Genomic DNA, 56,412 nt, shown 5'->3' on the forward strand with positions numbered 1-56,412 from the left:
CCGTTCGGCGAGGCCAACTTTGTGCGCGAAGGCCGCGACGTGACCCTGGTAACTTACGGGCGCATGGTGCATATCGCCCTCGACGCCGCCGCCAACCTGGCACGCCAAGGCATCGACTGCGAAGTGTTGGACCTGCGCACCACCAGCCCACTGGATGAGGACAGCATCCTGGAAAGCGTGGAGAAAACCGGGCGCCTGGTGGTGATCGATGAGTCCAACCCGCGCTGCTCGATTGCCACCGACATCAGCGCCCTGGTGGCGCAGCGCGCATTCGCCGCACTGCGCGCGCCCATCGAAATGGTCACCGCGCCCCATACGCCGGTGCCGTTTTCCGATGCGCTGGAAGACCTGTACATCCCCGACGCCGCCAGGATCGAAGCCGCCGTGCTGAAGATCGCCGACAAGAGGAACGCCGCATGATCCATACCTTGACCATGCCCAAGTGGGGGCTATCGATGACTGAGGGCCGTATCGACACCTGGCTCAAGCAGCCGGGCGAGCGGGTGGAGAAGGGCGAAGAAGTGCTGGATGTGGAGACCGACAAAATTTCCAGCAGCGTCGAGGCGCCGTTCAGTGGCGTGTTGCGCCGAGTGCTGGCGCAGAGCGATGAAACCCTGCCGGTCGGCGCCTTGCTGGGGATTGTGGTGGAAGGTGAGGCCAGCGACGCCGAGATCGACGCGGTAATCGAACGCTTCCAGGCCGGGTTCGTGTCCAGTGCCGCCGAGGCCGAAACGGCGGGGCCGAGTGCGCAGAAAGTCGAGGTGGGCGGGCGCTTGCTGCGTTACCTGGACCTCGGCGAAGGCGGCACGCCGCTGGTGCTGGTGCATGGCTTTGGCGGCGACTTGAACAACTGGCTGTTCAACCAACCGGCCCTGGCCGCCGACCGCCGTGTGATCGCGCTCGACCTGCCGGGGCATGGCGAGTCGGGCAAGACGCTGCGCAGCGGCGACGCCTCGGAGTTGGCACAGGCGGTACTGGGCCTGCTCGATCATCTGCACGTGGAGCGCGTGCACCTGGCCGGCCATTCCATGGGCGGGCTGGTGGCCCTGACCGTTGCCGAGCAGGCGCCCGCGCGCGTGGTCTCGCTGACCCTGATCGCCAGCGCCGGCCTGGGTGCCGATATCAATGGCGATTATCTGCAAGGGTTTGCCGACGCTAACAATCGCAACGCCCTCAAGCCGCAGCTGGTGCAGTTGTTTAGCGATCCGGCGCTGGTGACGCGGCAGATGCTGGAGGACATGCTCAAGTTCAAACGGTTGGAGGGCGTGGATCAGGCGTTGCGCCAGCTCAATGGGGCGCTGTTCGAGGGCGGACGACAGAAGGTGGATGTGCGCCATGTTGTCGGTCGACAGCCGAGCCTGGTGATCTGGGGCAGCGACGACGCCATTATCCCGGCCGCTCATGCCCAAGGGCTGGAGGCCCAGGTGGAAATCCTGCCGGGGCAGGGGCATATGGTGCAGTTGGAGGCGGCGGAGCAGGTTAACCCGTTGATGCTGGCGTTCCTCAAGCGCCATTGAGCTGAGATCCGTGGGGCCTGACCCACTGCAATCGGGGGCAAACCCCCTCCCACAGTACTGACTGTGTGGGAGGGGGCTTGCCCCCGATTGCGAGGCGTCAGTCACCCCCTTATCCGAGCATTCAGAAGGGATGCAATGACGCGCCAGGCGTGGCAGTCTGGGCGACGTTTTCCATGACTTCTGGAGATTGACCGTGCCAACCGCATCCGCAGTAATAGAAATCCCGGTATCGGCCGATCAGGTCTGGCAATTGGTCGGCGGCTTCAACAGCCTGCCGGACTGGTTGCCGCTGATTGCCAAGAGCGAGCCCGGCGAAGGTGGCCGCCTGCGCCATCTGACAACCGCCGACGGTGGCGTGATCGTCGAGCGGTTGCAGACGTTCGATAACGTTTCGCGTGCCTACAGCTACACCATCGAGCAATCGCCGTTTCCGGTGAGCGCTTACCTGGCGACGTTGCAGGTGGAAGCCTTGACTGACGCGTCGACGAAGGTGACGTGGTCGGGCGTGTTCACACCGGCGGCGGGCACCACGGACGAGGCGGTGGAGGAGCTGTTCGCCGGTGTCTACAAGGGTGGGGTCGAAGCGCTGCGCGCCAACTTCAAGGCCTGAGTCGCAGCAGGCCCCACTCGCTCATTCGGGCATCAGTTGCTGGCGACACTCCAGGATCAGCCGCGCGCCGCCCCGGGCGCTGCTGCCTACCTCCAGCTTGAAGCCATGCAGGTTGATGATCGCCGCGACAATCGACAACCCCAGCCCGAACCCACCGGGCTGGTCGCTTTCGTCCACGCGGTAAAAACGCTGGAACACTGCGGCACGCTCGGCCGCCGGTATGCCTGGCCCCGAGTCGTGCACTTCGATACGGGTGCTGCCCGCGTCGTTGAGCCCGCGCAAAATGACTTCGCCGCCCGGCGGGGTGAACTTGATCGAATTGCTCAATAAGTTCGCCACGGCTTCAAACAGCAGCGCGCGGTCGCCGGTGATCCACGGCAGGGAGGGTGGCATGTCGAGCACCAGTTGCAGTTCGCCTTCCTCGGCCAGCGGCAGATAGAAATCGTGCAATTCCCTCAGCAGCGGCAGCGGGTCCATCACCAGGAAGCCTGAACGGCGCTGGTGGTCTTCCAGTTCCGAAATACGCAACAGCCCGCGAAAACGCGCCATCAGGGTGTCGGTTTCGGCAATCGCGTCATCCAGTTTTACCGCGTAGCCCGAGTCCTGCTCGGCCTCCTGCCGGATGCGATACAACTGCGCGCGCAGGCGCGTCAGTGGGGTGCGCAGATCATGGGCAATGTTGTCGCACACGCCCTTGACCTCGTTCATCAACTTTTCGATGCGGTCGAGCATGGCGTTGACGATGGCCGCGAGCATGTCCAATTCGTCGCGTCGGTTGGACAGCGGCAGGCGATGGGTGAGGTCGCCGGCGACGATAGCTTCGGCGCTGGCCTGGATCCCGCGAATGCGTCGCAGCGGACGACGGCGCAGCAAGTGCCAGCCCGCGACACCGGGAATGATGGTCAGCGAGAGTGCCCAGAGCAGCGCATGCCAGATGATTCGCGTCACGCCGAACAGCGAACCGTTGGCGCGCACCAGTACCAGCCAGCGGCCATCGCCGGTGTGGGTGGCGACGGCATCGCAGCTGTCCTTGGGCAATTTGGGATCGTCGGAGTCCACGCAATTGGTCAGGGCGTGGATCTTGCCGTCCAGAGGCAGGTCCGGCGGAATTGCGCGGATCGGTCCGTTCAACGGGCGGAACTGTTCGTCGAACAGGCCGTAGGCGTCAACGCCCTTCATATCGAAGGTCATGCTGGTGGTCAGCGCCTCCACCAGTTCCTCACCGTCGAAACGTTGAAAGAGGTGCTGGCGCTGCAACAGCGAGTGGCGCGACAAATCCCCCAGGTAACCCGACACTTCGAAGTACAGCACCCCCATCAGGATGCAGCTCCAGGCCACGAACAGCGAGCTGTACAGTGCCAGCAGGCGGCTGCTGGATGAGCGCCAGCCCTTAGAGGGGTTCAGCAATGACATAACCGGAACCTCGTACCGTGCGGATCAGCGGTGTGAGGCCCGGTGGGTCGATTTTCTTGCGCAGGCGTCCGATGTGCACATCGATCAGGTTGGTGCCGGGGTCGAAGTGATAGCCCCAGACTTCCTCGAAGATCATCATCCGCGACAGGATCTGCCCGGTGTTGCGCATCAAAAATTCCAGCAGTTTGTATTCGGTGGGCAGCAGGGTGAGCGGCTGATCGGCGCGAGTGGCTTCGCGGCTGATCAGGTTCAACTCCAGGTCGGCCACGCGCAAGGCGGTCTCGAATTCCTTGACCGTACTTTTGCGGCGCAGCAGCACTTCTACACGTGCGGCCATTTCATCGGAAGCGAACGGCTTGGTCAGGTAGTCATCGCCACCGGCGCGCAGGCCGCGCACGCGTTCATCGACGTCGGAGAGGGCGCTGATCATCAGGATCGGCGTCGATACTCCAATGGTGCGCAGGGTGGTGACGATGGCCAGGCCATCCAGTTCCGGCAGCATGCGGTCCAGGGTGATCAGGTCGTAATCACCACTCACGGCGCGGACCAGGCCTTCGCGGCCGTTGTCCACCCAATCAACCTCCAGTCCATGGCTACTCAGCTCGGCGACAATCTCGCGGGCCGTTACGGCGTCATCCTCGATGGTCAAAATGCGGGTCATAGGCATACCTGGCGAGCGATTCACACTAGAAGAGGTGCATTTTGCCAACAATTGGCTGAACGCTTCCTAAATAAAACTTCATGGAGGCAAATCCGACACCCCCCTCCCATATTGGAATGCAATACGCCCGCTCTGATTGCCAGGTTCTTGCAAGTTGCATGGTCTTAGGAAGTTCAACTTATCTAACATATTGAAAATAAAGGTTTTTTATTTTTATGCCGACTGGCACGCTGCCTGCACTGTCCCTTTTGAGACTTGTAACACTATTTTTCCTGCCGGGAGCAAAACAACAATGATCACACCTTCAACCACGCTGCAAGAATCGAGCGCGCGCTCCGGGGTTTCCTGGGGGGCGATTTTTGCCGGGGCCGCTGCGGCGGCCGCACTCTCGCTGATCCTGGTGCTGCTGGGCTTTGGCCTGGGCTTTTCGGCCGTGTCGCCGTGGGCCAACAGTGGTGTGAGCGCCAAAGGGCTGGGTATATCCACGATTGTCTGGCTGGCATTTACCCAGATCGTCGCCGCCGGCTTGGGCGGTTACATTGCCGGCCGTCTGCGCGTGAAGTGGGCCAATATGCATGGCGATGAAGTGTATTTCCGCGACACCGCCCATGGCTTCCTGGCCTGGGCCGTGGCCACGTTGATCACCGCGACCCTGGTGGTCAGTTCGGTCAGCAGTGTGGTCGGTGGCGGCGTGCAGGCCAGCGCCAGTGTCGCCTCGGGTGCGGTGCAAGCCGCCGGCAGCACAGCACAGAGCGTCAAGGGTGATGACTTCGGTTATTACGTCGACAGCCTGTTCCGCGATGACCGCCCAGCCGCAGTCAGCGATGACGCCGCCCATGCCGTGGTTGCGCGCATTTTTGCCCGCACCCTGAGCAATGACGGTCAACTGGCTGCTGAAGACCGTACCTACCTGGCCCAGTTGATCAGCCAGCGCACCAACCTCAGCCAGGCCGACGCCGAAGCGCGCATCGACAAGGTCTACGGCGATGCCCGTAAAGCCGTCGAGGACGCCAAGCTCAAAGCCAAACAAGCCGCTGACACCGCCGCCAAAGTCGCTGCCTGGACCGCGCTGTGGATGTTTGTCGCGCTGCTGATCGGCGCCTTCTTTGCCAGCTTCGCTGCGACCTTCGGCGGTCGTCGTCGGGATGCCGTGGTGTATGTCGAAACCGAACATTACGTCCGTTAATTCAAGGAGAAAACAATGCGCTCATTACTGCTGTGGTTCCTCGGCGTGCCTATCCCGGTCATCATTCTGATCGCGATCTTCATGCACTAAACCCGAGTACTGCTCGGAACCTCGTGGGAGGGCGCTTGCGCCCTCCCACTTTGCTTTGGGTGGAGCGTCAGCCAGGTCGCCACCAGCAAGGTGCTGGCCACACCCGTCATGATCAGCAACGGCTGCGATGTGCCGTCCGATAACACACCGGTGACCCAACTGCTCACCGCAGTGAGGAACATCTGGATGAAGAAGAACAGCCCCGAGGCCGTGCCGGCAATTGCGCCATAAGGTTGCAACACCGACAACTGGCACGCCGGAATCACCATCCCCACCGACACCATGATCACCACCATCGGCAGTACGATCGCCAGCCATTGCTGCGCCCAGGCGGCCGTGCCCGCAGCGAGCAGAAGGCTGCCGACCACGTTCAGTGCGATGGCTGCGCTGATCAATCGATCCGCTTCAAAGCGCAGCACCAGCCGACGAAACAGATTCGCCCCCAGCATATAGCCGCTGATGGTTGCCGCGAACACCAGCGCGTAAGCCGTGGCGGACAAGCCAAAGCCCCGTTGCAGCAGCGCCGATGACTCACTGATAAAGGGAAAATAGGTGCTGTATACGCAGCCGATGGCCAGCGCGTAGCGCAGGAAGTAGCGGTCGCCCAGCAACCGCCCATACAGGTGCAACAGATTGCCCGGCGCTGTCGCCGCCACTTGCGTCGGGCGGGTTTCCGGCAGGCGCCGATGGACCACCCCATACAACACCACGCCAATCGCGCCCAACAGCAGAAACAAGCCCCGCCATCCAATCATTGGCAGCAACAGGCTGCCCAAGACTGGCGCGGCCATGGGCGATACCGCCATCGCCATGGAGATTAATCCCAGCAGGCGTGCCTGTTCGTCGCGCTCGAAGTGATCGCGCACGATCACCCGCCCGATCACCGTGGTGCAGCAGCCGCCCAGGGCTTGGAACAGTCGCGCGATAATCAGCACGCCGAGGCTGTCGGCCAAGGCGCAGGCCAAGGTGGCCAGCCCATACAGCGCCAATCCCGCCAGTAACACCGGGCGACGGCCGAAGCGGTCAGTCAGCGGGCCGCTGATCAGCAGCGAAATCGCCGAGCCGAGGGTATACAGCGTGAGGGTCAATTGCAGCTGACTGTCGCTGGCCTGGAAGTAGTCGGCCATGGCCGGCAGTGCCGGCAGGTGCATGTCCAGTGCGACGAGCGGCAGTCCGATCAATACGGTCAGCAGCACCAGCCAGGATCCCAGGGAAAGGGCACGTTGAGTCATGGGCAAGCTCTTGGCAAGAAGTGGAACCGGCACTCTAGCGGCTTTGTGGTTTAATCCTGTGAGCCACTTATGCCGAAAACGAATGGACCACTATGAGCCGAGGTAAAACTGCATCCGCCCTTGACCTGCCGCGCCCCGACACGCTGGATGCGGGCAAACAGCAGGGCGCGTACGAGGCATTGCGCGGCGCGATTCTCAACCGGCAATTGCCGGGAGGCAGCCGTTTGCCGTCCACGCGCAGCCTGGCCGAACGTTGGCAGGTGTCGCGCGGCACGTTGGAAACGGCTTACGAGCGCTTGCAGGAAGAGGGGTATGTGCAACGCATTGCGGGCTCCGGCACGCGCGTCTGCGCGGTCATCCCCGAACACTTTATCGCGGCGCCGAACGCACGCCAGACGCCGCGTCGCCCGGTCGAGCCGGACCGCCCGTACGCGGGTGTGCAAAGCCATGTGCCTTTTGTCGCACGGCGCCCGGACGCCGGTCTGTTCGACCTCAAGACCTGGGCCCGCTGCCTGTCCCGTGGGCTGCTCGCGGCAGGGCCAGGCGCGCTGGAGGCATCCCATCCGGCGGGCGTGCCGGAACTGCGCGCCCGGATCGCCGACTACCTGCGCCGATATCGCGGCCTGCAGTGCGAGGCGGATGAAGTGGTTGTTACCACCGGCATTCGGCATGCCCTCGATTTGATTGCGCGCACCCTGCTCAAGCCCGGCGACACGGCCTGTCTCGAAGACCCTGGCTACCCACCGGCACGACGCTTGTTCGAACTGTGCGGCGCTCAGGTGCAGGCGGTGCCGGTCGGCGCGGACGGGCTCGACACCTCCCGGCTCCCCGATGCGGCCCGCCTGGTCTACGTGACCCCGGCGCACCAGGCACCGCTGGGCATGACCCTGTCGGTATCGCGCCGCCTGGCTTTGCTGGACTGGGCCGCACGCGCGCAGGCATGGGTGGTGGAGGATGACTACGACAGCGAATATAACTACCAGAGCGCGCCGCTGGCCGCCCTGAAAGCCCTGGACGCCGATGACCGGGTGATCTACTGCGGCAGCTTCAACAAGAACCTGTTTCCCGGTCTGCGAGTGGGCTTTATGGTGGTGCCCAAGACGCTGCGCCGGGCGTTGCTGCGCACCCTGCACCTCACCGGGCATTCGGTCGGCGCCAGTGATCAATTGGGCTTGGTGGAGTTACTTGGCAGCGGGGCGTTTGTGCGTCATTTACGCGCTTCACGCCAGGCGTATCTGGCCCGTCGCGATGCGCTGCTCGAATGCCTCGGCGGGCATGCCGTCGTGAGTGGCCAGCAGGCCGGGCTGCATTTTGTGCTGTGGCTGCCGGCAGGGGTTAAAGAAGCGGACTTCTGCGCCCGGGCGGCATCTGCCGGGCTGACGTTGCAGCCGCTGGGCGCGTTCTGCCATGAGGCGAGGTTGCCGCCAGCGGTGATCATTGGCTACACCGCGCTGACCTTGGCGCAGATCCGTTACCACGGCCGGGCACTGGCGGCGTTGTTTCAGTGAGCAGTGACAGGTCGTGGGGTCAATCCTCGAACCCGACCTGCTCGTGAATCTCATCCACTTTCAATTCCAGGCGATACGCCACCGCAATAAACAATGCCTGGCACAGGCACAGCGTGGCGCTCAATGAGCGGAACGCAAACGAAGACCCCTCGTTCACCAGCAGCACCGCGTTGGCCCGCTTGGCCAGGGGCGACAGGTTGCTGTCGGTGATGATCAGGGTCTTGGCCTGATGGTGCTGGGCGATGCGCAGGCAGTGCTGGGTCTCTTTGCCGTAGGGCGTAAAGCTGATGGCGATCACCAGGTCATTGGCGCGCACGCTGCGCATCTGCTCGCGGTAGCTGCCGCCCAGGCCGGAGATCAGGTGGATGCGCTTGTTGGTGTGCTGCAGGTTGTAGACCAGGTAGTCGGCCACGGCAAAGGAGCGGCGCACGCCGACCACGTAGATGTTGTCGGCATTGACCACCAGGTCCACGGCTTTTTCGAACATGGCGTCATCGAGCTCCAGCCCCAGGCGCTCGATGCCGGAGAGGGTGGCGTTGACGCACTCACGTGCCAGGTCGCCACCACTGGCCTTCTGCGATTTGTTCGCGATCATGCTACGGATGCGCTGTTGGTAGTTCTGCACCGGGGTGGTCTTGTGGGTGTAGGCCTCGCGGAACAGCGCCTGCATCTCACTGAACCCGCTGAACCCGAAACGCTGGGAGAAACGCACGATGGCCGAGGGGTGCACTTCGCATTCGCGGGCGATGTCGCTGATGCGGTCGACCATGATGCGGTCGCTCTGCTGGCTCATGTAGCTGGCGATGCGTTTGAGTTGGCGCGGCAGGCTTTCGTATTCGTCGGTAATCAGCTGCAGCAGGCGTTCGGCATTGATCGGAGGGCTGGCGATCGTGTCTTCCAGGGTGGTCTCGGGATCGGTGCGGGACATGGGCAATCCTTCTGGCGTGTTCGTCTGGTGCGCTGATGGGTGGCGCCAGTCTACAGGGTAGGCGCAAAAAAATACCCCGGCATCACGGCCGGCGGGGCTGGCTGAAACGATGCACGGCGGCTGGCGTGCCATTATGCCGGCTTATTGGAAAAAATATTCCACTAAAAATAATTATGGAATAAATATTGATTGGTGCCGCCGAACGTTCTAGTCTGCTCCACCAAGAGCGTTTGCCGTCGCCACGGCGGCACAACGCAGGCTGATAAAAATAATAGGAGCCAGCATGGGCCAGACTCGTTTTGCCAGTGGGCGTCAATTGGATCTGATTTGCCTCGGGCGCCTGGGCGTCGACCTCTATGCACAGCAAGTCGGTGCTCGGCTTGAGGACGTGTCCAGCTTCGCCAAGTACCTCGGCGGTTCCTCCGCCAATATCGCTTTCGGCACCGCGCGGCTGGGGCTCAAGTCGGCAATGCTCAGCCGCGTGGGCGACGACCATATGGGGCGTTTTCTGGTGGAGTCCCTGGCCCGTGAGGGCTGTGACGTCAGTGCGATCAAGGTCGACCCGGAACGCCTCACCGCGCTGGTGCTGCTCGGCCTCAAGGACCGCGAAACCTTCCCGTTGGTGTTCTACCGCGAGAACTGTGCCGACATGGCCCTGCGCGCCGAAGACATCAGCGAAGCGTTTATCGCTTCCAGCAAGGCGCTGTTGATCACCGGCACGCATTTCTCCACCGACGGCGTGTACAAGGCCAGCATCCAGGCCTTGGACTACGCGGCCAAACATAACGTCCAGCGCGTACTCGACATCGACTATCGGCCGGTGCTGTGGGGGCTGGCGGGCAAGGCCGATGGCGAAACCCGGTTTGTCGCCGACCAGAAGGTGAGCCAGCACGTGCAAAGCATCCTGCCGCGCTTCGACCTGATCGTCGGCACCGAAGAAGAGTTTTTGATCGCCGGCGGCAGTGCGGATTTGCTCACGGCCCTGCGCACGGTGCGCGGGCTGACGCCGGCGACACTGGTGGTCAAGCTCGGCCCGCAAGGGTGCACGGTGATCCACGGCGCGATCCCGGCACGCTTGGAAGACGGTGCGATCTACCCCGGCGTACGGGTAGAAGTGCTCAACGTACTGGGGGCCGGCGATGCTTTTATGTCGGGCTTTCTCAGCGGTTGGCTGAATGACGCCAGCGACGAGCGTTGCAGCCAGTTGGCCAATGCCTGCGGCGGTCTGGTGGTGTCGCGCCATGCCTGTGCGCCGGCCATGCCCACGCCTGCCGAGTTGGATTACCTGTTCAGCAGCCCGGTGCCGATCACCCGGCCCGATCAGGACATGACCCTGCAGCGCCTGCACCGCGTGACCGTGCCGCGTAAGGCGTGGAAGCAGCTGTTTATCTTCGCCTTCGACCATCGCTGGCAGTTGGTGGACCTGGCCCAGCGCGGCGGCCAGGCCCCGGCGCGCATCAGCGACATCAAGCAGTTGTTTATCCAGGCCGTCGAGCGCGTGGAACGCAAGCTCGCCGAGCAAGGCGTGGAGGCCGATGTGGGCCTGCTCGCCGACCAGCGCTTCGGCCAGGACGCACTCAATGCGGCCAGCGGGCGCGGCTGGTGGATCGCGCGCCCGGTGGAAGTGCAGAACTCGCGGCCGCTGACCTTCGAGCATGGACGGTCCATCGGCAGCAACCTGATCGCCTGGCCCCAGGAGCAGATCATCAAGTGCCTGGTGCAATACCATCCCGACGATGAACCCATGCTGCGCCTGGAGCAGGAAGCCCAACTCAAGGCGGTGTACGACGCGTCCCTGGTCAGCGGCCACGAGCTGCTGCTGGAAGTCATCCCGCCCAAGGAACACCCATCGACCTACCCGGATGTGCTCTACCGTAGCCTTAAGCGCCTGTACAACCTGGGCATCTACCCGGCGTGGTGGAAGATCGAGGCACAGTCGGCCGAAGACTGGAAGAAACTCGACGAGCTGATCCAGGCGCGCGACCCGTACTGCCGTGGCGTGGTGCTGCTGGGCTTGAATGCCTCGGCGGAATGTTTGGCCAGCGGGTTCCAGCAGGCCAGTCAGAGCACGACGTGCCGAGGATTTGCAGTGGGCCGCACGATCTTCCAGGAACCGAGCCGGTTGTGGATGGCGGGGGAGATCGATGATGAGACCCTGATTCAGCAAGTGCAGGCGACCTTCGAACAACTGATCAATGCCTGGCGCAGCGCGCGAACCTGACCACCGCTTTGAATGTGCGCTGCAATTCCAATGTGGGAGGGGGCCAGCTCCCTCCCACAAAAAGCAGAACTCAGTGATACCCGAAAATAATAAAGGTGCAGCCATGCCCGCAATCCGAATTGGCATCAACCCGATCTCCTGGAGCAACGACGACCTGCCGGCCCTGGGCGGTGAAACGCCGCTGAGCACCGCGCTGAGCGAAGGCAAGGACATCGGCTACGAAGGCTTCGAACTCAACGGCAAGTTCCCCAAGGACGCCAAAGGCGTCGGCGATGTGCTGCGGCCCTATGACCTGGCGCTGGTGTCGGGTTGGTATTCCAGCCGCCTGGCCCGGCGCTCGGTGGCCGAGGAAATCGAGGCCATCGCCGGCCATGTCGAGCTGCTCAAACAAAACGGCGCCAAGGTGCTGGTGTACGGCGAGGTGGCCGATTCAATCCAGGGCTCGCGCATTCGTCTGATCGAACGCCCGCGATTCCACAGCGAGCAGGCGTGGCAGGAGTACGCCGACAAACTTACCGAACTGGCGCGCTTCACCCTGTCCCAGGGCGTGCGCCTGGCGTACCACCACCATATGGGCGCTTATGTCGAATCCCCTGAAGACATCGATCAACTGATGCAGCGCACCGGCCCGGAGGTCGGTCTGCTGTTCGACTCCGGCCACTGCTATATGGGCGGTGGCGAACCTATCGAAGTGCTGCGCAAACACATCGCGCGGATTTGCCATGTGCATTTCAAAGATGTGCGCAAGCCGGTGGTGCAGCTGGCGCGCAACCAGATGTGGAGCTTCCCCGACTGCATCGTCAACGGCACGTTCACCGTGCCCGGCGATGGCGATATCGACTTTGCCGAACTGCTGGATGCATTGATGGCCGCGAAATATGAGGGCTGGCTGGTGGTTGAGGCCGAGCAGGACCCAGCCGTGGCGCCCAGCTATATCTATGCGAAAAAGGGCTACGACACCTTGCGTGCGCTGCTCGACGAGAGGACTTGAGTGATGAGCTTGTTGGTCAAAAGCAGCAAACGCGGACACACCATGGTTGCCCTGGAAGCAGGGCGGCTGGAGTACGTAGGCTTCTCTGCCTACCGCCTGAGCCTGGGCGAAACCCTGCCGGTCAGCGCCGCTGATAAAGAGCTGTGCCTGGTGCTGCTCAGTGGCCGGGTGAATATTGAAGGCGAAGGCTTCAACTGGCAGAACCTCGGTGATCGCCAGTCGGTGTTTGAGGAAAAATCGCCGTTCGCCGCGTACCTTCCACCGGGCACCGACGCCCAGGTCACGGCCTTGAGCGATGTGCAGATCGCCGTGTGCGCCGCACCCGGCGCGCCAGGCTATGAACCGCGCCTGATCCGTCCCGAAGACTGCAAGCGCAGCGTGCGCGGTAAAGGCGCCAACACCCGCTATGTGTGCGACATCCTGCCCGACAGCGCACCGGCCCATTCGCTGCTGGTGGTGGAAGTGCGCACGCCGTCGGGGCATTCGTCGAGCTACCCGCCGCACAAGCACGACACCGACGACCTGCCGCACCAGAGCTTCCTGGAAGAAACCTACTACCACCAGATCAACCCGCCCCAAGGCTTTGTGTTCCAGCGGGTGTACACCGACGATCGCAGCATCGACCAGGCCATGGCCGTGGAACACAGCGACCTGGTGGTGGTGCCCAAGGGGTATCACCCGGTCAGCGTGCCCTATGGCTACGAGTCGTATTACCTGAACGTAATGGCGGGCCCCAAGCGCGCCTGGCATTTCCATAACGACCCGCAGCACAGCTGGCTGCTGGATCTTTAGACGGGTTGGCGCGAGCGAGCGCGTGCCACATTGGATACCGACGGATTTGCATTCCTACAAGGTGCGAACATGACCACAACAAGATTGACCATGGCCCAGGCCCTGGTGAAGTTTTTGGATAACCAGTACATCGAAGTCGACGGCGTGCAGAGCAAGTTCGTCGCCGGCGTGTTCACGATTTTCGGCCACGGCAATGTGCTCGGCCTGGGGCAGGCGCTGGAGCAGGACAGCGGTGATTTGGTGGTGCATCAGGGCCGTAACGAGCAGGGCATGGCCCATGCCGCCATCGGTTTTGCCAAGCAGCACCTGCGCCGCAAAATCTACGCGTGCACCGCATCGGTCGGGCCCGGCGCGGCGAACATGCTCACCGCTGCGGCGACTGCCACGGCCAACCGTATTCCGTTGCTGCTGTTGCCGGGCGATGTGTACGCCAGTCGCCAGCCCGACCCGGTGCTGCAACAGATCGAGCAGTTCCACGACCTGAGCATCAGCACCAACGATGCGTTCCGCTCCGTGAGCAAGTACTGGGATCGCATCAACCGCCCCGAGCAATTGATGACGGCGGCAATTCATGCCATGCGCGTGCTCACCGACCCCGCCGAAACCGGCGCGGTGACCCTGGCGCTGCCCCAGGATGTGCAGGCCGAGGCCTGGGATTATCCCGACTACTTCCTGCAAAAGCGCGTGCACCGTATCGACCGCCGTCCGGCCACCGCCGCGATGATCGGCGATGCGTTGGAGGTTATGCGGGGCAAGCGCAAACCGCTGATCATCTGCGGCGGCGGGGTCAAGTACGCCGGCGCGAATGCCGCGCTGCAAGCCTTTGCCGAGCGCTTCGACATTCCCTTCGCCGAGACCCAGGCGGGCAAGAGCGCAATCGTGTCCGGGCACCGGCTTAACGTCGGTGGCATCGGCGAAACCGGTTGCCTGGCGGCCAACCTGCTGGCGCCTGAAGCGGACCTGATCATCGGTATCGGCACCCGCTACACCGACTTCACCACCTCGTCCAAATCGCTGTTCAAGCATGCCGAGGTGCAATTTCTGAACCTGAATATCAGCCCCTGCGATGCGTTGAAACTCGACGGCGTGCAAGTTGTGGCCGACGCCAAGGTCGCCCTCGAGGCGCTGGCCGATGCCCTCGGTGACTACCGCGCAGGTTGGGGCGAGCAGATTGCCGCCGCCAAGGCGCAACTGGACGCCGAAGTCGAGCGCGTGCATCAGGTGGAGTACCACGGCGATGGCTTTGTGCCCGAGGTCGATGACCGTCTGGACCGCGCCGTACTGCGCGAATTTATCGAGCTGACCGGCTCCTGCCTGACCCAGAGCCGTGTGCTCGGCGTGCTCAATGCAAGCCTGGCCGACGACGCGATCATCGTCGCCGCCGCCGGCAGCCTGCCTGGCGATCTGCAGCGCGCCTGGCGCAGCAAGGGCGTGAATACCTACCACGTTGAATACGGCTACTCATGCATGGGCTATGAGATCAACGCCGCCCTCGGGGTGAAGCTCGCCGAGCCGAGCAAGGAGGTCTACGCATTGGTCGGCGATGGCTCCTACATGATGCTGCATTCCGAGCTGGCCACCTCGATTCAGGAGCGGCGCAAGATCAACGTGGTGTTGCTGGACAACATGGCCTTCGGTTGCATCAACAATCTGCAGATCGGCAACGGCATGGACAGCTTCGGCACCGAGTTCCGCTACCGCAACCCCGAGAGCGGCAAGCTTGACGGCAGCCTGGTACCGGTGGATTTCGCCATGAGCGCGGCGGCCTATGGCTGCAAGACCTACAAGGTCAGCACTGTGGAGCAGCTTGAAGCGGCCCTGGCCGATGCGCGCACGCAAGCCGTCTCGACCCTGATCGATATCAAGGTACTGCCCAAGACCATGGTTCACGGCTACCTGTCCTGGTGGCGGGTGGGAGTGGCGCAGGTGTCCACCAGCGAACGCACGAACGCGGCAGCGAAGAAACTCAACGAGCACCTGGCCAAGGCCCGGCAGTACTAATAACAAGAGGAGTGTGTGTATGTCTTTGAAGCTAGGTGTTATCGGGACCGGCGCCATCGGCCGCGACCATATCCGTCGTTGCAGCCAGACCTTGCTCAATAGCCAGGTGGTGGCGGTGACCGACATCAATCTGGACCAGGCCGCCAAGGTAGTTGCCGACTTGCAGTTGGCCGCCGAGGTGTACCCCGACGGCCATGCGCTGATCAACTCGGCCCAGGTCGAAGCGATCCTGGTGACCTCCTGGGGGCCGAGTCACGAAGAATTCGTGCTCGCGGCGATTGCCGCCGGCAAACCGGTGTTCTGCGAAAAGCCGCTGGCGGTGACCGCCGAAGGCTGCCGCAAGATCGTCGAAGCCGAAGTGGCCCATGGCAAGCGCCTGGTGCAGGTGGGCTTTATGCGCCCGTACGACGAGGGCTATCGCGCCCTTAAAGCCGTGATCGACAGCGGCCGGATCGGCGAACCCCTGATGCTGCACTGTGCACACCGCAATCCCAGGGTGGGTGAAAACTACAAGACCGACATGGCGATCACCGACACCTTGATCCACGAGCTGGATGTACTGCGCTGGTTGCTCGACGACGACTACGTGTCGGTGCAGGTGGTGTTCCCACGCAAGACCAGCAAGGCCCTGGCTCACCTGCGTGACCCGCAGATCGTGCTGCTGGAAACCGCCAAGGGCACGCGTATCGACGTGGAAGTGTTCGTGAACTGCCAGTACGGCTACGACATCCAGTGCGAAGTGGTGGGGGAGACCGGTATCGCCAAATTGCCGGAGCCGTCCCAGGTGCAGCTGCGCAGTGAGGCCAAGCTGTCGAATGCGATCCTGATGGATTGGAAGGATCGCTTTATCGGCGCCTATGACGTGGAGTTGCAAGCGTTCATCGATAGCGTGCGCGCCGGCAAGGTGGGCGGGCCGTCGGCGTGGGATGGCTTTGCCGCCGCGGTGGCGGCGGATGCGTGCATCGAGGCGCAGGGCAGTGGGCAGATCGTCAAGGTCAGCCTGCCGGAACGCCCACGCTTCTACGGCTGAACTTCTGGAGGCACGCTGAAAAAAATGGATTGGGTTTTCACTTCAAGTAAGGAGTGTCGATATGCGAATCGGACTAGTCGGCTATGGCCATGGAGGGCGCTTCTTTCATGCGCCGCTGATTGCCACCCTGCCGGGTGCCACGTTTGTCGGCGTGGTGACCCGTTCGGCCGAACGCCGCCAGCAATTGAGCATGGATCTTCCAGGGGTGAAGGCCTTTGACAGCATCGGCCAGATCGTCGAAGCCGGTGTCGATGCGCTGGTGATTTCCACCACGCTGAAAGGTCGCCCGGCACTGGTGCTGGAAGCCATCGAACACGGGGTGGCGGTGGTCAGCGACAAACCCTTTGCGGCCAACGCCGAACAGGCCCAGGCGTTGATTACGGCGGCTGAACGCCAGGGCACGTTGCTCAGCGTCTACCAGAACCGACGCTGGGACTCGGACTATCTGACCCTGCGCAAACTGATCGACGCCGGCGCCCTGGGCCGCATCACCCGGTTTGAATCCCGTGTGGAACGCTACAGCCCGCAGGCGCTGGGCAATGCCAGTGGAGGCGGCTGGCTGCGTGACCTCGGCAGCCACCTGGTGGACCAGGCCCTGCAACTATTCGGTGCGGTGGACCGAGTATTTGCGCAACTGCACTACAGCACCGAGCATCCTACGGTCGATCATGGCTTCTTCGTTTCCCTGACTCACGCCAACGGCGTGATTTCCCATCTGTGGGGCAACGCCCTGCAGAACAGCCCGGCGCCGCGGTTTCGGGTGAGCGGCACGTTGGGTTGCTACACCGTCGAGGGGCTGGACGGTCAGGAAGAAGCGCTGATGGCCGGCAAAACGCCGAAAACCGAAGGCGAGCATTGGGGCGCCGAGGAACACCGGCGCTGGGGCTGGTTCGAGCAAGGGCCGGAACGTGAGCGCGTGCCATCGGAAAAAGGCTGTTGGACTCAGTTCTATCGCCAGTTTCAAGCGGCGGTACAAGGGCAAGGGCCGCTGCCCGTGGACGTTTATGACGCGCTGGAAACCACCCGCATATTGGACGCTGCACGCCTGAGCGCCGAGCGCCAGCAAGTGGTTTCAACAAAAATAGAATAAAATTCTAAAACAGGTTGATATGGAAATTATTTTCCAATAAAGTCTTTTCCAGGTTGCAAAAAAAGTACGTCGCGGGCTCGATCCGCACGGCTCAACAAAAACAAGATCAAAAACAACCAGGTACCGTCAGATGAAAATCTTCAACGCTGTACTGCGAGTTTTACGCCCCCTCTCTGCGCCACGCGCCCGGCCGTTCTACTTCTCCTTCCTTAATGTGCTGTGCGTCGAAAACAACGACGCGCTGGTGTGCTGCATCCCCGGCGCGCCGATCGTGCGATTGCCCGCCACGCTCTGAGAACGTCCAAACAAAACCAACAAGAAAGTGGAGACAGACCGTTCATGAAGACCCCGATCCGTTTTACCGCGCTGGCGTTGTCCTTGTTGCTGAGTAGTGTTGCCATGGCCGCCGATCTGAAGATTGGCGTGAGCATGTCCTCATTCGATGACAACTACCTGACCAATGTGCGCAAGTACATGGACCAACAAGCCAAGTCCTACCCCAAGGGAGATGGCGTACAACTGCAGTTCGAAGACGCCCGTGCCGATGTGGTCAAGCAACTGAGCCAGGTCGAGAATTTTATCGGCCAGAAAGTTGATGCGATCATCGTGAACCCGGTGGATACCGCCTCCACGGCGCGAATCAGCAAGGCCGCCATTGAGGCCGGAATTCCCTTGGTCTACGTCAACCGTCGCCCCGACCAGAAAGACTTGCCCAAAGGCGTCGCTGCCGTGACTTCCGACGATGAAGAAGCCGGCAAGCTGCAAATGCAGTACATCGCCGACAAACTGGGCGGCAAGGGCAAGATCGTCATTCTGTTGGGCGACCTGGCGAACAACTCCACTCAAAACCGCACAAAGGGCGTGAAAGAGATTCTGGCTAAATACCCAGGCATCGAAATCGAGCAGGAGCAGACGGGGACGTGGCTGCGCCAGACCGGCATGGATCTGGTGAACAACTGGCTGACCCAAGGTCGCGATTTCCAGGCGGTACTGGCCAATAACGATGAGATGGCAATCGGCGCAGCCATGGCGCTCAAGTCGGCCGGCAAGGAAAAGGGCAGTGTATTGATCGCGGGCGTCGACGGCACGCCGGACGGTTTGAATGCGATTACCAAGGGCGAAATGGCCGTGTCGGTGTTCCAGGACGCCAAGGGCCAGGCTGTCGGTTCAGTGGAAGCGGCGCGCAAGCTGGCCAGGAACGAGACGATCGAGCAGAACATTGTCATCCCGTTCAAGCTGATCACCCCGGATAACGTCAAAGACTTCAAGTAGCCCTGACACCACAATAATAAGCCGGCGGGGCGGTTATGCCCGCTCCGCCGATGGAGTACCTGCCTATGCTCGCTCAAGCCACCGTCCCGCAGCACCCGGGTATCCAGCCGCTTACGCTGGAGGAGCCCTACCTGCTGGAAATCGTCAACATCAGCAAAGGCTTCCCCGGTGTCGTGGCCCTGGATGATGTGCAGCTGCGCGTGCGCCCTGGCTCCGTGTTGGCGCTGATGGGCGAGAACGGAGCGGGCAAATCGACGCTGATGAAAATCATCGCCGGAATCTACCAGCCCGACAGCGGCGAAATTCGCCTGCGCGGCAAGCCGATCGTGTTCGACACGCCCCTGGCCGCCCAGAAAGCCGGGATCGCGATGATCCATCAGGAACTCAACCTGATGCCGCACATGACCATCGCCGAGAACATCTGGATCGGCCGCGAGCAGCTCAACGGCCTGCATATGGTCAATCACCGTGAAATGCACCGCTGCACCGCCGAGTTGCTGGCGCGCCTGCGTATCAACCTGGACCCTGAGGAGCAGGTAGGCAACCTGAGCATCGCCGAGCGACAGATGGTCGAGATTGCCAAGGCGGTGTCCTATGACTCCGACATCCTGATCATGGATGAACCGACATCGGCCATTACCGAGAAGGAAGTGGCCCACCTGTTTTCGATCATTGCCGACCTCAAGTCACAAGGCAAAGGCATCGTCTACATCACGCATAAAATGAACGAAGTGTTCGCCATCGCCGACGAGGTGGCGGTATTTCGCGACGGCCGCTACATCGGCCTGCAGCGCGCCGACAGCATGGACAGCGACAGCCTGATTTCGATGATGGTGGGCCGCGAACTGAGCCAACTGTTCCCGGTGCGCGAAACCCCGATCGGCGAGCGGCTGATGTCGGTGCGCGACCTGCGCCTGGACGGGGTGTTCAAGGGGGTGTCGTTCGACCTGCACGCCGGCGAGATCCTCGGGATCGCCGGGCTGATGGGCTCGGGCCGTACCAATGTGGCCGAAACCCTGTTCGGCATTACCCCGGCGGACGGCGGCCGGATCACCCTCGATGGCGAGCCGGTGCGCATCAGCGACCCGCACATGGCCATCGACAAAGGCTTCGCGCTGCTGACCGAGGATCGCAAGCTCAGTGGGCTGTTCCCCTGTCTGTCGGTATTGGAAAACATGGAGATGGCCGTGCTGCCGCACTATTCAGGTAACGGTTTTATCCAGCAAAAAGCCCTGCGTGCGCTGTGCGAAGACATGTGCAGGAAGCTGCGGGTGAAAACGCCGTCGCTGGAGCAGTGCATCGATACGTTGTCCGGCGGCAACCAGCAGAAGGCGTTGCTGGCGCGCTGGCTGATGACCAACCCACGCCTGCTGATCCTCGACGAGCCGACACGGGGCATCGACGTCGGTGCCAAGGCCGAGATCTACCGGTTGATTGCTTTCCTTGCCAGCGAAGGCATGGCGGTAATCATGATTTCTTCGGAACTGCCCGAAGTGCTGGGCATGAGCGACCGGGTGATGGTGATGCACGAAGGCGAACTCATGGGCACCCTCGACCGCAGTGAGGCGACCCAGGAAAAAGTCATGCAGCTGGCCTCCGGTATGACCGCGGTCCACTGACAAACAGCTGCACGGGCCGGTGTCTGGCCCGCGCCCAAGAATAAGAAGGTGAAGGGTTATGAACGCAATAACAGACAACAAGCCTGCCATGGCCCCGGTCAAGCACCGGCGGCGAATACCCACCGAGCTGAGCATCTTCCTGGTGCTGATCGGCATCGGCCTGGTGTTTGAGGTGTTCGGCTGGATCGTGCGTGACCAGAGCTTCCTGATGAACTCCCAGCGCCTGGTGTTGATGATCCTGCAGGTGTCGATCATCGGTCTGCTGGCCATCGGCGTGACCCAGGTGATTATTACCACGGGGATCGACTTGTCCTCGGGCTCGGTGCTGGCATTGTCGGCGATGATTGCCGCCAGCCTGGCGCAGACCTCGGACTTCTCGCGGGCGGTGTTTCCCAGCCTGACCGACCTGCCGGTGTGGATCCCGGTAGCCATGGGCCTGGGAGTAGGGCTGCTGGCGGGGGCGATCAACGGCAGTATCATCGCCGTCACCGGTATTCCGCCGTTTATCGCCACACTGGGCATGATGGTTTCGGCACGTGGCCTGGCGCGTTATTACACCGAAGGGCAGCCGGTGAGCATGCTGTCCGATTCCTACACCGCGATCGGCCACGGCGCGATGCCGGTGATCATCTTTCTGGTGGTGGCGGTCATCTTCCACATCGCCCTGCGCTACACCAAATACGGCAAGTACACCTACGCCATCGGCGGCAATATGCAGGCGGCGCGTACGTCGGGGATCAACGTCAAGCGCCACCTGATCATTGTCTACAGCATCGCCGGTCTGCTGGCGGGCCTGGCGGGTGTGGTGGCGTCGGCGCGCGCGGCGACAGGCCAGGCCGGCATGGGCATGTCTTACGAGCTGGATGCGATTGCCGCCGCCGTGATCGGCGGCACCAGCCTGGCGGGCGGGGTAGGGCGCATTACCGGCACGGTGATTGGCGCACTGATCCTGGGCGTGATGGCCAGCGGGTTTACGTTTGTGGGGGTGGATGCGTATATCCAGGACATCATCAAGGGCCTGATCATCGTGGTGGCGGTGGTGATCGATCAATATCGCAATAAGCGCAAGCTTAAACGCTGAGCTGTAAGGCACAAGGCACAAGCTGCCAGCTGCAAGCTGCAAGCTGCAAGTCCGATTAGCTCTACAGCTTGTCGCTTGCAGCTTGCGGCTTATAGCTGCTCTACGAACTTTCCTGCTATAAACGCACTCCGATAACCATTCGCCAAGCCCGTCCTGGTGTCTTTGGGGGTTATATCGGTAAAAATGCCTGTCTTTTCAGTTGCTGCGCCCTCAAGTCGGCCTTAGACTGCCGCCCCTCGTAAATTGAGTGCCGGGTGGCGCTTGGAATGGACGGCGCCCTTCCGAGACCTGCACAGGTCGGCCGGAACGCTCCCTTATTCGCCTTAATGCACGTATTTTTTATAGAGAAATCAATGACAAAGGAAAAGTTGCTGGCCATGCCGGCGGATGACTACATGAATGCCGAACAGCACGCTTTTTTCGAGAAGTTGCTGCAAGACATGAAAGTGGAACACCACGAGCGCATTGAACAGAACCGTATCGCCATTGAAAGCCTGGACACCCCGGCTGACCCGGCCGACGCTGCTTCCGTGGAAGAAGAGCGCACCTGGCTGGTCAACGCCATCGACCGCGACCAGCGCATGCTGCCGCAGCTTGAGCGTGCCCTGGAACGCATCAAGGAAGATTCCTTCGGCTGGTGCGATGACAGCGGCGAGCCTATCGGCCTCAAGCGCCTGCTGATCAGCCCGACCACCAAGTACTGCATCGAAGCGCAAGAGCGCCACGAGCAGATCGACAAGCATCAGCGCCAAGCCTGATGCGGTGAAGCCGGGGAACCGTTCCTACGGTTCCCTGGAGGAAGACCCGCTACACCCCGTCTACTATTGATCTACTGCACGGCACCCCACTAAAGGCCCATGGATAATGGCCCGATAGTGGCGTTTAATGCCGTGACAATAAAGACAAACAGTGGGGTGACGAAATGGCTGGGGACGGATCTCTGATGGGCGCAGCAGTGCCGCCACACGCGGTGGCGCGCCGCTTGCCCGGCTGGTTGACGCCGCTGTTGCAGAGCACCGCTCTGGTGCTGGTGCTGCTGGGCCTGGCGTTCGCCAATCTGCCGATCTACCTGTGCCTGACGCTGGCGCTGCTGGTGGTCTGGCTGCCCCGTTTGAAGGCGCGGGCGCCGGCCACTGTCGCTGCCTCTACCGCCGATGCGATTGGCGAACTCACCCGCGACCTGTCCTATACCACCAGCCATAACGCGCTGTCCGCGGCCGGCGTGGCCTATTCGGTCAAGCAACTGGCGGCGCGCCTGCAATCCCAATTGACGGCGGCCAAGCAGATTGTCGGCAATGCTGAAGTCATGATCAGCACCGAGCAGGCCACGTCCCAACTCAGCCGGCAGGCTCTGGGTGCCGCCAGCCAGGCCCATCAACGCAGTACCGAAGGCCGGGAAGTGCTGGTGCAATCGATCACCCGCATGCGTCAGCTGAGCCAGCGCGCCAATGCCAGCCGCGAGCTGATCGAAGCCTTGAGCCAGCGCAGTGAGGAAATCCAACGGGTGACCCTGGTGATTCAGTCCATCGCCAGCCAGACCAACCTGTTGGCGCTCAATGCCGCCATCGAGGCGGCGCGGGCCGGTGAACATGGGCGCGGGTTCGCGGTGGTGGCCGACGAAGTGCGCGGCCTGGCCGGGCGTACAGCCACGGCCACCGATGAGGTCGGGGTGATGGTGGCGGATATCCAGCAGCGCACGGCCCAGGTGGTGGAGCAGATCCGCCAATTGTCGGCAGATCTGCACGCTGGTGTCGAGCAGGTGGAACACGCGGGGGAGCAATTGGACAACATTGCCAGCCTGGCGGCGGATGTGGAAGGCCAGGTCAACCAGATCGCCCAGGGCACCGACACCAACCAGGCCCAGCTCGACAGCCTGTTCCATGCCGTCGAACAGATGCGCAGCGATTTAAGCGTCAGCGATGCGCAGACCCGCCAGTTGGCCGAAGCCGCCGTGCAGATGGAAGGGCAGGCCGAAATCATCAGCGAACGTCTCGCGGCGGTGGGGCTTGATGATTATCACCAGCGGGTCTATGACCTGGCGCGTGAAGGCGCGAGCCGCATAGGCGCGCAGTTCGAAGCGGACGTGCAGCAGAACCGTATCAGCCTGGATGACCTGTTCGACCGTACTTACACCCCGATTCCCAACACCAGCCCGAGCAAGTACCACACCCGCTTCGACGGCTATACCGACAAAGTGCTGCCACCGATCCAGGAGGCACTGTTGCCGCGTCACGAAGGGTTGGTGTTTGCCATTGCCTGCACGCCGCAGGGCTATGTGCCCACCCACAACGCGGCGTTTTCCCAGCCGTTGACCGGGGATGCGCAAGTGGATGCGGTACAGAACCGCACCAAGCGCAAATTCGACGACCGCACGGGGATTCGCTGCGGCAGTCATCAGCAGGCGGTGTTACTGCAGACCTACACCCGCGATACCGGCGAGCTGATGCATGATCTGTCGGTACCGATCATGGTCAACGGCCGGCATTGGGGCGGTTTGCGCCTGGGTTATAAACCGGAAAGTGCCAAGCGCTGAGGTTAGACGCGACTGTCGCTCGCATCACGCCTTGGCGGGCTCATGCAACAGAGCGTTCAGGTCATCCACCGCCGGCGCCCATTCGGCGTCGACGTGTAATTGCTCCTTGAGAAAGCTCGCTTGTTGCTCGCTCCAGAACGGCGCATCGATCAATTTCACGTCGTCCGGCAGACGGTGAGCGGCGGTGAACTGCTCGATCGCTTCCTGGGACGAGTCCAGGCCGAGTTGATCGAACAGGGTTTCCAGGGTTGGGGTCGTGGTGTCCATCGAATATCTCCATGCGGGCTGAGGGGCGTTATGCATGGGAGACTTCTGGCAATGCAGAGTTCGAATTAGTTTGTCAGGAGGTCAGCGCGCCTGCATCCACGGCGGTCTTGAGGGCCTGGGCCGACTCTCTGGCAGCATGGGCGGCCGCTTCCTCGGTCTTGAACCAGCGGTCTTTTTCTACCTGGTGGGTGCTCATCGCACTTGAAGGTGGTTTGGCGCGCATCACGATCACTGCTTGAAATTCCCCGTCTACTTCCCTGGCTTCGCCGCGAATAAAAAATTCGCCGATATCAAATTCCGTCACGTATAGCCTTCCCTTCGAGGTATTCAACTGCACTGATGAAACCTGACCCGCACAGGGGGGCAAACTTCAATGGACGGGCCAGTATGGCAGTAGTTGGAGGGCAACGGCGCGGTAAAGTCAGCCAGGTGACGAAACGATCCCGTCATACAGCATGGCTTCCAGTTGCTTGGCCAGTTCGCAGGCCTTGCCGTGGCCGCTGCGAAAGCCTCGAATCCGACCACTGGTGACTTCCATGATATGAAAGAAATCTCTTCCGGCCGGCACCACTTGGTAAAGAACGGAATTGGAGTACCCATTCAGGCTCTGCACACAGTAGTATTGGCGCGCGTCGGTACATGCTGAACGCGTATTGAAAGACGTAGCGGGGTCATGACTGCGTTGCATGGTCAGCTCCTTTCGATCAGTCTTATGAATTGAACGGCAGCGTTGCAGAGTGGTTTGGCCCTATGTGGCTGCTTTAGTATGATTGTTGTTGTCGGTCGACACTCGGTTCCATGCCGAGGTATTTTGTTAAGTGTTGAGTGTCGGAAAACGACGTTTTCCATCGGGTTTTTCTCTGAAGAGGCGCGACCGGTATTCTCCGGTCACTGAACCTGTGATTTCCTGTGAACGCCGTTGACCTGGCATCAGGTCGATCGATGTGCGCCTGCACCGACGGCGCGGCAGGATGTTTCTTCGGGTTTTCAACGAATAGGTTGTGTCATCGAGCCGTTACGGCCGTTTTGTGTGCTGCCCGTTTTTGCGGACAGCACTTTTTTTGATGTGGGGGCTTTTCCTTGGCAGTCAGTAATCTGGATATGCACGCACTGTTCGTGCTGGGTGATTTACGCGCAAAGTTGGTCAAACAGTTCCAGTCCCGTTTTGTTTACGTCACCGAGCAGACGCCTGAAGGTATCTACATCGCCGAAATCGATACTGAAACGGCGATGGTGGTGGATGACAAGCAGCATCTGGAACTTAAGGTAGGCGACCATTTTCGAGCGGCTGTATTGCCCAGTCGTGAAGGTGGCAAGTTTGAATTGAAGTTTCGCGATATCAAGTTAACGGTATATGGCCTGGGCGATTACGCCTTTGTTTCTTCGGCCGAAGGCGAGGGCATCCTATTCAAGGAAGGCCATAGCGTCATGCTGGTGTTCGCCGTCCATGAACAATTGCAGGAAGGCCTGACCAAGACCCTCAAGGCCGTGACCGCCAAGGCCGCCAAGTGGCGCAAGGGTGAGCTGGTGACGTTCAAGGCCAGTGAGTAACGCATTTATAACACCCCCTTGCGGTGTCTTTCGGAACCTCTACTACAGTTGAGTTGACTTAACTATTCAGGGGCTTCGCGCGTTCGCAGCAAAGCCATCCGCTATGGCTGCAGTAACGCGAGGTAAGGCATGAAAGGTTTGAGAACCCTGTTGGCGGCGTCACTGACGAGCCTGAGTCTGTCGATGGCCTCCTTGCCGGTTTGCGCCGCGCAGGCCCCGGTGCATTTTGCCGACCTGAATTGGGAAAGCGGCAGCCTGATTACCGAAGTGCTGCGGTTTATCGTCGAGAAGGGCTACGACTTGCCCACCGACACCTTGCCAGGCACGACCATTTCCCTGGAAACCGCACTGGCGAAGAATGACATCCAGGTGATCGGCGAAGAGTGGGCCGGCCGCAGCCCGGTGTGGGTCAAAGCCGAGGCCGAAGGCAAGGTGGCGGGGCTGGGCGATACCGTCAAGGGCGCGACCGAAGGCTGGTGGGTGCCGGAGTACGTGGTCAAGGGCGACCCCGCCAAAGGCATCAAGCCGCTGGCGCCGGACCTCAAGAGCGTCAATGACCTGGCGCGCTACAAAGACGTGTTCAAAGACCCGGAATCGCCCGGCAAGGGGCGCTTTCTCAACAGCCCCATCGGCTGGACCTCGGAAGTGGTCAACAAGCAGAAACTCAAAGCTTATGGCCTGGACGACAGCTATGTGAACTTCCGCAGCGGCTCGGGCGCGGCGCTGGATGCGGAAATTGCTTCATCGATCCGCCGCGGCAAGCCAGTGCTGTTCTACTACTGGTCACCGACGCCCTTGATGGGGCGCTACAAACTGATTCAGCTGGAAGAACCACCGTTCGATGCCGAGGCCTGGAAGACGCTGACGGATGCGGATAACCCCAATCCGAAACCGACCCGCTCGCTGGCGTCGAAGTTGAGCATCGGCGTGTCGACGCCGTTCCAGAAAGACCACCCGCAGATCGCCGGTTTTTTTCAGAAGGTCGAATTTCCCATTGAACCGCTGAACAAAGCCTTGGCGACCATGAGCGAAAATCACACCCCGCCAAGGGAGGTTGCCCAGGCGTTTCTCAAGGACCATCCCGAGGTATGGAAAGCCTGGCTGACCGAGGATGTGGCGCAGAAGGTCGAGGCCAGCCTGAAGTAGGCAACGGGTTGCTGTGCGACGAAATACCGGCAAAAAAAGCCAGGGCGGCTATTCTCTTGCGCATCTTTTCATGGAGAGCCCGTCATGAGCTTTGTGATTGCACGGTGGATCGTCGGCATATTCACCGGTATCAGCGTGGTGCATTTGTATTGGGCCGCCGGCGGCAAGCTTGGCAGCCTCGCCGCCATCCCCCAGCTGCCTGGCGAATTCGCCAGCGGTCCGCGCCCGGCATTCAAGCCTTCGGCCCTGGGCACCTTTCTGGTCGCAATGGGGCTGGTGGCGATTGCCTTGCTCGTCTGCCTGCGCGCCGGCCTGTACTTTTCCCCGATTTCCCACCGTGCGCTGCAATGGGGTATCAGTGTCATTGCCGTACTGATGTTTGCCAGGGCGATTGGCGATTCGGAACTGGTGGGTTTTTTCAAGAAAGTCAGTGGATCGACGTTTGCTCGATGGGATACATACCTTTACTCGCCGCTGTGCCTGGTGCTGGGGGTAGGGTTGCTGGTGGTGGCGTGGGTGTGAAGCACACAGACGTCTTTACAGCGCTGGGACGGCGCTGAGGCCGTGATCAGAGCGCTTGCTCCCTTGTAATTCGATGTGAATTGAGGCCGTGACCGCATAACGCAATAAGGCATTTTAATGGCCCCTTTGTAACAAAATCCTCGCCAGAATCGCGTTTATTTTCAGGTGGTTAGGCGGGGATGCAAATGCGCAATGTTGGAATCATGCTGATCGCTTGCTCCCTGGCGGGCGGTGCGGCTGCGGTGCAGGCGCGGGAGTTGCGCGAAGGGGACAAGTACATGTGCAGCTGGGGTGCGGGCACGGCCGCCAGGGCTCAAGAGTTGAAGCTGTCGGGTGTGTCGTTGTATGCCGCCCGGCAGAAGATCCAGACCATCAAGTTCAGCAAGTCCTGGATGCGCATGATGGCCATGGGGATTACCGAACAGACGTATGACAGCCGGTCACGGCTCAAACCTGAGGCCATTCGCCAGAGTTTTTATCAGGACTGTGTGCGTTATAAGGTGGCGCGCAAGTAACCGAGCGGCGCTGCGCGCGCGGGTTTACAAATCCCCCACAAACCCTGTGTTTGCATTTGCATACAATTGCGCCCGTAATTGCCAATTGAGCAGGGCGCCAGCGGTCATGCAGCAGCCACATCACCCTTCATCCAACAGCCTGCGCTACCTGATAGCCGCCGTGGTCGGCATTGCACTGATGCTTGGCGCCTATTTCATGCATATCAACGCCCGGGCTGATCGCGAGCGAGCGATGGCTGCCGAGCGTCTGGCGCTGTGCCAGCAAGTGGCGCGGGTCGCCAGTGTGACTGCGAACGGCAGCCTGGATGTGCGCGATACATGTGAGCAATTAAGCGAACAATCGCAGAAAAGTACGCCGCAGTTATAAGTAATAACCCTTGGTTATTTAAGGACTAATACTGTTAGTTGCACCAAAAAGTGGCACCTGAATGTCCTGTTGCCCTAAAAAAGATGTGGTTATTGAAGGACTTACAGCGCTTTTATTCCGACGAAAGGACTCCAGTAATCTTGTTACAGCTTTTTACTGCGGTTAAAATAGCCTCGCGTTCACCTCCCACGGTTTATGCATTTTTAAATCCCAAGTTTCCATCAGCTACTTGGGATTTTTTTTGCCTGGGATTTAACCTTGGCGTCAAACTTGATCTTCGGCAAACTCCGCGCGCATCCGTCCATTGTGTTTGGCCTGGTAGAGCAACTTGTCGACGTCTTCGACAAAACCCAACATTGAGCTGCCGGGTTTGACGATTCGGGTGCCCACGCCCAGGCTCAAGGTCAGCAGGTTCGATACCGTGGAGAACCCATGTTCGATCTGCTGCTGGCGGATCAGGTGCAGGCAGCGTTGCGCCACCTGCCGCGCTGATCCCGCGTCGGTTTCCGGCAGCAGCCACACGAACTCTTCGCCGCCGACCCGCGCGATGAAGTCCCTGGGCCGGTTCGCCGCCAGCGACAGGGTATGCGCCACCTGGCGCAGGCATTCATCGCCCTTGATATGGCCATAATGGTCGTTGTACTGCTTGAAAAAATCGATATCCAGGATGATCAACGACAGCGGCAGTTGGCTGCGCAGAGCGCTGGCCCATTCGCGGTCCAGCACGGTGTCGAACATGCGTCGGTTGGCAATGCCGGTGAGGCCGTCCTGGTAGGAATACTCCTCAAGCTGCTTTTGCAGGCGAATCAGGTGTTCTTCGGTCTGCTTGCGCTCGCTGATGTCGAACATAAAGCCTATCAAGGCTTCCACCTCGCCATCTTTGCGCACGACATGCACCACGTCGCGAATCCATACGTAGTCGCCGTTGACCGTCAGGGCCCGATAATCCGCTTCATGGTCCACTCCCGCGCGGGATTGCGACACGCAGAAATTCACCACGTATTCACGGTCGTCCGGGTGCATGCGCTGTACCCAGTCATCCACGCTGACCCAGCTCTGCGGCGTCCAGCCAAGCAACGCTTCGATCTGCGGGCCGATGTAACTGAAGGTCATGCTTTGCCAGTCGATGCGCCATGGAATGGCCTTGGTGGATTCCAGCAACGTCTTGTACACATCGGTGTCGGGTTGGCTGGAAGGGGCGATGCTCATGGCGGAGGGCTCTAAATGATGGCTAAGTGCCAAGAGCCTCTGGTGATCGAGGGGCAGAGTCAAGCGCGGGGCAAGGCAACAGACGAGAGGTCGTCGGCGCTTCCCTGGCGCCAGCGAGAAGTCATTGCCGATTTACAGGCGGCGCACAAAGGATTTGACGATGTGGCGAGTGGCGTCGGTGGTGTCCAGCTGATCCATGGCGGTATAGGCATGCCAATGGCAATCGACGATCTCATTGCGTGGACGGGCCTCTTCGATGTTCACCACGGAGGCTTCGAACACGTGATGCACGGTGTCGCGGGCCTTGAGTTCCTGCAGGTACAGCAAACCGTCCACGCTCAATCCGGTTTCTTCTTCCAGCTCACGTGCAGCCGCGCCCACTGGACGTTCGTCGCGTTCGACCTTGCCACCGGGCAACGCCCATTTCGATCGGGCCTTGCGCACAAAGAGGATATGCCCCTCATGTTCGCAAATGACCGTAGCCCTGATTTTCATCGTCTGTGCCCTTCAGGTGATGACTGTCACAAAAGTGTAATGCAATTGTCATGCTAAGTGGTTATGGCGCGTGGCCGCGGGTATGTGGATACTGCCCGATTGATCCAAAAGCACGAGGTAAACAGATGAGTACCGTACGCTGGGGCATGATCGGCTGTGGCAGTGTCACTGAAGTAAAGAGTGGACCCGCATTCTATAAAGCGCCAGGTTCGGCCCTGGTGGCGGTGATGGGGCGTCGCGAGGAGGCGGTGCGTGATTATGCGGCACGCCACGGCATCGCCCGTTTCTATACCGACGCCCAGGCACTGATCGACGACCCTGAAGTGGACGCGGTGTACATCGCCACACCGCCCGACAGCCATCTCGAATACAGCCTGATGGTGGCCGCGGCCGGCAAGCATTGCTGCGTCGAAAAGCCCATGGCGCTGAACGCCGAACAGAGTGCGCTGATGCAGCGCACGTTCGAGCGTGCCGGCCTGCACCTGTTCGTCTCCTACTACCGGCGTTCGCTGCCGCGTTTCCAGCAAGTACGCGAGTGGCTGCGCGAGGGGCGCATTGGGGAACTGCGCCACTTGACCTGGACCCTGTGCAAACCGCCGGGCGCCGAGGATGGCACTGCCGCCAACTGGCGTACCGATCCGGCGATTGCCGGCGGTGGCTACTTCGCCGACCTGGCCAGCCATGGCTTCGATTTATTTCAGTACCTGGCCGGGGACATCGTCGAAGTGTCGGGCTTCACTGCGCGCCAGGCCGGGCGCTACGCGGCCGAAGATGCAGTGACGGCCTGCTGGACCTTCAGTTCGGGCGCCCTGGGCATGGGCTGCTGGAACTTTGTCGCCGACCGTCGCGAAGACAGTGTCGAGCTCATCGGCAGCCGCGGGCGCATTCAGTTTTCGGTGTTCGAAGACCAGCCGCTGCGCCTGCAAGGGGAGTGCGATCAAGTGCTGGAGGTGCCGTGCCATGCGCATATCCAATGGCATCACGTGCTGGCCATGAACGCGCATATTCGCGGCGAAGCCGAGCATCCGTCCTTGGCCATCGAGGCGCTGAAGACCGATCGGATTCTGGACAAGGTGTTGCAACGTAACCCCAATCATCCTGGCTAACTGCGGTACACCGGTTTTTTCCAAAGGAATACACGCATGAAATACTGGATGGTGATGTGGCTGGCGCTGACCACCGGCGCCCTGGCGGCGCCGCGTGACCCAGGGACGCCGGGGCAATTTGATTTCTATGTGCTGTCGTTGTCGTGGTCGCCGACGTTTTGCCTCACGCACCCTGACAACGAACAGTGCTCCGGCAAGGGCTATGGCTTCGTGCTGCACGGCCTGTGGCCGCAATTTGCCCGGGGCGGTTGGCCGGCCTCCTGTGCACCGCAACAACCACTGAGCCGTGAAGCCCTGGCCAAGGGCGCCGCGCTGTTCCCCACGGCGGCGCTGCTCAAGCATGAATGGGCCCGGCACGGCACCTGCAGCGGCCTTGAACCACTGGCGTATCTGGAAAAAACCGACACGGCCCTGGGCGTGGTGTCCATTCCCGCGCAACTTCAGCCGTTCCACACGCCGGCATCGCTGTCGGCCCGCGAGATCGAGACGCTGTTTCGCCAGAGCAACCCACGCATGGGCGACCATGGGCTGGCAGTGATCTGCAAAGGCAAAGTGCTGTCGGAAGTGCGGGTATGCCTGACCAAGGACCTGGCTTTTGCCGGTTGCCCCCGTAGCGTCAAGACCCAATGCCGCCAGGGCGAGATTCGCATCCCTGCGCAGCGTTAGGGCTGCATCGCCACACGAAAGCGCTCATCGAAGTCTTCGGCCAATTGCGCCAGGCTCACCTGGCCCAGGCGCTGCAGCAGCAGCGCCTGGGCCTGTTCGAAGGCATCCGTCAGTGCCGCGTTCACCGCTTGTTCCACCAGGCATTCAGGGTGGTCGGTAGACAGCCCGATGGCAAATATCGACGGCGTGCCGAGGGCGTTATGAATGTCCAGCAAGGTGATCTCATTTAAAGGCCTGCCCAGGGTCCAGCCGCCCTGATGGCCCTTCTCGGAACGCACATAGCCCTTGTCCTTGAGCAGCCCCAACGTGCGACGCACCACCACCGGATTGGTGCCGAGCATCTTTGCGATGGTCTCCGAGGTGGCGCGCTCGTCGTGGCGACCCATGTGGATCAGCACATGCAGCATGCGCGATAGCCGCGTGTCGTTTCTCATTGATCAGCCCCAAGGTGGAATGGGTCGAAAGTATCCTTCGTAACCTGAAAAGTTGCGAGATGCTTGACGCTCTATTTTCATGTAACTTATGGTGTGTCATGAAAGCGCCCGGATACCCGAGTGCATCTGACACGAGGCCATACTCATGATCTACGACGTCATTATCGTTGGCGGCAGCTATGCCGGCTTGTCCGCAGGCCTGCAACTGGCGCGGGCGCGGCGCACTGTACTGGTGATTGATGCGGGTCAGCGGCGCAACCGATTTGCCGCCACTTCTCACGGTTTTCTGGGGCAGGACGGCCAGGCGCCCGACGTTATCGCCAATGCCGGCCGCAGCCAGTTAATGGCGTATCCGACCGTCAGCTGGGTGCAGGACAGTGTGATCCAGGCCGACGCTCACGCGGGCGGTTTGCGCTTGCGCACTCAGTCGAACGGCGAGTTCAGCGCGCTGCGGGTGATCCTTGCCACCGGCGTGGTCGACGAATTGCCCGCCATCGACGGCCTGGCGCAGCGTTGGGGCAAGCGGGTGTTCCATTGCCCGTACTGTCACGGTTATGAGCTGGACCAAGGCCGCATCGGCGTATTGGCAACGTCTGCCCTGGCGATGCACCACGCGTTGATGCTGCCGGATTGGGGCACCACCACCCTGTTTACCAATGGGGTGTTCACACCCGATGCCGAGCAGCAGGCGCAGTTGGAGCGCCGTGGCGTGCGTGTGGAACCCACGAGGGTGAGTCGCATCAGCGGTGAACACGCGGACCTTGAGTTGGTTGACGGTCGGGTGATCCAGATGGACGGCATCTTTACCCAGTCCCGCACCCGGATCAGCCCATTGGCCGAGCAGTTGGGGTGTGAACGTATCGACGGTCCCTCCGGTCCTTATCTGTTGACCGGTGAGACCCGCCAGACCTCCGTGACCGGGGTGTTCGCCTGTGGTGACCTGTCCCTGGCCGCCGGTTCGGTGGCGTTGGCGGTGGGCGAGGGCGTGCGCGCCGGGGTGGGCGCGCATGTTTCGTTGATCAACGGTTGAAGCCAGGGCGCCAAGGGTGATTTTGTTCAATACTGCCGCGCGCGCACCTTTTATCGTGATGCCCTGTTTATGTACCTTCATGAAAAGGGAACCACCATGAGCCTGATCATTTCCATGGCCGCCTTCGCGCTCGCCACCTCCATCACGCCTGGCCCGGTCAATGTGGTGGCGCTCAGTTCCGGCGCGCGGTTCGGGTTTGTCGCCAGCCAGAAGCACGTGTTCGGCGCCGCGGTCGGGTTCACGTTGCTGCTGGTGCTGATCGGCCTGGGCCTGCACGAGGTGCTGCAGCGCTGGCCGGTCCTGACCCAGCTGATCCAGTGGGGCGGCGTAGTGTTCCTGCTGTACATGGCCTGGAAACTGGCGGTGGACGACGGGCGCCTGGATGCCCAGGGCAGTGCGACGGCGCCATCGATGCTCTATGGCGCGATCATGCAGTGGCTCAACCCCAAGGCCTGGCTGGCGTGTGTGGCGGGCATGGGCTTGTTCGTAGCAGACGGCGATGCGGCCCAGGTCTGGATATTCGCCGCGCTTTACCTGGTGATCTGCTATCTGTCGGTGGCGTGCTGGGCTTATGCCGGCACTTTTCTGCGCCGTTACCTGGGCAACCCCCGCGGCGTGCGGGTGTTTAACCGTTCAATGGCCGCGTTGCTGGTGGCCAGTGTGGGTTATTTGCTGATGGCATGAGCCGGTCGCGGTATTGGCCTGGCGTGGCGGCGAAATGTTGTTTGAAAGCGCGCTGGAAGTGGGCCTGGTCGGCGAAGCCGGCGGCAAGCGCCACGTCGGCGATCAGCTCGCCCTGGCGCAGTTGGTTGCGCGCAAACTGGATACGTTGGTTGACCAGGAACGCGTGAGGCGTCAGCCCGTAATACTGCTTGAATGCGCGGATCAGGTACGACGGCGACAGCTGCGCCGCCAGGCAGATGTCTTCCAGTTTCAACGCCTGGGTGCAGTGCGCGCGAATGTACTCGGCCGCACGCTCCAGCTTGTGGTTGACCTCGCGCATCGGCGTCGGCGACGGGTTCAGGCGTTGCTGCACATCGCTGAAGTAGCTCACCAGCGCACTCTGCTTTTGCAGGTGTTCGGCCTGTTCATCCACCAGTGTGCGGTACAGCGCCAGCAGGCCACGATACAGCAGCGGGTCGCGGGTATAAGGCGTATCGAACGGCCGATAACCCTGGTCGGTGCTGAAACCCAATTGGTATTGCAGGTCGGTGAGCCAGGGCGTGTCGATGTACAGCATCCGGTAGGACCACGGCTCGTTGGCGATAGGATTGCAGGCGTGCACATCGCCTGGGTTCATTAACACCACGGTGCCGGCGCTGATCTCAAAGGTCTCGGCGCCGTAATGGTAATAGCTGCGCCCGGCGGTGATCGCGCCGATGGAAAAATGCTCGTGGGCGTGCCGCGCGTAGGTGACTTTGCGCCCGTCGGCAATGGCACGAGCCTCAATGAACGCCAGTGCGGGGTCTCGCCAGAAAAATGGAGCGGTTGCAGCCGTCATAAGCAGTTCTCCTGCGGGCGCACATCGAAAACAGTGGACCGCATTCCGTCAGGCCGGGACCAGGAACGCGGCTTCCAGCAATTGCCGGGTATAGGCATGCTGCGGAGCGGCAAAAATGGCCTGCGCGTCGCCCTGTTCCACCACTTGCCCCTGCTTGATCACCATCAACTGATGGCTCAGCGCTTTCACCACCGCCAGGTCGTGGCTGATGAACAGGTAGGTGAGGTTGTACTTGGCCTGCAGGTTGCGCAGCAATTCCACCACTTGCCGTTGCACGGTGCGATCCAGCGCCGAGGTCGGTTCGTCCAGCAGGATCAGGCGCGGCTTGAGCACCAGGGCGCGGGCGATGGCGATGCGCTGGCGCTGGCCACCGGAGAATTCGTGTGGGTAGCGATGGCGGGACTCAGGGTCCAGTCCGACTTCCTTGAGCGCGGCGATAATCGCGGTTTCCTGTTCGGCCGGGGTGCCCATCTTGTGGATGCGCAAGCCTTCGCCGACGATCTCGCTGACGCACATGCGCGGGCTCAGGCTGCCGAACGGGTCCTGAAACACCACCTGCATTTCCCGGCGCAGCGGTCGCACCTGCTGCTGGCTGAGGGCATCGAGTTGCTGGCCCTCGAAACGAATGCCGCCCTTGCTGGCGATCAAACGCAATATCGCCAGGCCCAGGGTGGATTTGCCCGAGCCGCTTTCGCCGACGATACCCAGGGTCTGGCCCTGGGGCAGGCTGAAATTGATGCCGTCCACCGCCTTGACGTAATCGACGGTGTTGCGCAAAAAGCCCTTCTTGATCGGAAACCAGACTTTCAGGTCATCGACCTCCAGCACCGGCGGCCCGACCGCATTATCGGCCGGGCCGCCGCTGGGCTCGGCCGCCAACAGTTCCTGGGTGTAAGGGTGCTGCGGCGTCTGAAACAAGGTCTCGCAGTCGGCCTGCTCAACGATGCAGCCCTGTTGCATCACGCACACTCGATGGGCAATCCGCCGCACCAGGTTCAGGTCATGGCTGATCAATAACAACGCCATGCCCAGCCGTGCCTGCAGCTCCTTGAGCAGTTCCAGAATCTTCAGCTGTACGGTGACGTCCAGGGCGGTGGTCGGTTCGTCGGCGATCAACAGCTCCGGCTCGTTGGCCAACGCCATGGCGATCATCACCCGCTGGCGCTGGCCCCCCGAAAGCTCATGGGGCAGGGCCTTGAGGCGTTTGTGCGGCTCTGGGATGCCCACCAGTTCCAAGAGTTCCAGGGTGCGCCGGGTGGCGACCTTGCCGGTGAGCCCCTTGTGCAGGCCGAGAACTTCGTTGATCTGCTTCTCAATGGAGTGCAGCGGATTCAACGAGGTCATCGGTTCCTGAAAGATCATCGCGATGCGGTTACCGCGAATATGCCGCAGGGTTTTTTCCTTGAGCGTCAGCAGGTCCTGCCCGGCGTACTCAATGGTGCCGGACGGATGCCGCGCCAACGGGTAGGGCAGCAGGCGCAGGATCGAGTGGGCCGTCACCGATTTGCCCGATCCGCTTTCGCCCACGAGCGCCAGGGTTTCGCCGCGCCTGATATCGAAACTGACGTTGTTCACCACGCGGTGATGATGTTCGCCGGTGACAAACTCGACGCTGAGGTCGCGGATTTCGATCAGATTGTCCTGATTCATCTCATTTCCTCGGGTCGAAGGCATCGCGAGCGGACTCGCCGATAAACACCAGCAGACTCAACATGATCGCCAGCACGGCAAAGGCGCTCATGCCCAGCCACGGCGCCTGCAGGTTGGATTTGCCCTGGGCCACCAATTCGCCCAGCGACGGTGAGCCGGCGGGCAGGCCAAAGCCAAGGAAGTCCAGGGCGGTGAGGGTGCCGATGGCGCCGGTAAGAATGAACGGCATAAAGGTCATGGTCGACACCATGGCATTGGGCAGGATGTGGCGGAACATGATCGCGCCGTTCTGCATGCCCAGCGCCCTTGCCGCGCGCACGTATTCCAGATTGCGCCCGCGCAGGAACTCGGCGCGCACCACGTCCACCAGGCTCATCCACGAAAACAGCAGCATGATCCCCAGCAGCCACCAGAAGTTAGGTTGCACGAAACTGGCGAGGATGATCAGCAGGTACAGCACCGGCAACCCGGACCAGATCTCCAGGAAGCGTTGCCCGGCCAGATCGACCCAGCCGCCGTAGAAACCCTGCAACGCCCCGGCGATCACGCCGATAATCGAGCTGAGCACGGTCAAGGTGAGGGCAAACAGCACCGACACCCGAAAGCCGTAGATGACCCGCGCCAGCACGTCGCGGCCCTGGTCATCGGTGCCCAGCAGGTTGACCGACGACGGCGGCGCGGGAGCAGGCACCTTGAGGTCGTAGTTGATGCTCTGGTAGCTGAACGGAATCGGCGCCCACAGGGTCCAGGCGTCCTTGGCCTTGAGCAGTTCCTGGATATACGGACTCTTGTAGTTGGCCTCCAGCGGGAATTCGCCGCCGAACGTGGTCTCGGGGTAGCGCTTGAGTGCGGGGAAATACCAGCCGCCGTCGTAGTGCACCGCCAGCGGTTTGTCGTTGGCGATCAGCTCCGCGCCCAGGCTGAGCACGAACAGCGTCAGGAACAGCCACAGCGACCACCAGCCACGCTTGTTGGCCTTGAACCGTTCGAACCGGCGGCGATTGAGGGGGGACAGGTTCATCTCAATGCTCCCGGCTGGCAAAGTCGATGCGCGGATCGACCAGGGTGTAGGTGAGGTCACCGATCAGTTTCACGATCAGCCCCAGCAGGGTGAAAATAAACAGCGTGCCGAATACCACCGGGTAATCGCGGTTGATCGCCGCTTCGAAACTCATCAGGCCCAGGCCGTCCAGGGAGAAAATCACCTCCACCAGCAACGAGCCGGTGAAGAAAATCCCGATGAACGCCGAGGGGAAACCGGCGATCACCAGCAGCATCGCGTTGCGAAATACATGGCCATAGAGCACGCGGTGGTTGGTCAGGCCCTTGGCCTTGGCGGTGATCACGTACTGCTTGTTGATCTCGTCGAGAAAGCTGTTTTTGGTGAGCAGGGTCATGGTGGCAAAGTTACCGATCACCAGCGCCGTGATCGGCAATGCCAGGTGCCAGAAATAATCGAGGATCTTGCCGCCCCAGCTCAACTCGTCAAAGTTGTTGGAGGTAAGGCCACGCAGCGGGAACCAGTCGAAATAGCTGCCGCCGGCGAACACCACGATCAGCAGGATCGCAAACAGGAACGCCGGGATCGCATAGCCGACGATGATCGCCGAGCTGGTCCACACGTCGAAATGGCTGCCGTGCCGCGTGGCCTTGGCGATCCCCAGTGGGATCGATACCAGGTACATGATCAGCGTGCTCCATAGCCCGAGGGAGATGGACACCGGCATTTTTTCCTTGATCAGATCGATGACCTTGGCGTCCCGGAAGAAGCTGTCGCCGAAATCCAGGCGCGCGTAGTTCTTGATCATGATCCACAAGCGTTCCGGCGCCGACTTGTCGAAGCCGTACATCTTCTCGATTTCCTTGATCAGCGCCGGGTCCAGACCCTGGGCGCCACGGTAACTGGAGCCGGCTACCGCGACCTCGGCGCCGCCGCCGGCGATCCGGCTGGTGGCGCCCTCAAAGCCTTCGAGCTTGGCGATCATCTGCTCCACCGGGCCTCCGGGGGCGGCCTGGATAATGACGAAGTTGATCAGCAGGATCCCGAACAGCGTCGGGATAATCAACAGCAGGCGGCGAATGATATAGGCCAGCATTCAATTGCCTCCGCTCGCCGCTTCGGCGCTCGTCTGGGGGACCGATGGCACGGCGGGGGGTACGTTGGGCTTGCTCCACCAGGTGGATACGCCAACATCGTACAGCGGCGACACTTTGGGATGACCGAGGTGGTTCCAATAGGCCACGCGGAACGTCTTGATGTGCCAGTTTGGAATCACGTAGTAGCCAAATTGCAGCACTCGGTCCAGTGCCCTGGCGTGAGCGATCAGGCTGTCACGGGAGTCGGAATCGATCAGCGCCTCCACCAATTCGTCGACCGCCGGGTCTTTGAGGCCCATGTAATTGCGGCTGCCCGGCTTGTCGGCACTGGTGGATTTCCAGAACTCGCGCTGCTCGTTACCTGGCGACGAGGATTGCGGAAAACTGCCCACCAGCATGTCGAAGTCCCGCGAACGCAGGCGGGTGACGAACTGCGACACGTCCACTCGGCGAATCACCAGGTCGATACCCAGGTCGGCCAGGTTGCGCTTGAACGGCAGCAGGATGCGTTCGAACTCGGTCTGGGCCAACAGGAATTCGATGGTCACCGGTTTGCCGGTGGTGTCGACCATCTTGTCGTCGACGATTTTCCAGCCGGCCTCCTGCAAGAGTTGGTAGGCCTCGCGCTGCTGGGCGCGAATCATCCCGCTGCCGTCGGTTCTGGCCGGTTCGAACGCTTCGGTAAACACCTGCGGCGGGATTTTATCGCGCAGCGGTTCGAGAATTTTCAATTCGTCGGGGCCGGGCAGGCCGGTGGCAGCCATGTCGGAGTTTTCGAAATAGCTGCGGGTGCGCGTGTAGGCGCCGTTGAACAGCTGCTTGTTGCTCCATTCAAAGTCCAGCAGCAGGCTGATGGCCTTGCGCACTCGCACATCCTGGAACATCGGCTTGCGTGTGTTGAACACGAAGCCCTGCATGCCGGTGGGGTTGCCGTTGGGGATTTCTTCCTTGATCAGGCGGCCTTGCGCCACGGCGGGCACGTTGTAGGCGTTGGCCCAGTTCTTCGCGCTGAACTCCGACCAATAGTCGAATTGCCCGGCCTTGAGCGCCTCCAGGGCCACCGTCGCATCGCGGTAATAGTCAGTGACGCGTTGGTCGAAGTTGTACAGGCCCTTGTTGATCGGCAGGTCTTTACCCCAGTAGTCCTTGACGCGCTCATAGCGTACCGAGCGTCCGGCGTTGACCTCCGCCACTTTGTAGGGGCCGCTGCCGAGGGGGAACTCCAGGTTGCCTTTGTTGAAGTCCCGCGTGGCCCACCAGTGCTTGGGCAATACCGGCAACTGGCCGAGGATCAGTGGCAGTTCGCGGTTATTGGTGCGCTTGAACTTGAACAGTACCCGCAGCGGGTCCTCGGCGATCACTTCGTCGACATCGGCATAGTAAGTGCGGTAGAGCGGGGTGCCGTCCTTGATCAAGGTCTGGAAACTGAACACCACGTCGTCGGCGCGCATGGGGTGGCCGTCGTGGAAACGTGCCTCGGGGCGCAGGTAGAAGCGCACCCAGCTGTTGTCCGGGGCCTTTTCGATTTTGCCGGCCACCAGGCCGTACTCAGTGAAGGGCTCGTCCAGGCTCTGGGTGGCCAGGGTGTCGTAGATCAGCCCGATATTGTCGGCGGGCACGCCTTTGCTGATAAACGGGTTGAAACTGTCAAAACCGGACAGGCTCGATTCGCGGAACGTGCCGCCCTTGGGGGCGTCGGGGTTGACGTAATCGGTGTGCTTGAAGTCCGCCGGGTATTTCGGCGGCTCGTTGTACAGAGTCAGCGCATGTTGCGGCGCGGCATGGGCTGCGGTGCACAGCAACAGGCTGGCGAGTGCAGTACGCAAGTACATCATTGGGCTTTCTCCGAAGCTTTCAGCCACCACGCGCTCAGGCCCAGGCTGTAGGGCGGCGTGGTGACAAAGGCGAACCGGTTGCGGTAGGCCAGGCGATGATAGTTGAGGTACCAGTTGGGAATGCTGTAGTGCTGCCACAGCAGCACCCGGTCCAGGGCGCGGCCGGCGGCCAATTGTTCGTCGCGGGTCTGCGCCGCCAGCAGTTGTTCCAGCAGGTGGTCGACCACAGGGTTGGCGATGCCGGCGTAGTTCTTGCTGCCCTTGATCGCGGCCTGGCTGGAGTGGAAGTACTGCCACTGTTCCAGGCCGGGGCTCAAGGTCTGGTTGAGGGTGATGAGGATCATGTCGAAGTCGAACTGATCCAGGCGCTGCTTATACTGGGCGCGGTCGACGGTACGCAGGTGCGCATCGACGCCGATGCTGATCAGGTTCTCGATATAAGGTTGCAGAATCCGTTCCAGGTTCGGGTTGACCAGCAGAATCTCGAAACGCAGCGGCTGCCCCTCCTTGTTGAGCAGGCGTTGGCCGGACAGTTTCCAGCCGGCCTCGCCCAGCAACGCCAGGGCACGCCGCAAGGTCTCGCGGGGGATGCCGCGCCCATCGGTCTGGGGCAGGCTGAAGGGCTGAGTAAACAGACTGGCTGGCAACTGTTCGCGGTAGGGCGAGAGCATCAGCCATTCATGACCCACCGGCACGCCAGTCGCTGCGAACTCGCTGTTGGGGTAGTAGCTCAAGGTGCGTTTGTAGGCGCCGCTGAACAGGGTGCGGTTGGTCCACTCGAAGTCGAACATCATCCCCAGGGCTTCACGTACCTTGACCTGGCTGAAGGTCGGGCGTCGTGTGTTCATGAACAGACCCTGGCTCTGGGTCGGGATCTGGTGGGCGATCTGCGCCTTGATCACGTCGCCGCGGTTGACCGCCGGGAAGGTGTAGCCATTGGACCAGTTCTTGGCCTGGTGCTCGATATAGATGTCGAACTCGCCGGCCTTGAACGCTTCGAAGGCGACATCGCTGTCGCGGTAGAACTCCACGTCGACCTTGTCATAGTTGTAGAAGCCCCGGTTAACCGGTAGGTCCTTGCCCCAGTAATCCTTGACCCGTTCGAACACCAGTTGCCGGCCTGGCGTAACCTTGCTGATACGGTACGGCCCGCTGCCCAGCGGGGGTTCGAAGGTGGTGGCCTTGAAGTCGCGGTTCTTCCAGTAATGCTGCGGCAACACCGGCAGCTCGCCCAGGCGCAGGATCAGCAACGGGTTGCCCGCGCGCTTGAACACAAAGCGGATTCGGTGAGGGTTGAGCACATCCACCCGCGCAACTTCCTGCAGATTGGTGCGGTATTGCGGATGGCCCTCGGTGAGCAGTGTGCGATAGGAAAACGCCACGTCATCGGCGGTGATCGGTTTGCCGTCATGGAAACGTGCTTCCGGGCGCAGATTGAACACCACCCAGCTGCGGTCCTCGCTGTACTCCACCGATTGCGCAATCAGGCCATAGCTGGAAGTGGGTTCATCGCCGGACGGCGCGTATTGGCCGGTGCCGACCATCAACGGCTCGTTGAGCTCATTGATACCATATTGCGAGAAATTGGGCGTGGAAACCGGGCTTGAGCCCTTGAACGTGTAGGGATTGAGCGTATCGAAGGTGCCAAACCCCATCACCCGCAGGGTGCCGCCTTTGGGCGCCGCAGGGTTTACCCAGTCGAAGTGGGTGAATTTGGCCGGGTACTTGAGCGTGCCGAACTGCGCGTAACCGTGGCTTTCGGTAATCGTCGCGTTGGCAGCAAAGCTCAAGGCCAGACTTATTAGTAGAAGGAGGGGACGCTTCAAGTCAGAGATCCGATCCAGGCGGCTTGGGCTTTATGATCGGTACAGTAACAGCTTGTTCCGGTTGGAAAAAGACAGTCGCAAACACTGGAGAGCAATGTGGGAGGGGGCTTGCCCCCGATGTTGGTGTGTCAGCCAGTGAATCCGGTGACTGGCACACTGCCATCGGGGGCAAGCCCCCTCCCACATGGGTTCTGCGGCGTTCTTCAGGCGTTAGCGCGGCCCAGACACCACCAGCATTTGGCCTGGCTTCAGCGCCTGGCCGGTGCGTGGGTTCCAGCGCTTGAGATGTTGCATCTCGACGTTGAAGCGCTTGGCGACGATGTACAGAGAGTCGCCTTTCTTGACCTTGTACTGCACCGGCTTTTTGCTGTCGGCCTTGGCCACCACCTTGCGCGTGTCCTGCATCACCAGGGTCTGGCCGACTTTGAGCGCCTGACCGTTGAGCTGGTTCCAGCGCTGCAGGTCATGCACGTCGACCTTGTTGGCCTTGGCGATCAGCGTCAGGTTGTCGCCGCTGCGGACCTTGTAGCTGCGGGTACGCCCGGCCACACGTGCGGTTTCAACTTCGTCGAATACCTGCTTTTTCGGGCGCATCGCCAGCAATTCTTCAGGCTTCATCGTCGACAGGGTGCTGGTGAGCAGTTGTGCCTTGGAACTTGGCACCAACAGATGCTGCGGGCCGTCGAGGGTGGTGCGTTGCTTGAGTGCCGGGTTGAGCTGGAACAGTTCGTCTTCGTCGATTTCAGCCAGGGCGGCGACCCGGGACAGGTCCATGCTCTGCTTGACTTCCACCACTTCGAAATACGGTGTGTTGGCAATCGGGTTCAGGTTGACGCCATACGCCTCGGGCGCCAGTACCACTTGGGACAGTGCCAGGAACTTGGGCACGTAGTCCTTGGTTTCCTGGGGCAGGGGCAGGTTCCAGTAGTCCGTGGGCAGGCCGAGCTTCTCGTTGCGCTCGATGGCCCGGCTGACGGTGCCTTCGCCGGCGTTGTAGGCGGCCAGGGCCAGTAGCCAGTCGCCGTTGAACATGTCGTGCAGGCGGGTCAGGTAGTCCAGGGCGGCGGTGGTGGAGGCGGTGATGTCCCGGCGGCCATCGTAGGCGCGGGTCTGGCGCAGGTTGAAGTAGCGCCCGGTGGAGGGAATGAACTGCCACAGGCCGACAGCATCGCTGCGCGAGTAGGCCATCGGGTTGTAGGCACTTTCGATCACCGGCAGCAACGCCAGCTCCAGCGGCATGTTGCGTTCTTCAAGACGTTCGACGATGTAATGAATGTAGAGGCTGCCGCGTTCGCCGGCGCTTTCGAGAAAGGAGGGGTTGCTGGCGAACCACAGGCGCTGTTGCTCGATGCGCGGGTTGACGCCCAGGCCTTCCTGCAATTGAAAGCCCCGGCGCATGCGTTCCCACACGTCCTGGGGCACTTCGGGGCTGGGTTTCTCGGAGAGCCAGATGGGCTTTTGCTTGATCTTGGCGGCAAGGTTGGGTTTGGGTTGCACGGTGGATTGTGCGGCGTAATTCGTCGATTGGCAGCCCGCCAATGTGGCGGACACAGCCACCGCCACAGCTTGAGCCAGGCGGGTCAATGCGTCTGAATGGTTGGATTTACGAATAGATGACGACATTGGCTGGAAGTAAGTTCCGGGCAAAAATGTCGGGCGATTCTAGAAAGCACTTGGGTTGCGGTCAACCATTCAGAAATTGCGTATCAGATTGCATCGACTTAGAACTTATCTTTCCATGCCCTCAGGCTGGCAAATACCTCGGCCCCAGAGCGGTTGTCGCGTCCGTTCCGTTCGTCCGCTTTTTGTTTAACGGATGTTTCAGCGGTGCGCAGAAACGGATTGGTGCGCTTTTCCAGGGCCAGGTTGGACGGCAGCGTCATCTCGCCGCGGGCGCGCCGTTGGCGGACCTCTTCCACCCGTTCGGCAATGTCGGCGTTGTGCGGCTCTACCGCCTGGGCGAATGTGAGATTGCTTTGGGTGTATTCGTGGGTGCAATACACCTGCGTGTCATCGGGCAGGGCGGCCAGGCGCTGCAGCGAGGCGTGCATCTGCTCGGGCGTGCCTTCGAACAGGCGGCCGCAGCCGGCGGCAAACAGGGTATCGCCGCAGAACAGCATGCCCCGATGGTAGTAGGCGATATGGCCGAGCGTGTGGCCGGGTACGGTGTATACATCGAAATCCAGGCCCAGCGCGGTGATGCGGGCATTGTCCTTGAGGGCGACGTCCCGGCCTGGGATGGTTTCGTCCGCCGGCCCGTAGACCTTGGCGTTCGTTGCACTTTTCAACTGCTCGACACCGCCGACATGGTCGTGGTGGTGATGCGTGATGAGAATGTCGCTGAGGCTCCATTCCGGGTTTTGCCTGAGCCAGGCCAGCACCGGCGCGGCATCGCCGGGATCGACCACGGCGCAACGCTGGGTATCCGGGTCTTGTAACAACCAGATGTAGTTATCGGTGAAGGCGGGCAGGGCACTGATCTGTATCATTCTTCGATTCGCCAAGCTGAACACATTGGTGCATCTTAGAACGTCCAGGCGAGTTGGAGAATGCAATGACTGATAAAGCGTTCGCCCAGGCCGATCCCGAGTGGCTGGCCTTGATCGGTGCAGCCCGCGAATGGTTGTCCGGGCCGATCGGGCAATTTCTGCTGGACGAAGAGCGGCGCATGCTCGAAGACGAGCTGGGCCGGTTCTTCGGTGGTTACCTGGTGCATTACGGGCCGTCGGCCCAGACGCCGCCCGCCGCGCCGCAAGTGCAGCGCAATGTGCGCCTGGGCGCACCGTTGCCCGGGGTGGAGATCGTGTGCGAGGAGCAGGCGTGGCCGTTGAGCGAGCACGCTGCCGATGTGGTGGTGCTGCAGCACGGCCTGGATTTCTGCCTGTCGCCCCATGGTCTGCTGCGTGAAGCGGCCAGCAGCGTGCGCCCGGGTGGCCATTTGCTGATTGTCGGGATCAACCCCTGGAGCAGTTGGGGCCTGCGTCATGTATTCGCCCACGACGGCCTGCGCCAGGCGCGCTGCATCGCGCCGTCGCGAGTGGGGGACTGGCTGAACCTGCTGGGCTTTGCGCTGGAGAAACGCCGCTTCGGGTGCTATCGTCCGCCGCTTGCCTCGGCCAAATGGCAGACGCGCCTGGCGGGTTGGGAGCGCAGGGCGGGTGCCTGGCAACTGTCGGGCGGCGGCTTCTATCTATTGGTGGCGCGCAAGATCGCCGTCGGGTTGCGACCGGTACGCCAGGCGCGCCGCGAACCCATCGGCAAGCTGGTGCCGATGCCGATGGCCAAGGTCAACCGCAAGCAAAGCCAAGCGTAAAACTTCTTTTGATTTCAGACCGAGCAACCGATGACCGATAGCGTAGAACTCTTCACCGATGGCGCCTGCAAAGGCAACCCGGGCCCTGGCGGCTGGGGCGCCTTGCTGGTGTGCAAGGGCGTCGAGAAGGAATTGTGGGGCGGCGAAGCCAACACCACCAACAATCGCATGGAGCTGATGGGCGCAATACGCGGCCTGGAAGAGCTCAAGCGCCGTTGCAACGTACTGCTGGTGACCGACTCTCAATACGTGATGAAGGGCATCAACGAGTGGATGGTCAACTGGAAGAAGCGCGGCTGGAAAACCGCGGCCAAGGAACCGGTTAAAAACGCCGACCTGTGGCAATTGCTCGATGAGCAATGCAATCGCCATGACATCACCTGGAAGTGGGTGCGCGGTCACATCGGCCACCCTGGCAACGAACGCGCCGATCAATTGGCCAACCGTGGCGTCGACGAAGTGCGCGGCTACAAGCAGGGCTGATGCCGGGCGACGTGTTAAGATCGCGCGCTTTGAACTACACCACACCGTTGAGAGCTGAACCCTGATGGCCATCCGATCCGTTGTACTCGATACCGAAACCACCGGCATGCCGGTGACCGATGGTCACCGGATCATTGAAATCGGCTGCGTCGAACTCATGGGTCGCCGCCTCACCGGCCGTCACTTCCACGTGTACCTGCAACCGGACCGTGACAGCGATGAAGGCGCGATTGCCGTTCACGGTATTACCGACGAATTTCTCAAGGGCAAGCCGCGTTTCGCCGAAGTGGCCGATGAGTTCTTCGAGTTCATCAACGGCGCCCAACTGATCATCCACAACGCGGCGTTCGACGTCGGCTTCATCAACAACGAATTCGCCCTGATGGGGCAGACCGACCGCGCTGATATCTCCAAGCACTGCTCGATCCTCGACACCCTGATGATGGCGCGCGAGCGTCACCCGGGCCAGCGCAACAGCCTCGATGCCTTGTGCAAACGCTATGGCGTCGACAACTCCGGCCGTGAACTCCACGGCGCCTTGCTTGACTCCGAGATTCTCGCCGACGTTTACCTGACCATGACCGGCGGGCAAACCAGCCTGTCCCTGGCCGGTAATGCGTCCGATGGCGCCGGCTCGGCCGAAGGCTCGGGCAATCGCGCTTCGGAAATCCGCCGCCTGCCGGCCGACCGCAGACCCACGACCATTATCCGCGCCAGCGAGCAGGACCTGGCCGAGCATGCGGCACGGCTGGAAGCGATTGCCAAGTCGGCGGGTGCGCCCGCGTTGTGGACCCAGCTGACCCAACAGTAATGCGGGAGGGGCTCGCTCCCTTCCACTGTTGATCGCCCTGGCCGCCAAAATCTTCATTCGCCACATCCGCTCCCAGCTTCTACCCTTGAGTGCATAGCCCTCAGGACTACAAGCCCTCATGTACAAAGACCTGAAGTTCCCCATCCTTATCGTGCACCGCGACATCAAGGCCGACACCGTTGCCGGTGACCGGGTCAGGGGAATCGCCCAGGAGTTGGAACAGGAGGGCTTCAGTATTTTCTCCGCCGTGGACTACGCCGAAGGCCGGCTGGTGGCGTCTACCCATCACGGCCTGGCGTGCATGCTGATCGCCGCCGAGGGTGCCGGAGAAAACACTCACCTGCTGCAAAATATGGTGGAACTGATCCGCCTGGCACGGCTGCGCGCGCCGAACCTGCCGATCTTCGCCCTGGGCGAGCAGGTCACCCTGGAGAACGCCCCGGCCGATGCCATGAGCGAACTCAACCAACTGCGCGGCATTCTTTACCTGTTCGAAGACACCGTGCCGTTTCTGGCCCGCCAGGTGGCCCGCGCGGCGCGCACGTACCTGGATGGCCTGTTGCCGCCGTTCTTCAAGGCCCTGGTACAACACACCGCCGATTCCAACTATTCCTGGCACACCCCTGGTCATGGCGGCGGCGTGGCTTATCGTAAAAGCCCGGTCGGGCAAGCGTTCCATCAATTTTTCGGGGAAAACACCCTGCGCTCGGACCTGTCGGTCTCGGTACCCGAACTGGGCTCGCTGCTCGACCATACCGGCCCGCTGGCCGAAGCCGAGGCCCGCGCCGCGCGCAATTTTGGCGCCGACCATACCTTTTTTGTGATCAACGGCACCTCCACCGCCAACAAGATCGTCTGGCATTCCATGGTGGGGCGCGATGACCTGGTCCTGGTGGATCGCAACTGCCACAAGTCAGTGTTGCATTCGATCATCATGACCGGCGCCATCCCGTTGTACCTGTGCCCGGAACGCAATGAGCTGGGGATCATCGGCCCGATTCCACTCAGCGAGTTCAGCCCCGAGTCGATCCGCGCCAAGATCGATGCCAGCCCGTTGACCCGTGGCAGGCCCGCCAAGGTGAAGCTGGCGGTGGTCACCAATTCCACCTACGACGGCCTGTGCTACAACGCTGAGCTGATCAAACAACAACTGGGCAGCAGCGTCGAGGTGCTGCATTTTGACGAAGCCTGGTACGCCTATGCGGCGTTTCACGAGTTTTTCGCCGGGCGTTATGGCATGGGCACCTCTCGCACCAAAGACAGCCCCCTGGTGTTCAGTACCCATTCAACCCACAAGCTGCTGGCGGCGTTCAGCCAGGCATCGATGATCCACGTGCAGGACGGTGGTGCCCGGCAACTGGACCGTGACCGTTTCAATGAAGCGTTCATGATGCATATCTCCACCTCGCCGCAATACAGCATTATCGCCTCGCTGGACGTCGCCTCGGCCATGATGGAAGGCCCTGCCGGTCGCTCGCTGCTGCAGGAAATGTTCGACGAAGCCCTGAGCTTTCGTCGCGCCCTGGCCAACCTGCGCCAGCATCTGCCTGCAGAAGACTGGTGGTTTTCCATCTGGCAGCCGCCGTCGGTGGCCGGCATCGACCGTGTTGCCACGGCGGATTGGCTGCTGCACCCGCAGGATGACTGGCATGGGTTTGGCGACGTGGCCGAAGACTACGTACTGCTTGACCCGATCAAAGTCACCCTGGTCATGCCCGGCCTCTCGGCCGGCGGCGCGTTGAGCGACTGCGGGATTCCCGCCGCGGTGGTCAGCAAGTTCCTTTGGGAGCGTGGGCTGGTGGTGGAGAAGACCGGGCTGTATTCCTTTCTTGTGCTGTTTTCCATGGGCATCACCAAAGGCAAATGGAGTACCTTGCTCACCGAGCTTTTGGAGTTCAAGCGCAACTACGACGCCAATGTCAGCCTGGCCAGTTGCCTGCCCTCGGTATTTGCCCAGGGGCCGGTGCGTTATCAGGGCCTGGGGTTGCGCGACCTCTGCAATCAACTGCACAGTTGCTACCGCAGCAACGCCACGGCCAGGCACCTCAAGCGCATGTACACGGTGTTGCCGGAAATCGCCATGAAACCGGCCGACGCCTACGACCAATTGGTACGGGGCGAAGTCGAGGCCGTTTCCATCGATGCCTTGCCAGGGCGCGTTGCAGCCGTGATGCTGGTGCCTTATCCGCCGGGCATTCCGTTGATCATGCCGGGCGAGCGTTTCACCGAGTCGACGCGTTCTATCATCGACTATCTGGCTTTTGCTCGAACATTCGATAGCAGCTTCCCAGGTTTTGTCGCGGATGTTCACGGGTTACAACACGAAGACGACGGCAGTGGTCGTTGTTACACCGTCGATTGCATCAAGGGTTAAGGATGGTTATGCAAGCTGTAATGAACCCGAAGTACCCAGGGCTCAGTGTGCGGGTCGCCGACGCAGGTTTTGATGCGTATGTGTGGGGCAATGACTTCAGTTTCGAGGTCAGCGCCTACGGCATACCGGAGATGGGCAAACGCGTGGACCAATGGTCGGTGGAGCGCATCCTGCCGTATCGCAAGTGCTACGGCATCGACCCGGAAGAGTTCGCCAGTTTCCGCGATGCTCCCGACAGTGCAATTTTCATGGCCTATCTGGACGATGAGCCGGTAGGGCACATTGTAGTGAGCACCAATTGGAACGGCTTTGCCCATGTCGACGAGCTGGCGGTGGCCTTGCATGCGCGTCGACACGGGGTGGCCAAGGCGCTGCTGGATGTCGCGCAGTTTTGGAGCCGCAAGAAAAGCCTGCCGGGCATGATGCTCGAAACCCAGAACAACAACCTCGGCGCCTGCCGCCTGTATGAACGCTGCGGTTATGTCATGGGTGGAATCGACCACCTGCGCTATCGCGGCATCGATCCGCAGACCCGCGAAGTGGCGATTTTCTGGTACCGGTTGTTCAAGACCGAACGGGACGCGAGCTGAGCCCGCTCCCGTCTTCAAGCCCCGGAGCAGTCACGAATCGATCCATGAATGCGCTCCACCGACCTTGATCTGCAGCTGCTCACGGAACGTCAGGTAGTGTTGCCTGGCCGCTTGTATGCGCTGTTGAAGCCCTTCAGGCGCGCTGATGCCTTTGCTCGCGTAGTACTCAAGGATGTGGTTTTCCAGGTCGAACACCTTGCCCGGTTGAAGCCGGCCATTGATCTGCTGGGTCTCCTTGTTCACGCCATCGAAACCAATGTCATAAATGTCGGGACGTCGGGACTTCAGTACGTCGTCAAACAGCGTGGGGCCGACAGTTTCAAAAATCCTGCCTTCATACGCCAGAAACTCCGGGGTGTAGTCGACGGTACCGCTGGCGTTCCGGGTGGTGGTCGGGCGGCTGGTCTCGAAGTAGGTTTTGTTCAGGGTAAAGCGGCGATTCATCTCGGCGATCATTTCAGCGATGACCGGGTTGTCCGCTTGGGTGGCGAAGTTGCTGGTATTGAAGAACGGTCGGTAGTGGCTCAGCTTATGGGTCACCGGCCGGCTGACCATCACGTCCGAGTCTCCGGCAGTCAGGCCCGGTAGGCCCACCGCACCCTGGATCAGGTCATCGGTGTCCAGGTAGATTCCACCGTAGGTATTCATCATCGGATAGCGCGCTACGTCGGACGCGGCGGCGAGGTTCTTTCCTTGGCCGCGACGGAAATACGCATACATGTCGGTGTTTTGCAGAGATTGAAAAAAGCCTTCTTCCTGCAGGTTTACCACGGTGAGCCCCGGCGCATCCGCAGCCAACCGGCGCTTGATCGCCTGAAACTGCGCCGGGGTGTCGGCATCGACGTGCACAAGGCTGGTGAAGCCAGGCATCTTCTCGGCGTTTTTGGCCATGTTGCTCACCATTGCCGCAGGTATATCGCCACCGGCCCAGAAATAGTGGACCTGTCGGGGAATGGCTCTGACGTTTTTCGGCGCCTCCAATACCGCCGGCGACGGCGCGTCGATAAACCTGAAACTGTGGGCATCCAGCTGCCTGGCCTGTTTCATTTTGGCGAGCGTTCCCAGTTGCCACTTGTTCTTTGCGCTTCGCCAGAAATACAAGGGTGTTTTGCCGTCCGTATCGACGCCTCCGCGCCATGCGCCGACCTGGCCGTCGAAGCTGACGATATGATTGATGCCGTTGTAGTTGAGGGTGTACGGATTGGCAGAATTGGTGCGTATTTTTATGTCGTCTATCGGGACGATGTAGGTGTTCTGGTCAAGCTTCCATTTGGGCAACGTGTCCGGCTGCCCGCCGAGTAGACGCTGAGCGGTGGCCGAGGGTTCCCAGCCCGCGCCGCCCAAATCCCGGACGGCAATCGAGGCGCTGCCTGCGGTGGGATGCAGGATCACGCGCTGGCCGTCCTCGAGCCTGGATTGATAGAGCCTGCCGTCGATTTTTACGTACTCTTTATTGCCGGGGCCGGCGTAGACGTTGGCCTGCAGGCCCTTGACCCGCAGCCCCTCGGGCTCGACCCTGACCTCGTAGTCCAACAGTGACGGCGATTGAAGGACTCTGACGTCTGCGCCAGTCGCCGCGACAGCGGGTTGAAAGCGCTCCAGCGGCGCGCCATAGGGCAACCCCTTGACTGCGTCGTAGGCATGCCACTGACCCTTGCGGAACACCGCTGCGCCTTCCAGGTGCAGATCGCCCGCCCGGTAGCTGCCTACGGCCGCCAGGCCATGCTGCGTGCCGGCCGCCTTGAGCATGTCGTAGCTGCCGCTGGCACCCCTGAGTGCATGGATAGCCTGCCGTCCGACGCTGGCGCCGCTGCGCACCAGCGCCCCCGTACGCCTGAGCAGGTCGCCCGTGCCACTCAACGGGTTGAGCGCCTCGGCCGCGACCGTGCCCAGGAAGCGCGCCGCTTTTGTCGCGCCGGCCACGCTTGTCACACCTTTGGCAAACGCCTTGCCCGCTTGGCCGGCCTTGCCGATTCCCAGGGTGACCAGGCCGATCGCATCCAGGCCAAGGTCAAGCAGGCCATCGGCAACATGGCCGTGTATGAAATTGACCGTGGCCGACCTGAGGGGGATCAGGTTAAGTAGGAATTCGCCGACGGCGTCATCGCCGGCGGCGCTCAGGTCGTAGGAATTCATGCCTCTGGCATGGTGGAGCAGGTCGTCGTTATGCAGGTCCAGGGAACGTGCGAACACCTTGGCGATGTAGTCGGTGCGCGCCGAGTCAAATACCTGTGGCGTGTCCGAAGCGGCGATCGCCTCTCTGGCGTGTTCGGTGTGTTCATCCTCGAACGGCTTGAAGGCCACGGTTTTATACAAAGTGCTGGCGTGTCTGGTTTCCAGCCCGGCGTAGGGCGGCGAGTACCTTGTCGCCAGGTAATTATGTTGGGTAATCGTGCCGGCGCGCGTGTCAATGCGATACACATTGACCTGGCCATTGCGCGTGGTCTTTACATCGAGGGTATGCCCTCGTTTGCTCAGGGTCTTGGTCGAGAAGTCCAGGCCTATCTTGTATTCGTGGGTATGAAAGAACTCGAGTGCGCCGTACTCGAGGTTTTGTCGATCCTGCGGCGGCAGTGTCGAGATCAGGTATCGGGTCAGGCCCGCGTGGCCTTTTTCCAGGGTGGCGATGGCCTGCCTGTAACCCTCGGTGAACGCATCGGCTACGGTCAGCTTGCCGCTGGCGGACTTGTCGCAGAACGCCTGGATGGGAATCTGCGGGTCGTTGGTGACCCAGTGTTCTGCCTTGTCGTGCACCACCGTGTCGCCCTGCATCACGATGTCCAGCATCGAGTGCTCGCCGGGGAAGCGAGCGGGCCGGCCTTCGCGCAAGCTGGCCTTGACGAGGCTTTGGGCCCTGAAAACGCTGTCGGCGACCCCGGGAAACTGCGCCCTGAGCAGCTCCAGCGCCATCGCTTCGCGCTCTGGAACAGGCGTTGCAAGGGCGATGGCCGTGGCCTGCAGGTGCTCCTGCCTGGTGATAAAGCGTTGTCGGATTTGCGCGTCCGTGGGCGGCGGGTCGGTATTCAACAGGCCGTTGACCGCCGCCCAATCATTCAGCGCGTCGCGTTGAATGCGTTGGATGAGCGCCGGATCGACATCGACGGACTCGGCGGCGGCCAGCACTTCGCTGTAACTCATCGTGAGCACGCGCCCTGGCGACTGCGCTTCCAGCCTGGCCGCCGCGATTGTCAGTTGGGTCCAGGGGATACTGCCGTAAGTCACGCTCGGCGGGATGTCCTTGACCAGGTGCTGTGGGGCGACGCGGGCCAGCAATACGCGGGCCGCCAGGTCGGCCGCTGCCGCCGTGGTGCGCCCGTGCACCACCAGGTGCCGGCTCAAGCGTTCGATCACCTCGACGGCGGGTTTGCCCCAATGCTGGCGTTGCCCAAGGTCAAAACCGGCGACGCTGTTGCGCGCCGGGGTGCCGAGGGATTCGGGGTCCAGGCTCAGTTGGATGGCCGCCAGCAGGTAATCGTTGACGCTGGCAGGCGTCGCAATGCCACCCAACCTGGATTGAATGACCTTGCCCAGCGCCTGCGCCCTCGCCGAGCCCAGCAGCGCCTCGGTTGCGTTGCTGGTTTTTTTCAAGTCAATGTTCGCCAGGTCGCTGTCTGCCAGCAGATAACCCAGCACCCCCTTATTGCGCGCGGCCAATGGCAATCCGGACAGGGTTGAGCCGGGTTCATCGAGCAGGTCGATGATGGTTTGCCGATCGTGCGTGTTCAGGGGCAACGGCCATGACAGCGCGCCGCTGAAGTTGCCCAGGGGATGGGGCTGCGCGTGTCGGGTCGCGAGCTGATACAGCGCGAGCAGGTCGTCCATGCGGGTCGGGACGGGTAAACCGCTGCCGTTGAGGTAGGTGCGAAGGTCGACGACGCTGCGGGCGGGGGGCAGAGGGTGTTGTTGGTAGTAATCCGAGTCTTCACACACCGACAGGGTACGGCCGCTCAGCAACTGCTCGACATCGCGGTGTCGATCTCCCTGCCCGGTGTCGACGGCTTCCTTCAACAGCCCGCGCAGCACCGTCGCCAATGCCTGCCAGTTGCAGCGTTCGGCAAAGGCTTTTTTCAGCGCGGCCGGATTGTCCAGTTCGTCAGCAGGCGACGTGTCCGTCGCACTCCCGAGCGCTTGCGGACGGGGGCCTGGACGATGCTCAGGGTGGGGCAGGGCCAATTGAGAAAGAGGGGGAGTGGCAGGTTGAATGGCGTTCATGAGAAACCGTCCCTGGGTAGTCGAATGTCGCCTGCAAGCAAGCGCGGCGAGGTCAACGACTGTGTGCGAAAAGCCGGGGATCAGGTTCCCGCCTGACTGTCAGGGGGTGTGTCGACAACAGCGGTGGCGGGCGGGGGATTACGCTGCGGGCGTACCGCTCAGCAGTGCCTGGGCTTTATGGGTGATGATTTCCAGCAAAGCGTTCAATGCCGGCGAGGGTGCGGCGTCTTTCAGGGTCAGCGAGTAAAGGATGACGGGCATCGGCGGCGATACCGGGCACGCGTCCAGGCCGGACTCGCGCACGCCAAGGGCGGTGAATGGGTCGACAATCGCCAGCCCTTCTCCCGCCTCGACCATGCTGCGCATCATCTGGTAGGTCTGCACCCGTGTCTGCACCACCGGTAACGGGCGTAACGCCTGCAGCTTGGCATCCAGCAGGCGGCTCAGCGGGTCATGACCCTCCAACCCGATCATGGACTGGCCGGCCAGGTCTTGCAGGGCGATGTATTTCTGCTTCGGCTTGAGCCAGCCATGGGGCGCCAGCAGCTGCAGCTTGCCTTGGGCCAGCACGGTACTGAGGATCTGCGGGTGTTCCGGGTCGTGCAGGCTCAGGCCTACGTCGGCCTCGTGCAACAGCAGGCTTCTGACAATGTCGCGGGTCGGCTGGCTCGACAGGTTGCACGGCGTGTCCTGAAAGCGACGGCGCAGCAGGGCGATGCTCTGCGGCAGCAGGTGGTTGGCCAGAGGCGGGGTGCACAGCGCGCGCAGTGTCGGGGCATGGTGATGTTTGAGGCGGCCGGCCAGGCGTTGCAGCGGTTCGAGTGCTTCGTAGACAGGCGCGATCTGCGCCTGCAGCTCCAGGGTTTCGCGCGTGGCCTGCAGACGCCCGCGCACACTGGCGAACAGCATGAAGCCCAGTTGCTGCTCGGCATCCTTGAGCGTCGCGTCAACGTCGCCCACGGGAAGTTGCAACCACTCGGCGGCCGTGCCGAGGTGTCCGGTCTGCAAAATGGCCTGAATCACTTCGATATGACGTAAACGCATCGCCGGAGTCTATGTGCAGCGCGATGGGGTTTCAATGGCACCGACCTCGATGCGCAAAAAAGACTGCGCGGGTCGCTCACACCTATGGCGTTCGGCCATGGCCCCACTAGAATGGCGCGTCTGAACATCGATGACCAAAGCCGCCCACGGCACTTACAACAAAAACAGGTCGGGTCTCACATGCCAATTCCCTCGCGCTTTTTCGGGATAACGGCCAAGCAACTCCTGGTGTTGGTGACCGTGGGGTGCGTGGCTGCCTATCTCTTCAATACCCACGACGAATCCCTGCCGGAAAACCTCGCCCTTGAAACCTTCATTCGGGACCAGGAGCAGGTGGGCGAACAGGTGGGTGCGGTGCTGGGCATTGCCTTGGTGCGGCAGATACAGGCGTATCCGGCCAATGGCGCGCCGGGCTACAAGCGTTCCACGTACACGGTCGAAGGGGAGCGAGGGCGGCTGATGGTGACCCTTAAGCAGGTCGAAGGGGAGGCGGGCGCCGAAGTGACGGAGATTCGCCGGCCCTGATCGCCCAGCCCAGTCAACGCCATCAATGGCCGGGACTGAGCAGGCAGAAACGGGCGAGATATCAGGAGGCGGGCGTGGACTGCGACTCGCGGACCAGAATCGTTCCCGACTGGATCAGTTTGAATTCATCGCCTTCCAGTTTTTCTACACGATCGCCAATGGCCAGCTTGTAGGTGGTGGTAGGGGCCGAGCCAGCCAGGTCGCCGTGCGCCGGGGTGGATTCCTGGAATTCATGCACCGAATACACGCGTCCTTCTGCGTCTCTGGCATGGAATTGTCCGACAAGTACTGCTGCCATCTGTTTAGAACCTCTGGAGATAAACACTCGATTTTCGGTTGTGTAGACCGTCATTGAGCGGGGTAGTTTGCCTACCGAAAAAAAATACTATTCGTAGGGCGTTTTGAGACGTTTCCTACGCGGGAAGGCGCAAGGCAAACCCGTGGGCAACTTCAGATGCTGCTGGTGAACAGGCGGCGAAGACTTTATAACTACAACTTCCTTAGTCCAACGTCGGGAAACTTCAATGAGCAAGGTCTACACGATCGCCGTCCTGGTGGGCAGCTTGAGAAAAGACTCCATCAACCGCAAAGTCGCGCTGGCACTGGCCGACCTGGCCCCCGCCAACCTGAAGTTGAACATCGTGGAAATCGGCGATCTGCCGCTCTACAACGAGGACATCGACGGTGCATCACCGCCGGCAGCCTACAGCACTTTCCGTCAGCAGGTGAGTTCATCCGACGCGGTGCTGTTCGTGACCCCGGAATACAACCGTTCCGTACCGGCCCCATTGAAAAACGCGATTGACGTTGGCTCGCGCCCTTATGGCAAAAGTGCCTGGAGCGCCAAGCCGGGGGCGATCATCAGCGTGTCGCCGGGTGCGATTGGCGGCTTCGGCGCCAACCACCACCTGCGCCAGTCCCTGGTATTCCTCGATGTATGGTGCATGCAGCAGCCGGAAGCCTATCTGGGCGGCGCGGGCAGTGTGTTCGATGAGGCGGGGAAGGTGTCGGAGAAAACCAGGCCGTTTTTGCAGGCATTCATTGATGCCTACGCCAAATGGGTGGAAA

The 56,412-nt window shown here is 61.4% G+C and carries 53 protein-coding genes (2 of these 53 cut by a window edge); 33 read left to right on the forward strand and 20 right to left on the reverse strand.

Annotated elements, in window-relative coordinates:
- The 3 genes from G7025_RS05160 to G7025_RS05170 form a co-directional block, all read left to right on the forward strand.
- Positions 1-420, forward strand: partial view of an alpha-ketoacid dehydrogenase subunit beta gene (locus G7025_RS05160; RefSeq protein WP_181077116.1) — the 3' portion only. Its footprint begins 600 nt before the window's first position; 420 of the gene's 1,020 nt are visible here — the last part of the coding sequence; its start codon lies off the left edge, out of view; its stop codon occupies positions 418-420.
- Positions 417-1,517, forward strand: a complete 1,101-nt coding sequence (locus G7025_RS05165) for an acetoin dehydrogenase dihydrolipoyllysine-residue acetyltransferase subunit (RefSeq protein WP_181077118.1) — start codon at positions 417-419, stop codon at positions 1,515-1,517. The genes G7025_RS05160 and G7025_RS05165 overlap by 4 nt, the downstream gene beginning before the upstream one ends.
- A gap of 193 nt (positions 1,518-1,710) precedes the next feature.
- A complete protein-coding gene (locus G7025_RS05170) occupies positions 1,711-2,127 on the forward strand; it encodes an SRPBCC family protein (RefSeq protein WP_181077120.1) in 417 nt (138 codons plus the stop codon).
- A 21-nt stretch (positions 2,128-2,148) separates the two neighbouring features.
- Here the strand turns inward: G7025_RS05170 and G7025_RS05175 are convergent, their stop codons facing one another.
- Entirely contained in the window at positions 2,149-3,540 is a 1,392-nt protein-coding gene (locus G7025_RS05175; RefSeq protein WP_181077122.1) for a sensor histidine kinase, read from the reverse strand.
- Positions 3,518-4,201 carry a response regulator transcription factor gene (locus tag G7025_RS05180; protein ID WP_181077123.1) on the reverse strand — a complete coding sequence of 228 codons (684 nt, stop codon included), beginning with the start codon at positions 4,199-4,201 and terminating at the stop codon, positions 3,518-3,520. The genes G7025_RS05175 and G7025_RS05180 overlap by 23 nt, the downstream gene beginning before the upstream one ends.
- Positions 4,202-4,493: 292 nt before the next feature.
- On the opposite strand from G7025_RS05180, the gene G7025_RS05185 reads away from it, so the two are divergent.
- Positions 4,494-5,387 carry a hypothetical protein gene (locus G7025_RS05185; protein ID WP_181077125.1) on the forward strand — a complete coding sequence of 298 codons (894 nt, stop codon included), beginning with the start codon at positions 4,494-4,496 and terminating at the stop codon, positions 5,385-5,387.
- 86 nt (positions 5,388-5,473) lie between these two features.
- Here the strand turns inward: G7025_RS05185 and G7025_RS05190 are convergent, their stop codons facing one another.
- Positions 5,474-6,709: a multidrug effflux MFS transporter gene (locus tag G7025_RS05190; RefSeq protein WP_181077127.1), complete on the reverse strand. Its 1,236-nt coding sequence runs from the start codon at positions 6,707-6,709 to the stop codon at positions 5,474-5,476.
- Positions 6,710-6,801: 92 nt separating this feature from the next.
- On the opposite strand from G7025_RS05190, the gene pdxR reads away from it, so the two are divergent.
- Positions 6,802-8,217, forward strand: coding sequence for a MocR-like pyridoxine biosynthesis transcription factor PdxR (gene pdxR, locus G7025_RS05195; protein WP_181077129.1), 1,416 nt, complete (start codon positions 6,802-6,804; stop codon positions 8,215-8,217).
- Positions 8,218-8,236: 19 nt separating this feature from the next.
- Here pdxR and G7025_RS05200 read toward each other — a convergent pair whose 3' ends face one another.
- A complete protein-coding gene (locus G7025_RS05200; protein ID WP_034096994.1) occupies positions 8,237-9,145 on the reverse strand; it encodes a MurR/RpiR family transcriptional regulator in 909 nt (302 codons plus the stop codon).
- Positions 9,146-9,428: 283 nt separating this feature from the next.
- Here G7025_RS05200 and G7025_RS05205 point away from each other — a divergent pair, with 283 nt between their 5' ends.
- The 12 genes from G7025_RS05205 to G7025_RS05260 all read left to right on the forward strand — a co-directional run bounded on the left by G7025_RS05205 (position 9,429) and on the right by G7025_RS05260 (position 23,775).
- Positions 9,429-11,366 (forward strand): bifunctional 5-dehydro-2-deoxygluconokinase/5-dehydro-2-deoxyphosphogluconate aldolase, encoded by a 1,938-nt coding sequence (locus G7025_RS05205; RefSeq protein ID WP_181077130.1) that lies wholly within the window; start codon positions 9,429-9,431, stop codon positions 11,364-11,366.
- A 103-nt stretch (positions 11,367-11,469) separates the two neighbouring features.
- On the forward strand, positions 11,470-12,357 hold the full coding sequence (iolE, locus tag G7025_RS05210; protein WP_181077132.1) for a myo-inosose-2 dehydratase: 888 nt from the start codon (positions 11,470-11,472) through the stop codon (positions 12,355-12,357).
- Positions 12,358-12,360: 3 nt separating this feature from the next.
- Positions 12,361-13,149: a 5-deoxy-glucuronate isomerase gene (iolB, locus tag G7025_RS05215; RefSeq protein WP_181077135.1), complete on the forward strand. Its 789-nt coding sequence runs from the start codon at positions 12,361-12,363 to the stop codon at positions 13,147-13,149.
- 69 nt (positions 13,150-13,218) lie between these two features.
- Positions 13,219-15,150, forward strand: coding sequence for a 3D-(3,5/4)-trihydroxycyclohexane-1,2-dione acylhydrolase (decyclizing) (gene iolD, locus G7025_RS05220; protein WP_181077137.1), 1,932 nt, complete (start codon positions 13,219-13,221; stop codon positions 15,148-15,150).
- Between the two features lie 19 nt (positions 15,151-15,169).
- Positions 15,170-16,180: a Gfo/Idh/MocA family protein gene (locus G7025_RS05225; RefSeq protein WP_181077139.1), complete on the forward strand. Its 1,011-nt coding sequence runs from the start codon at positions 15,170-15,172 to the stop codon at positions 16,178-16,180.
- Positions 16,181-16,241: 61 nt separating this feature from the next.
- Entirely contained in the window at positions 16,242-17,270 is a 1,029-nt protein-coding gene (locus G7025_RS05230) for a Gfo/Idh/MocA family protein (protein ID WP_181077141.1), read from the forward strand.
- Between the two features lie 130 nt (positions 17,271-17,400).
- On the forward strand, positions 17,401-17,565 hold the full coding sequence (locus G7025_RS05235; protein WP_181077142.1) for a hypothetical protein: 165 nt from the start codon (positions 17,401-17,403) through the stop codon (positions 17,563-17,565).
- Positions 17,566-17,609: 44 nt separating this feature from the next.
- Positions 17,610-18,542, forward strand: coding sequence for a sugar ABC transporter substrate-binding protein (locus G7025_RS05240; protein ID WP_181077144.1), 933 nt, complete (start codon positions 17,610-17,612; stop codon positions 18,540-18,542).
- 65 nt (positions 18,543-18,607) lie between these two features.
- Positions 18,608-20,161 carry a sugar ABC transporter ATP-binding protein gene (locus G7025_RS05245; protein ID WP_181077146.1) on the forward strand — a complete coding sequence of 518 codons (1,554 nt, stop codon included), beginning with the start codon at positions 18,608-18,610 and terminating at the stop codon, positions 20,159-20,161.
- Between the two features lie 58 nt (positions 20,162-20,219).
- Positions 20,220-21,242, forward strand: coding sequence for an ABC transporter permease (locus G7025_RS05250; RefSeq protein WP_181077147.1), 1,023 nt, complete (start codon positions 20,220-20,222; stop codon positions 21,240-21,242).
- 353 nt (positions 21,243-21,595) lie between these two features.
- Positions 21,596-22,000, forward strand: coding sequence for a TraR/DksA family transcriptional regulator (locus tag G7025_RS05255; RefSeq protein ID WP_003191666.1), 405 nt, complete (start codon positions 21,596-21,598; stop codon positions 21,998-22,000).
- Positions 22,001-22,548: 548 nt separating this feature from the next.
- On the forward strand, positions 22,549-23,775 hold the full coding sequence (locus G7025_RS05260; RefSeq protein ID WP_375139322.1) for a methyl-accepting chemotaxis protein: 1,227 nt from the start codon (positions 22,549-22,551) through the stop codon (positions 23,773-23,775).
- Positions 23,776-23,799: 24 nt separating this feature from the next.
- On the opposite strand, the gene G7025_RS05265 is transcribed toward G7025_RS05260, so the two are convergent.
- Entirely contained in the window at positions 23,800-24,042 is a 243-nt protein-coding gene (locus G7025_RS05265) for a DUF2789 domain-containing protein (protein ID WP_181077149.1), read from the reverse strand.
- A gap of 73 nt (positions 24,043-24,115) precedes the next feature.
- Positions 24,116-24,346 (reverse strand): hypothetical protein, encoded by a 231-nt coding sequence (locus tag G7025_RS05270; protein WP_181077150.1) that lies wholly within the window; start codon positions 24,344-24,346, stop codon positions 24,116-24,118.
- 797 nt (positions 24,347-25,143) lie between these two features.
- On the opposite strand from G7025_RS05270, the gene G7025_RS05280 reads away from it, so the two are divergent.
- From G7025_RS05280 to G7025_RS05300, 5 genes are all read left to right on the forward strand, one after another.
- Positions 25,144-25,593 carry a hypothetical protein gene (locus G7025_RS05280; protein WP_181077347.1) on the forward strand — a complete coding sequence of 150 codons (450 nt, stop codon included), beginning with the start codon at positions 25,144-25,146 and terminating at the stop codon, positions 25,591-25,593.
- 129 nt (positions 25,594-25,722) lie between these two features.
- Positions 25,723-26,739, forward strand: a complete 1,017-nt coding sequence (locus G7025_RS05285) for an ABC transporter substrate-binding protein (RefSeq protein WP_181077154.1) — start codon at positions 25,723-25,725, stop codon at positions 26,737-26,739.
- A gap of 84 nt (positions 26,740-26,823) precedes the next feature.
- Positions 26,824-27,261 (forward strand): DUF3995 domain-containing protein, encoded by a 438-nt coding sequence (locus G7025_RS05290; protein WP_181077156.1) that lies wholly within the window; start codon positions 26,824-26,826, stop codon positions 27,259-27,261.
- Between the two features lie 185 nt (positions 27,262-27,446).
- Entirely contained in the window at positions 27,447-27,776 is a 330-nt protein-coding gene (locus tag G7025_RS05295) for a hypothetical protein (RefSeq protein WP_181077158.1), read from the forward strand.
- 106 nt (positions 27,777-27,882) lie between these two features.
- Positions 27,883-28,143, forward strand: a complete 261-nt coding sequence (locus tag G7025_RS05300) for a hypothetical protein (RefSeq protein WP_181077160.1) — start codon at positions 27,883-27,885, stop codon at positions 28,141-28,143.
- Positions 28,144-28,407: 264 nt separating this feature from the next.
- Here the strand turns inward: G7025_RS05300 and G7025_RS05305 are convergent, their stop codons facing one another.
- Both G7025_RS05305 and G7025_RS05310 read right to left on the reverse strand, forming a co-directional pair.
- Positions 28,408-29,352 (reverse strand): sensor domain-containing diguanylate cyclase, encoded by a 945-nt coding sequence (locus tag G7025_RS05305; RefSeq protein ID WP_181077162.1) that lies wholly within the window; start codon positions 29,350-29,352, stop codon positions 28,408-28,410.
- Positions 29,353-29,484: 132 nt separating this feature from the next.
- Positions 29,485-29,847 carry an NUDIX hydrolase gene (locus G7025_RS05310; protein ID WP_181077164.1) on the reverse strand — a complete coding sequence of 121 codons (363 nt, stop codon included), beginning with the start codon at positions 29,845-29,847 and terminating at the stop codon, positions 29,485-29,487.
- A gap of 125 nt (positions 29,848-29,972) precedes the next feature.
- Between G7025_RS05310 and G7025_RS05315 the strand changes: the two genes are divergently transcribed.
- Entirely contained in the window at positions 29,973-30,953 is a 981-nt protein-coding gene (locus tag G7025_RS05315) for a Gfo/Idh/MocA family protein (protein WP_181077166.1), read from the forward strand.
- A gap of 36 nt (positions 30,954-30,989) precedes the next feature.
- Positions 30,990-31,619: a ribonuclease T2 family protein gene (locus tag G7025_RS05320; RefSeq protein WP_181077168.1), complete on the forward strand. Its 630-nt coding sequence runs from the start codon at positions 30,990-30,992 to the stop codon at positions 31,617-31,619.
- On the opposite strand, the gene G7025_RS05325 is transcribed toward G7025_RS05320, so the two are convergent.
- Positions 31,616-32,053: an Rrf2 family transcriptional regulator gene (locus G7025_RS05325; RefSeq protein WP_181077170.1), complete on the reverse strand. Its 438-nt coding sequence runs from the start codon at positions 32,051-32,053 to the stop codon at positions 31,616-31,618. The two genes, G7025_RS05320 and G7025_RS05325, sit on opposite strands and share 4 nt — an antisense overlap.
- Positions 32,054-32,198: 145 nt before the next feature.
- On the opposite strand from G7025_RS05325, the gene G7025_RS05330 reads away from it, so the two are divergent.
- Positions 32,199-33,083, forward strand: coding sequence for an NAD(P)/FAD-dependent oxidoreductase (locus G7025_RS05330; RefSeq protein WP_181077172.1), 885 nt, complete (start codon positions 32,199-32,201; stop codon positions 33,081-33,083).
- A 96-nt stretch (positions 33,084-33,179) separates the two neighbouring features.
- Positions 33,180-33,767, forward strand: a complete 588-nt coding sequence (locus G7025_RS05335) for a LysE family translocator (protein ID WP_181077174.1) — start codon at positions 33,180-33,182, stop codon at positions 33,765-33,767.
- Here the strand turns inward: G7025_RS05335 and G7025_RS05340 are convergent.
- From G7025_RS05340 to gloB, 8 genes are all read right to left on the reverse strand, one after another.
- Positions 33,709-34,584, reverse strand: a complete 876-nt coding sequence (locus tag G7025_RS05340) for an AraC family transcriptional regulator (RefSeq protein WP_181077175.1) — start codon at positions 34,582-34,584, stop codon at positions 33,709-33,711. The two genes, G7025_RS05335 and G7025_RS05340, sit on opposite strands and share 59 nt — an antisense overlap.
- A gap of 48 nt (positions 34,585-34,632) precedes the next feature.
- Entirely contained in the window at positions 34,633-36,234 is a 1,602-nt protein-coding gene (locus G7025_RS05345; protein WP_181077177.1) for an ABC transporter ATP-binding protein, read from the reverse strand.
- A 1-nt stretch (position 36,235) separates the two neighbouring features.
- Positions 36,236-37,255, reverse strand: coding sequence for an ABC transporter permease (locus G7025_RS05350; RefSeq protein ID WP_181077179.1), 1,020 nt, complete (start codon positions 37,253-37,255; stop codon positions 36,236-36,238).
- Between the two features lies 1 nt (position 37,256).
- The gene (locus G7025_RS05355; protein WP_181077181.1) at positions 37,257-38,330 is read right to left on the reverse strand and encodes a microcin C ABC transporter permease YejB; all 1,074 of its coding nucleotides are present in this window, start codon (positions 38,328-38,330) and stop codon (positions 37,257-37,259) included.
- Entirely contained in the window at positions 38,331-40,166 is a 1,836-nt protein-coding gene (locus G7025_RS05360) for an extracellular solute-binding protein (protein WP_181077182.1), read from the reverse strand.
- Entirely contained in the window at positions 40,163-41,992 is a 1,830-nt protein-coding gene (locus G7025_RS05365; RefSeq protein ID WP_181077184.1) for an extracellular solute-binding protein, read from the reverse strand. The genes G7025_RS05360 and G7025_RS05365 overlap by 4 nt, the downstream gene beginning before the upstream one ends.
- A gap of 210 nt (positions 41,993-42,202) precedes the next feature.
- Positions 42,203-43,615 carry a lytic transglycosylase domain-containing protein gene (locus G7025_RS05370; protein ID WP_181077186.1) on the reverse strand — a complete coding sequence of 471 codons (1,413 nt, stop codon included), beginning with the start codon at positions 43,613-43,615 and terminating at the stop codon, positions 42,203-42,205.
- Positions 43,616-43,713: 98 nt separating this feature from the next.
- The gene (gene gloB / locus G7025_RS05375; protein WP_181077188.1) at positions 43,714-44,481 is read right to left on the reverse strand and encodes a hydroxyacylglutathione hydrolase; all 768 of its coding nucleotides are present in this window, start codon (positions 44,479-44,481) and stop codon (positions 43,714-43,716) included.
- A gap of 65 nt (positions 44,482-44,546) precedes the next feature.
- Here gloB and G7025_RS05380 point away from each other — a divergent pair, with 65 nt between their 5' ends.
- From G7025_RS05380 to G7025_RS05400, 5 genes are all read left to right on the forward strand, one after another.
- The gene (locus tag G7025_RS05380; RefSeq protein ID WP_181077190.1) at positions 44,547-45,305 is read left to right on the forward strand and encodes a class I SAM-dependent methyltransferase; all 759 of its coding nucleotides are present in this window, start codon (positions 44,547-44,549) and stop codon (positions 45,303-45,305) included.
- A gap of 30 nt (positions 45,306-45,335) precedes the next feature.
- Entirely contained in the window at positions 45,336-45,788 is a 453-nt protein-coding gene (gene rnhA, locus G7025_RS05385) for a ribonuclease HI (RefSeq protein ID WP_034097030.1), read from the forward strand.
- 70 nt (positions 45,789-45,858) lie between these two features.
- Positions 45,859-46,599 carry a DNA polymerase III subunit epsilon gene (gene dnaQ, locus G7025_RS05390; protein ID WP_181077349.1) on the forward strand — a complete coding sequence of 247 codons (741 nt, stop codon included), beginning with the start codon at positions 45,859-45,861 and terminating at the stop codon, positions 46,597-46,599.
- A 118-nt stretch (positions 46,600-46,717) separates the two neighbouring features.
- Positions 46,718-48,973 (forward strand): Orn/Lys/Arg family decarboxylase, encoded by a 2,256-nt coding sequence (locus G7025_RS05395; RefSeq protein ID WP_181077192.1) that lies wholly within the window; start codon positions 46,718-46,720, stop codon positions 48,971-48,973.
- A gap of 20 nt (positions 48,974-48,993) precedes the next feature.
- The gene (locus tag G7025_RS05400; RefSeq protein ID WP_181077351.1) at positions 48,994-49,563 is read left to right on the forward strand and encodes a GNAT family N-acetyltransferase; all 570 of its coding nucleotides are present in this window, start codon (positions 48,994-48,996) and stop codon (positions 49,561-49,563) included.
- 30 nt (positions 49,564-49,593) lie between these two features.
- On the opposite strand, the gene G7025_RS05405 is transcribed toward G7025_RS05400, so the two are convergent.
- Entirely contained in the window at positions 49,594-53,775 is a 4,182-nt protein-coding gene (locus G7025_RS05405; RefSeq protein WP_181077194.1) for a glycosyltransferase, read from the reverse strand.
- A gap of 138 nt (positions 53,776-53,913) precedes the next feature.
- Entirely contained in the window at positions 53,914-54,819 is a 906-nt protein-coding gene (locus G7025_RS05410) for a LysR substrate-binding domain-containing protein (RefSeq protein WP_181077196.1), read from the reverse strand.
- 180 nt (positions 54,820-54,999) lie between these two features.
- Here G7025_RS05410 and G7025_RS05415 point away from each other — a divergent pair, with 180 nt between their 5' ends.
- Positions 55,000-55,344: a hypothetical protein gene (locus G7025_RS05415; protein WP_181077198.1), complete on the forward strand. Its 345-nt coding sequence runs from the start codon at positions 55,000-55,002 to the stop codon at positions 55,342-55,344.
- Between the two features lie 61 nt (positions 55,345-55,405).
- On the opposite strand, the gene G7025_RS05420 is transcribed toward G7025_RS05415, so the two are convergent.
- Positions 55,406-55,642, reverse strand: coding sequence for a hypothetical protein (locus G7025_RS05420; RefSeq protein WP_181077200.1), 237 nt, complete (start codon positions 55,640-55,642; stop codon positions 55,406-55,408).
- A 226-nt stretch (positions 55,643-55,868) separates the two neighbouring features.
- Here G7025_RS05420 and G7025_RS05425 point away from each other — a divergent pair, with 226 nt between their 5' ends.
- Positions 55,869-56,412 carry the 5' portion of an NADPH-dependent FMN reductase gene (locus tag G7025_RS05425; RefSeq protein ID WP_181077202.1) on the forward strand. 14 nt of this gene lie beyond the right edge of the window, so 544 of the gene's 558 nt are visible here — the first part of the coding sequence; it begins with the start codon at positions 55,869-55,871; the stop codon falls past the right edge of the window.

The organism is Pseudomonas lurida, from assembly GCF_013522705.1.
Taxonomy (GTDB): domain Bacteria; phylum Pseudomonadota; class Gammaproteobacteria; order Pseudomonadales; family Pseudomonadaceae; genus Aquipseudomonas; species Aquipseudomonas quebecensis.

What these genes read in the sequence shown, in the direction of transcription:
- gloB (WP_181077188.1), bottom strand. Translation starts at nt 44,481, where the DNA reads ATGATACAGATCAGTGCCCTGCCCGCCTTCACCGATAACTACATCTGG.
- G7025_RS05420 (WP_181077200.1), bottom strand. Translation starts at nt 55,642, where the DNA reads ATGGCAGCAGTACTTGTCGGACAATTCCATGCCAGAGACGCAGAAGGA.
- G7025_RS05370 (WP_181077186.1), bottom strand. Translation starts at nt 43,615, where the DNA reads ATGTCGTCATCTATTCGTAAATCCAACCATTCAGACGCATTGACCCGC.
- iolE (WP_181077132.1), top strand. Translation starts at nt 11,470, where the DNA reads ATGCCCGCAATCCGAATTGGCATCAACCCGATCTCCTGGAGCAACGAC.
- G7025_RS05245 (WP_181077146.1), top strand. Translation starts at nt 18,608, where the DNA reads ATGCTCGCTCAAGCCACCGTCCCGCAGCACCCGGGTATCCAGCCGCTT.
- pdxR (WP_181077129.1), top strand. Translation starts at nt 6,802, where the DNA reads ATGAGCCGAGGTAAAACTGCATCCGCCCTTGACCTGCCGCGCCCCGAC.
- G7025_RS05330 (WP_181077172.1), top strand. Translation starts at nt 32,199, where the DNA reads ATGATCTACGACGTCATTATCGTTGGCGGCAGCTATGCCGGCTTGTCC.
- G7025_RS05340 (WP_181077175.1), bottom strand. Translation starts at nt 34,584, where the DNA reads ATGACGGCTGCAACCGCTCCATTTTTCTGGCGAGACCCCGCACTGGCG.
- G7025_RS05185 (WP_181077125.1), top strand. Translation starts at nt 4,494, where the DNA reads ATGATCACACCTTCAACCACGCTGCAAGAATCGAGCGCGCGCTCCGGG.
- G7025_RS05310 (WP_181077164.1), bottom strand. Translation starts at nt 29,847, where the DNA reads ATGAAAATCAGGGCTACGGTCATTTGCGAACATGAGGGGCATATCCTC.
- G7025_RS05240 (WP_181077144.1), top strand. Translation starts at nt 17,610, where the DNA reads ATGAAGACCCCGATCCGTTTTACCGCGCTGGCGTTGTCCTTGTTGCTG.
- G7025_RS05180 (WP_181077123.1), bottom strand. Translation starts at nt 4,201, where the DNA reads ATGACCCGCATTTTGACCATCGAGGATGACGCCGTAACGGCCCGCGAG.
- G7025_RS05410 (WP_181077196.1), bottom strand. Translation starts at nt 54,819, where the DNA reads ATGCGTTTACGTCATATCGAAGTGATTCAGGCCATTTTGCAGACCGGA.
- G7025_RS05280 (WP_181077347.1), top strand. Translation starts at nt 25,144, where the DNA reads ATGCACGCACTGTTCGTGCTGGGTGATTTACGCGCAAAGTTGGTCAAA.
- G7025_RS05295 (WP_181077158.1), top strand. Translation starts at nt 27,447, where the DNA reads ATGCGCAATGTTGGAATCATGCTGATCGCTTGCTCCCTGGCGGGCGGT.
- G7025_RS05175 (WP_181077122.1), bottom strand. Translation starts at nt 3,540, where the DNA reads ATGTCATTGCTGAACCCCTCTAAGGGCTGGCGCTCATCCAGCAGCCGC.
- G7025_RS05315 (WP_181077166.1), top strand. Translation starts at nt 29,973, where the DNA reads ATGAGTACCGTACGCTGGGGCATGATCGGCTGTGGCAGTGTCACTGAA.
- G7025_RS05335 (WP_181077174.1), top strand. Translation starts at nt 33,180, where the DNA reads ATGAGCCTGATCATTTCCATGGCCGCCTTCGCGCTCGCCACCTCCATC.
- G7025_RS05165 (WP_181077118.1), top strand. Translation starts at nt 417, where the DNA reads ATGATCCATACCTTGACCATGCCCAAGTGGGGGCTATCGATGACTGAG.
- G7025_RS05305 (WP_181077162.1), bottom strand. Translation starts at nt 29,352, where the DNA reads ATGAGCATCGCCCCTTCCAGCCAACCCGACACCGATGTGTACAAGACG.
- G7025_RS05190 (WP_181077127.1), bottom strand. Translation starts at nt 6,709, where the DNA reads ATGACTCAACGTGCCCTTTCCCTGGGATCCTGGCTGGTGCTGCTGACC.
- G7025_RS05265 (WP_181077149.1), bottom strand. Translation starts at nt 24,042, where the DNA reads ATGGACACCACGACCCCAACCCTGGAAACCCTGTTCGATCAACTCGGC.
- G7025_RS05225 (WP_181077139.1), top strand. Translation starts at nt 15,170, where the DNA reads ATGTCTTTGAAGCTAGGTGTTATCGGGACCGGCGCCATCGGCCGCGAC.
- G7025_RS05300 (WP_181077160.1), top strand. Translation starts at nt 27,883, where the DNA reads ATGCAGCAGCCACATCACCCTTCATCCAACAGCCTGCGCTACCTGATA.
- G7025_RS05255 (WP_003191666.1), top strand. Translation starts at nt 21,596, where the DNA reads ATGACAAAGGAAAAGTTGCTGGCCATGCCGGCGGATGACTACATGAAT.
- G7025_RS05345 (WP_181077177.1), bottom strand. Translation starts at nt 36,234, where the DNA reads ATGAATCAGGACAATCTGATCGAAATCCGCGACCTCAGCGTCGAGTTT.
- G7025_RS05285 (WP_181077154.1), top strand. Translation starts at nt 25,723, where the DNA reads ATGAAAGGTTTGAGAACCCTGTTGGCGGCGTCACTGACGAGCCTGAGT.
- G7025_RS05380 (WP_181077190.1), top strand. Translation starts at nt 44,547, where the DNA reads ATGACTGATAAAGCGTTCGCCCAGGCCGATCCCGAGTGGCTGGCCTTG.
- G7025_RS05395 (WP_181077192.1), top strand. Translation starts at nt 46,718, where the DNA reads ATGTACAAAGACCTGAAGTTCCCCATCCTTATCGTGCACCGCGACATC.
- G7025_RS05200 (WP_034096994.1), bottom strand. Translation starts at nt 9,145, where the DNA reads ATGTCCCGCACCGATCCCGAGACCACCCTGGAAGACACGATCGCCAGC.
- iolD (WP_181077137.1), top strand. Translation starts at nt 13,219, where the DNA reads ATGACCACAACAAGATTGACCATGGCCCAGGCCCTGGTGAAGTTTTTG.
- G7025_RS05205 (WP_181077130.1), top strand. Translation starts at nt 9,429, where the DNA reads ATGGGCCAGACTCGTTTTGCCAGTGGGCGTCAATTGGATCTGATTTGC.
- G7025_RS05230 (WP_181077141.1), top strand. Translation starts at nt 16,242, where the DNA reads ATGCGAATCGGACTAGTCGGCTATGGCCATGGAGGGCGCTTCTTTCAT.
- G7025_RS05260 (WP_375139322.1), top strand. Translation starts at nt 22,549, where the DNA reads ATGATCAGCACCGAGCAGGCCACGTCCCAACTCAGCCGGCAGGCTCTG.
- G7025_RS05405 (WP_181077194.1), bottom strand. Translation starts at nt 53,775, where the DNA reads ATGAACGCCATTCAACCTGCCACTCCCCCTCTTTCTCAATTGGCCCTG.
- rnhA (WP_034097030.1), top strand. Translation starts at nt 45,336, where the DNA reads ATGACCGATAGCGTAGAACTCTTCACCGATGGCGCCTGCAAAGGCAAC.
- G7025_RS05235 (WP_181077142.1), top strand. Translation starts at nt 17,401, where the DNA reads ATGAAAATCTTCAACGCTGTACTGCGAGTTTTACGCCCCCTCTCTGCG.
- G7025_RS05290 (WP_181077156.1), top strand. Translation starts at nt 26,824, where the DNA reads ATGAGCTTTGTGATTGCACGGTGGATCGTCGGCATATTCACCGGTATC.
- G7025_RS05360 (WP_181077182.1), bottom strand. Translation starts at nt 40,166, where the DNA reads ATGATGTACTTGCGTACTGCACTCGCCAGCCTGTTGCTGTGCACCGCA.
- G7025_RS05325 (WP_181077170.1), bottom strand. Translation starts at nt 32,053, where the DNA reads ATGAGAAACGACACGCGGCTATCGCGCATGCTGCATGTGCTGATCCAC.
- G7025_RS05355 (WP_181077181.1), bottom strand. Translation starts at nt 38,330, where the DNA reads ATGCTGGCCTATATCATTCGCCGCCTGCTGTTGATTATCCCGACGCTG.
- G7025_RS05400 (WP_181077351.1), top strand. Translation starts at nt 48,994, where the DNA reads ATGAACCCGAAGTACCCAGGGCTCAGTGTGCGGGTCGCCGACGCAGGT.
- G7025_RS05250 (WP_181077147.1), top strand. Translation starts at nt 20,220, where the DNA reads ATGAACGCAATAACAGACAACAAGCCTGCCATGGCCCCGGTCAAGCAC.
- G7025_RS05320 (WP_181077168.1), top strand. Translation starts at nt 30,990, where the DNA reads ATGAAATACTGGATGGTGATGTGGCTGGCGCTGACCACCGGCGCCCTG.
- G7025_RS05415 (WP_181077198.1), top strand. Translation starts at nt 55,000, where the DNA reads ATGCCAATTCCCTCGCGCTTTTTCGGGATAACGGCCAAGCAACTCCTG.
- iolB (WP_181077135.1), top strand. Translation starts at nt 12,361, where the DNA reads ATGAGCTTGTTGGTCAAAAGCAGCAAACGCGGACACACCATGGTTGCC.
- G7025_RS05350 (WP_181077179.1), bottom strand. Translation starts at nt 37,255, where the DNA reads ATGAACCTGTCCCCCCTCAATCGCCGCCGGTTCGAACGGTTCAAGGCC.